The organism is Daejeonella oryzae DSM 19973, assembly GCF_000422945.1.
Classification (GTDB): Bacteria; Bacteroidota; Bacteroidia; order Sphingobacteriales; family Sphingobacteriaceae; genus Daejeonella; species Daejeonella oryzae.
In genome coordinates this window covers 584,663-642,333 of record NZ_KE383964.1, presented here as the reverse complement: position 1 = coordinate 642,333, position 57,671 = coordinate 584,663, and the positions used below count along the sequence as shown (strand labels likewise).

The following is a 57,671-nucleotide window of genomic DNA, read 5'->3' as shown; positions in this document are numbered from 1 at the left end:
ATCAGGTGATGTATCGCCCTCAATAAACCTTAATTACATATATTTAATTAAGACTATGAATAATCTCCTTTGCCTCCAGCCGGTGCTACCCCTCCACAAACCCCCAAAGGCACCAGCTTCCGTCAATGCACAAGCAATAGAAAGCCAATCTCCCAACGCTCAACCCCTCCCACATTGCCTTTCCCTTGCTTTATCCCACCGCTTTGCCCACCGCACCAGGTAATAAGGCATTCCTCATTTCGTCGCCGCATAAGTCCCGCCAAAACTCATAGCCATTTTCGGTAGAAAAAATAGCTATTTCGCCTTGCGGGTAGTTTCCCTCCGCCAAGTCATCCACATCACAAAGCCTCCCTGAGCCTGCCGAAGGGCAACTATTTCGTCATGCCTTCTGACTTTGCTCCTCATTCGTCATTCGCTGCTATCTCCTGCCTCAACTCGCTCGGCCGTCACACTGAGCCTGCCGATTGAGCCAGTTTCGCCAGGCGCAGCTTCGTGTCTTGCTCGCCTGCTCCATAGTTCGGGCTGCGCTCAATAACGTTTTTGATACCGGAATAACTATTCTTTCGCTTGTGTTGTCTGCACAATCCCAACCCGCGATCCCGCAACATAGCTTTGCAGCCGTCTCCCGCCTATCCCTGCAAAGCACCCTCTCTTAACTCGCAGCCGCTTCCGTTTTCTCCCGACCCTCATAATTCCATTTCACAAAACTTCAGCGGCTCTAAACGGCTCGCCCTGCCTTACGCATTACTTACACCCAGGAAATTTCATTCTGCCAGGGAAAATTAAGGATGATCCATTAAACAAATTCACTCCCTAAAAAAATAAAAAAAAGAAAAGCAATTTACTCGGGTACGCACCACCCTCCCGCTGGGATAGTCAAGGTCAGGCTCTTCGGGTTTGAAAAAAAATCTCCACCCTGCGGGTCGTATTTTTTTCCAAAACCTTGACAATCCTCCCCTTACCCTCTTCCAAAAAAGCTTTCTTTTTTTTCTTTTTTTCTTTTGAAAATATTACGAAAAGCGCTTTAACGATTGACCTATGGATTTCAAACTCAAAACACATCGTATTGGAAAAGCCTTTCATGGCTGTTACTTCTTTATCCTTAACAAGGGATTAAACGCCGGAAAACCGCTTCTGGAACCCTGCCCCAATTGCTGGATAATCTCCATGAATTCTGAGCAGGATCTGCAGCGGCTGTACACCTTACAAACTGCTCTATGGCATTCGGGTGCCTGTAAATTTTATCTCATAGGCTCGGTCATTTTTTTCATAAGGATCCATACCATGGAACAACTTCTTAAAAGGGCCATTAGCCAGGTAAATTTTGATGATCTGGAGGAAGCTTCCTGCACCCTCAAACAGGTCCTTGAAATTGAAAACATCTTCCGGATTCAGCTCCGCTCTGCGCAAAAACTCAGAAGAGTTCTGTATTCCAGGCTTCTGAAAGATCTCGAATTAACCTGAAGTTTCATTCATTTGATTTATTTGATGCAGGTACTTTTTGAAAATCGAAATTTGTTGATTTAATAGCTTCAGCGGGCTACTTCTCAGTTAATTGTACAGGAATTGATTCTTATTCCGGGAGGAGCTATTTTATTTTTATGAAGCGATTCCCATTCGCTGTTTTCGTAGGTAGATAAAAGGGGGGCCGGCATTGCTGGTTCCCTTTTTTATTTGAATTTATCTTCCGGAAAATATCGCTTCAATAATAAAGAAACTGCATAACTTACAGAAGCGCCCACAGCAGCCAGAAATACCGTACTTAGTAAATCCGACAGGCTAAGGTTAATTAATATACTGACCAGCGTGCCTCCAATTATTCCCCAGCGACTATGTTCGGTCTGATTGTTCATCTTATAACTATTTATTAATCAGTTTTTAAATATATTTAATTAACCTTTTAATTCACTTGAATTGTAGTCCTTAATCCTTGATCTTTAATCCTTAATCTCTCTTCATCTCTTCCTCTTTCACAGCTGCCTGTCCAACCACAGCAGCTACAGCTCCTGCTGTTGCAACATATCCTGCAATGCTGATCAGACATGCCGGCAACGCAACCGGCGTCGTCAGGATGACGCCTGAAATGCCCGCTAAAACCAAACTGATCTTCTGCAGACTTTTAAAAAATAGGGGGGTCGGTGACTTCAATCTCTTTGTTATTTTCATGACCTGATGTTTAAATAAATAATTGTTTCTTTCCGGACCAATTCCAGAAGGCCCCGCATCGCCTGACGGCTTAAGATTCCGGTTCCAGGGCCGGTAATTTTGCTAACCGGTGCTATGCAACCCCGAAGCTCTTTTAATGCGTCGTTTGCCGGATGAATCAGAATCAATTCCCTTCCGGGGACGTCCCTGATCCATAAATGGGATCCATACTTCGGACTGCTTCGTTTGCTTAAAAAGTATTTTCCTTCTGGGATACAGCTTTTGCTCCACACATTGTTCTGCCAGGGAAGTTCTATGCTTTCGCAGATCCGGGTTCCATTGAAAAAAATAACACCGTTCACTCCCTGGGAATGATAGTTCCGGATTAGCGTGAGTTCCATAAGGATGCCATTCCCCTTACGGGGAAGGCTTAAATGATTAAATACCTGAAATTTTCACCAGGGCCAGTCCGTTGTATGCTCCGTTTTTTAGAGAATACATCAAACCGTTTACTTCCTGAAAAAATTCGATTCCAAAAGCAACAAATAAGGGCTTGGTGCTATTTGGTCCAATATTCAGCGTGATGGATGAGGCTGCCACCGCATTGGCATCATTCACAATTTCGTTGCTGCTGCCACTCTCGGTCTTAAATTCACCGCTTTCAAAATCAATCTCCGTAACCGCCATATTTAACTTAAAATGAGTGGTTCCTACCGGTGATCCAATGGAATTAAGAGGTACATACGCAGGGATGCTGAGCACAGCTTCACCGGTCACCCGGTCAATGGTTGCTGTATAAGGAACAAATAAAGTGCTTCCCAATTTCCCGTTCACATTAAATTCAAATCCGGTGAGTAGTTCCAGCTCGCCATCCAGAACGTTTCTCAACCCGCGGACACTCACCAGGTCAGCTTGCACAACTTTGACCAAAGCCTGAGTCAGTCGCGAAGTAACCCTCGGATCTGAAGCATTCTTTATCACATTCCTCAGTGCATTTCGAAGTAACTTCCCTGCACTTCCGGCACGCCCGAATTCAGCGCCGTTCTCACGTGTTCGAACAAACGCCGGATCACTAGCGATCCGTGTTGCATCTACCCCACCTTTTTCCCGGGCTAAATACCCGTCCTTACTTTTGTAAAAGGAAATATCCCCGATAGTTCCCTTTAGCTTGATAATACCTTTCTGTCTGGCCATAGCTTTTTTTTAAGCAAATGACCATGTTAATTCAACGCCTGTCAAAACATAGGTTCCGTTCAGAAAGTATAGAGCTATTAAATACCATAAATAACTGATTTGCAAATAATTTGTAATAATTACATTTACAGACTATTGAAGTAAAGATAGAGCATTAAATAAGCATAGATACAGCATGAAAAAGATCCCCCCGCTGCAAATCATCTATCCCAAAGACATCATGAGGCTCACCGGCAAAAGGCGAACGCTACTCACGTACCACCCACAAGAAAATCAAGGAACATTATGGAAAAGAACCCCATCAACTTCTAACTGCCTCAGAAGTTTGCCAGTATTTCGGGATCCGTAAGGAAGATTTTTTTTATTGATCTTTTGAATAATTTGTATTCAAATGTGGCTTAATAATCAGGTACTGATGAATGCCTTTTCGTATATTTTATAATAAATAAAAGCACCTACAGAATCAATCATTATGGCCATTTAAATTTATGGCAAAATCTATGGCAAAAAATTATGAATGTTTAGAATAGTATCGGTTTTATACCTAAAAACACAGTTCTAGAAAGAGAAACCGCTATTTCGTTAATGGAATGCAGAAAATATTCGAATCCTGCCATCCCGACGATACGGAATACATCCGGTAGCAAAAACCCCTTTTCTGATTCAGAAAAGGGGTTTTTTGTTTTTAGTCTATACAAAAAACCCCATTCCATTCATTTGATTTCTGACTACTTTTCTAACTACTTTTTAAATAGTCACAAAATGATATCAAAAGATTCAACTATCAAAGAATTTGACGAGCCAACTTTTGTAAAAATAAGAGGAGTCAATTTTAAAAATGGTACGATTCAAGTAAAGGTATTAAGCAGGCTGCTAAAAGATGCGCCTGATTTTGCAAGGGGTTTTATCGGTATTGCTTTCCGCATTAACAACAGTAATACTAAATATGAAAGTATTTATATCCGCCCCGTCAATGCACGGGTGAATGACCAGGTCAGGCGGAATCATACCATTCAATATTATTCTTATCCGGATTAATTCGTAAAGAATCACCGGAACTTTATGAATTCTATGCTGATATGGAAATGAATAAATGGATTTCCTTAAGGATTGAAGTAAACGGTACACAAGCAAAGCTTTTCCTGGATAACAATAAGCAGCCATCATTAATTGTAAATGATTTAAAACATGGTCCGGATTTATCAGGAGCCATTGGGCTTTGGGTCGAGACTGGTACGGAAGGTTACTTTTCTGATTTGAAGATTTCTCCAAACGAATAAAGCTTATTAAAGTACAATTTTATTATGCAGGTTATACATTTGGAAATTGGGCCCTGACAATTGAAAATAGATCTTTTTCTATATCGTGATACAATTAGTTGCTTTTTTTGAAGCAATTGCAAGTGCTCCTAAAACTTTAACGGTTAAAAAAATATTAAAAATTTCAACAGGAGCAATAAGAATTACCACATCATCCGGATTCAGAAATTTTACCAATAGTTGCAAGTGCAGGCGCAATTGATGCCTGTGCTCTTTATAGATCAACGCTCACCGATGAAATGGATGCTCAGTGGTTTACCAAAGTCAGAAAAATTAAGGCTATGGATTTCCCGAAAACTATTCATGATTTGGGGGCTTTCTACAAGATCCCTATTGTCCTCGTTTGCAACGAGGATACTTGAAAATCACAATTGTATAGCCCGTAAATACTTATAATAACTACGGAAAGAAAATCTGCTTTCCCGGTCCTTAATCCTCCTTTTTCTATTATATTGCTGAAAACCTTACTTTACAAAAAACAAATCATCCTCAAATGCCCGAATTCCTAGCCGACAAAAAAATATTTACCCTGCTGGAGGTAACCAAAAGCATTCAGAAAACCATTGCCGAAAGGTATAGAAGTACATACTGGATTAAGGCGGAGATGAACAAACTGAACTTTTACAGCCATTCTGGTCATTGTTACCCGGATCTGGTGGAAAAAGTAAATGGTAAAGTGATCGCACAGGTAAGATGCAATCTCTGGAAAGACGACTACAGAAACATCAACAATAACTTTCTGAACGTATTAAAAGAGCCTTTAAAAGACGGAATCAAAATATTATTTCTGGCCCGGATTTCATTTGACCCCGTTCATGGCCTCTCACTGCAGATCCTTGATATCGACCCCTCGTACACTTTGGGTGATCTGGAAAAGGAAAAGCACGACACGATAAAAAGGATGAAAGAGGAAGGAATTTTCAACCGCAACAAAACGTTGCAAATTCCGCTGCTCCCGCAACGCATCGCCATTATATCGGTCGAAACCAGTAAAGGATATGCAGATTTCATGGGAGTGCTCAATAACAATTCATGGAATTATCATTTTTTCCACCTGCTCTTTCCATCGCTGCTGCAGGGAGAAAAAGCAGTTGATTCGATTATCAGGCAATTAAAACGAATTGAAAAAGTAAGATCACATTTTGATGTAGTAGCCATTATCCGGGGTGGCGGCGGTGATGTCGGATTATCCTGCTATAATAATTATGACCTGGCTAAAGCGATCGCCTTATTCCCTATACCGGTGATTACCGGAATCGGGCATGCTACAAATGAAACCGTTGTAGAGATGATTTCATTCTCAAACGCCATCACCCCTACCAAAATTGCCGAATACCTGCTGCAAAAATTTCATAATTTTTCGGTACCCCTACAAAAGGCCAGGGAAATAATTACGGATAAGTCCCGGCGACTTCTTTCTGATGAAAAAACCAAATTCCAGTCAGAACTGAAACTCTTTCGGTCGGTAACAGAAAATATTTTAATCCATCAGCGAAATCAAATCAGGGAACAGGTTTATTCCCTGTCCCGGCAGTCAATATTTCTCTTTAAAAATGAAAAAGAATACCTGGGAAATCTGAAAGAAAATATCAAAAAAGGCACTTTCAGTTTGTTAGGATCTGTAAAACAGGAAATCCGGCAATTAACTATGGATTTGAAAAAAGATACTTTTACTCAGCTGCTAACCGGCAAATTGATACTCGATAACCTGGAGAAAAACATCAGCAATATGAGCCCACAGAATGTCCTCAAACGTGGTTACAGCATAACCCTCCATAATGGCAAAGCCCTAAAAAGTTTTCAGAACGTAAAACTGAACGATGAATTAGAAACCATCTTATTTGATGGAAATATTCATAGTATTGTGAAATCCTCACAAAAATCAAAGGAACAATGAGCGACACTCCCAACTATACCGAAGCATTCGAAGAATTACAAACCATTGTTCTGGAAATCGAGCAGGGCGAAATCTCCGTCGACGAACTTTCTGAAAAAGTAAAAAGAGCCGCTCTGCTCATCAAAATCTGCAAAACCAAACTTTCAACCACCGAAGAAGACGTAAATAAAATTCTGAAAGAACTGGATTCAGCTACACCCGATTCTAACCAGGAATTTTAATTTTTATGTTTGTTTAATATCTGAAATAATTGCTCAGTTATTTTCAATTATTTTATCGATTGTATGATTTATGTTGATTAATAAACAATCATGAAAGTGACCTCATTAAATATCTTAAGTTTGAATAGGCAGGTCTATTTTAGACTTTTAGATTACTTCAAGCATTTCACCATCTGTTTCGCCTAGACTGCGACCCCATTTAGCAATAGATTCAATCACCGGAATCAGGGTTTTTCCAAAATCGGTTAGGGAATATTCTACTCTGAGGGGAATTTCTGGAAAAACTTCACGTTTTATTAAACCATCCTCTTCCAGAGCCTTAAGTTGGATTGAAAGCATTTTTTCGGTAATATCCGGAATCTGCTTTTTCAATTCCCCAAAACGTAGTGTTTGATTCCTGAGATACCAAAGAACGACAGTTTTCCATTTACCCCCAATAAAATTCATAGTAATATCTAAAGCACAATGAAATGTTTTTTCATGAAGTTTAAATACGTATTCTTTATCTTTTATAATCATAAAGTCATCAATGCAACTAATTCCATACTGTTATAATTAACAGTTATTGCAAAGATAAAGTGCAGTATTTAGTTTTGCAACTATACAAAGTACAGTAACTAATCAAAATTTCTGGGGAGGTGAATTTATATTGTAAAGATGAACCTATTATAATTAATTATTAAGATGAAGAAAATAGCAGTATTAGGAACCGGAATGGTCGGAAATACCATCGGTACAAAACTTATTGAACTTGGATATACCGTCATGATGGGTAGCCGAAGTGCAAATAACGAAAAAGCACAGGCATGGGTAGCTGCCGTCGGCGAAAAGGCATCAGCCGGAACATTTGAAGATGCAGCCAAATTTGGCGAGATTATTTTCAATTGCACAAAGGGTGAAGCATCACTGGAAGCTATAAGAATGGCGGGAATTGAGAACTTTACAGGAAAAACGGTTATAGACATCGCAAACCCACTTGACTTTTCAAAGGGTATGCCTCCATCATTAATTCCGGAATTATCAAACACCAATTCGCTGGGCGAAGAGATTCAAAAATTAATTCCGGATGGAAACGTTGTAAAAACCTTAAACATTGTGAATTGCGAGGTGATGGTTGATGCCAAAAGAAGCGGTGGGGATCCAACCATGTTTCTTTGTGGAAATAAAGCGGATGCTAAGGAAGAAGTGAAAACTATTCTTCAGCAGTTTAGCTGGTCCGATATCATTGACTTGGGAGATATCACCACCGCCAGAGGAACCGAAATGCTTCTCCCGATTTGGTTGAGAACCTGGTTTGCAACCGGAAACGGATACTTCGCTTTCAAAATTGTTCGATGAGATAAAAATAGGAAACTATGAGTAAAATTGTGCTATTAACAGGCGGCAGTCGCGGCCTTGGTAAAAATGCAGCATAGCGCCTGGCCGAAAAAGGGTATGATGTGATTCTAACTTACCAGTCAAAAGAAGATGAAGCGAGGCAGGTCATGGCCGAAGTTATCGCTGCAGGCAGAAAATCAGCGTCACTGCAGCTGGATATATCGGATATAGCTTCACTGAATAAGTTGGTCTTAAGGGTAAAAGATTCATTAAGAGAGCAATGGAACACTGACAAAATCGATGTATTGGGGCAAGCATTCCATTTGCCGAATCATTAGAGGAGGATTTCGACTTGCTCATGAACATTCATTTTAAAGGAGTGTATTTTCTTACTCAAAAGATCCTGCCTCTTTTAAATGATGGCGGGAAAATAATTAATGTTTCAAGCGGAACTACACGTTTCTGCGTACCGGGATACTCAATTTACGCATCAATGAAAGGTGCCATAGAAACTTTCACAAAATATCTGGCAAAAGAGCTTGGTCCGAGGGGAATTACCGCCAATGTTGTTGCTCCTGGTGCAATTGAAACCGATTTCTATAATGCAGCAATACGCAATAATCCCCAAATGAAAAGTTTTCTGGCATCACAAACCGCCTTAGGCAGAGTTGGCGAGGCTGAAGACATAGGTGGCTTGGTTGCTTTTCTTTGTTCAGAAGATGCACGATGGATTAACGGACAGCGGATTGAAGCGTCCGGAGGCATGTTTTTGTAACCGCTATGGATTAAAAAATAAATAGTCGGGATGACATTTTGATTATTATCCCGACTTCTTCTCTTATTGTCCTCGTTTGCAACGAGGATACTTAAGCCATGTAATTTAATCGCCCACAATAAACTCTAATTGAAAGATCTGACCATCAACCTCAAGACTCTTTAAAAAATGACTTTCATTTCTTAGGATATTCCATATCTTCATTCTATCAAAAAAAGCATTCCATCTCATCCTTCTTGTAAGCTTCTTCAAGACAGTTTCCAGACAAAATACAATCCAAGCATCAGAAGCAAATAAACACATCAGAGCTTCTCCGCCATAGCATCCGGTTAGATCAATCCACCTTAACAACAATGTTTTAATCCATCCCACTAAAAATTCAAAACAACAAATTATTTCCCTCTAACACAATCACCTATAAAAATCAAGAAGTACCTAAGCTATAACTTTGCTAATTTTATTAGTATTTTTACAGCACAATCACTCACCTATGCTTCGCCAAATAGAATCCCACAAAAACCTCGAATTAGAACCCATTGCAGATCCCGGCCAGGTCAGCGGCTTTCAGTCCCCTGCTGCCGATTATCAGGAAGACAGGCTTCATATCCTGGAAAGGCTGGTTTCTGATCCCCTAAATACATTTTACTTTGAAGCCGCTTCGAATGAAATGGAGCAGTTCGGCATAAAAACCGGAACCCTGCTGGTGGTAGATCGTTCTAAAAAACCTTCCGGCGGAATGATCGTCATTGCATGGCATCATGGCGAATGGCTGGTCCGTCAATTAATCACGCATGTTAAAAAGAAGTACCTCACTACCGGCAAAGAAGAAGACGAATTTGTGGAAGTAAATACAGAAACTGGAATTTTAATCTGGGGAGTAGTTACCTGGAGCTGTTGCCCGCAAATGGAGGTCAAGAAATATGTACGCACTGATTGATTGCAACAATTTCTATGCATCCTGCGAACGCGTATTCCGTCCCGCACTCCGTACAAAACCTGTCATCATATTAAGCAATAATGATGGCTGCGCCATCGCCCGCAGCCAGGAAGCAAAAGACCTGGGTATTAAAATGGGGACGCCATTTTATCAGATGGAAACCTTAATCAAAGAACACGAGGTAAGCGTTTTCAGCAGCAATTACACCCTTTATGCCGACATGAGCGCACGGGTAATGAATAACATAGCCCGCTTTACCCCCGACGTGGAAGTTTATAGCATCGACGAATGTTTCATCAAACTGAATGGCATGAATGATCTTGAAACCTATGCAGGGAAGATCAGGGAAACAGTCATTCGCAATACCGGTATTCCAATTAGTATTGGAATAGCACCCAGTAAAACGCTTGCAAAAATTGCCAATAAGCTCGCAAAAAAGGGAAGCGGGATCTTCATATTAGACACTCCGGAAAGAATCACAGAAGCGTTGCAAACATTTCCCCTAAAAGATGTTTGGGGCATAGGCGCTCAGTACCATAAAAAATTACTCAACCAGGGAATTGAATTTGCAGAGCAGCTGCGGCAGATGCCCATGGAATGGGTCCGCACAAATATGACGATCCAGGGCGTGCGCATGTGGGACGAACTTTGGGGCCGGGCCCGAATTCCTTTCGGAGCCTACCCCGAGCGAAAAAAAGGAATTTGCTGCAGCAGATCTTTTGGAAAACTAAGCGGAGATCTTTCTGAAATTTCTGAAGCTGCATGCAGCTATGCCAGCCGGGTGGCAGAAAAACTTCGGAATGATAAAAGTTGCGCCACCCTGATTTCTGTCCGTTTGATTACCAATCAGTACCGAACAGATCTTCCCCAATATTTTGAAGGAATAACCATTCCCTTAAACCATCCATCCAGCAACACCCCCGAAATTGTAAAGGCGGCAATCAAAGCCTTAAAGCTGATTTACAAGCCCGGTTACAAATTCTTAAAAGTAGAGATTCTGGTTACAGGGATCATTCCCGAAAACGAGGTACAGTTGAATCTCTTCAGCACTTTTGACGGGACTCGCCAGAATCAGGTTAGCGAACTAATGGACAAACTAAATAAGCACTATGGCAGTGGCACCCTGCGCCTAGCCACGGAAGGCTATAAAAAAGCCTGGGCCATGAGAAGAGAACATTTAAGCCCATCATACACCACCAGGTGGAACGATATATTAAAGGTCATTTAATTGCTAAATGACTGAAAACATCATGTTCACTTCATCTGATCTTCATATTCAGGATATAATTTTAATAAAAGACAAAAAGAACATGGATGTTTTTGATATAAGGGTTAATCTAAGAACAGATGAGGTAAAGCTTTTTGTCGTGCCCTTTGAAATTCGTTCAGCATCAGCAACAATTGGGTATTTACTTGTCCGGAATAAGGAGAGCCTTGGATCCATATTTTTAGGCAGAAATTATCAATGGACCACCACTGAAATCCTTCCATGGGATGCAGAAGACTTGCAGCTGATAGGAAAAGAGATCGAGTCTCTCTACTTTCTGTTCTGTGAATAATAATACTTGAAATTCCCAATCTTCAAGGCTTGCCCTGATTAATGTATTCTTTTCTTTATTTAAAATATCCCCTTGTAAACACTATGTGACTAATAAATAATCTATTTTACAGACAACGTTTAAAAAAATTTAGCATCATATTTGATAATAAAACCACATCAGTAACTAAACTAAATACATATGAAATGTCCTTCCTGTAATGAAACATTGTTAATGAGTGAAAAAAGCGGTGTTGAAATTGATTATTGTCCGAGTTGCAGAGGAATATGGCTGGATCGCGGAGAACTTGAGAAAATTATGGAGCATTCTGCAAATCACTATTCCAAAAAAGAGAATTACGATAAAGACTATAAACAGTACGGCTACAAAGACTACGACAAAGATTATGATAAACGACATCCTCATACTAAAAAGAAATCTTTTTTAAATGATTTTTTCGACCTCTAATAAAGCATATCAGTATTAATCCTGATGGTTTTAATTGGGCTTTACTTATGAACAATCCTCGATCCCGCAAGCGTCCCGCTTGTGGGATTTTTATTCAATTTCAATTGAGCTAATACTCTTATTGTCCTCGTTTGCAACGAGAATACTTGAGCCATCCGATTTAATCGCCCACAACACCCAGCGCCTGGCAACGGAAGGCTATAAAAAAGCATGGGCATGAGAAGAGAACATTTAAGCCCCCTCAGATACCACCAGGTGGGACGATATATTAAAGGTGATTTAGAGAGTTATACTTTAAAAACAATTGCATCTTTTAAATATTGCACCATTTTACCTCTTCAGTGCAAATAACCTATCCCTTATACCATAACCTCTTAATTTTTCACCCTCAACAAACTAGCATTGATGGCAACAACAATGGTGCTAACCGTCATCAAAACTGCTCCGGCCGCGGGGCTTAATAATATACCCCAGTTATGCAATACACCTGCCGCCAGGGGCAAAGCTACTACGTTATATCCCGTAGCCCAGATCAGGTTTTGAATCATTTTACGGTAAGTAGCTTTACCAAATAAGATCAGGTTCACCACATCTTTTGGATTGCTGTTTACCAAAACTATACCTGCCGTTTCTGCGGCAATATCACTGCCGCTTCCAACAGCTATTCCCACATCAGCAATAGCTAAAGCCGGTGCATCATTTACACCATCGCCGGTCATAGCTACAAATTCGCCCTTTCCTTGCAGCTCCTTAATTTTTTCTAATTTTTGATGAGGCAATACTTCGGCAATAAAACTATCCATTCCTAAGGTTTCACTTACACTTTTTGCTACTTTACTGTTATCACCTGTAAGCAGGATTGATTTGATATGGTTTTGTTTTAAGGTTTTTATCGCTTCCGCGGATTCAGGACGAATCTCATCAGACAAGGCAATATATCCAGCCAATTCATTGTTTATAATTACAAATACAACCGTTTCTGTATCATTGGCACTGAAACCATCCGCAACATCAATCTTATTTTCCTTTAAATAGCCCGGACTAACCACCAATATCTTTTTCCCCTCTACTGTGGCTTCGACACCTTTACCAGTGATGGCATTAAAATTTTCTGTTGCCGGAACAGTGATCGATAAGTCTTTTACTTTTTGCAGGATGCCTGTAGCAATAGGATGTTCTGATTTTTGCTCCAGTGCAGAAGCTAAACGTATGATTTCATTTTCCTTTATCTCTTTTTGCAGGGAAACAATTTTTGACACTTCAAACTTTCCAACGGTAAGCGTACCTGTTTTGTCAAATACGATGGTGGTGATTCTCCTGGAATTTTCAAAAGCGGTTCTGTTCTTGATCAGCAATCCACTTTGCGCAGATAGCGCAGTTGATTTTGCAACCACCAAAGGAACTGCTAAACCCAAGGCATGAGGGCAACAAATAACAATTACGGTAACCATTCTTTCCATGGCAAATGCCAACGATTGCCCGGTTAAATACCAATATAAAAATGTGCTGATCCCCGAAAGCAATGCAATTATGGTTAGCCACCTTGCTGCTTTGTCTGCTAATAATTGTGTGTTCGATTTAGAATTTTGCGCATCTTTTACCAGTTTAATTACCTGTGATAAATAGGAATCCTTTGCACCGTGGGATACGGTCACCTTAATGGCCCCGGTTCCATTAATGGAACCGGCAATTACTTTATCTCCTATTATTTTATGCACAGGCTTTGATTCTCCAGTAAGCATACTTTCATTCAGGTAGCTCTCCCCTTCCAATATTACACCATCGGCTGCAACCTTTTCACCCGGTTTAACAAGAATGACATCATTTTCCTTCAGCGTATCAGTCTTTACATCATGAACCATATCAGGCATTACCATGTGGGCATCCGATGGCATCAACTGAACCAATAACTCCAATTCTTTTGATGCCCCTGCAACGGATTTCATTTCTATCCAATGCCCCAAAAGCATAATAAGAATAAGTGTTGCCAATTCCCAGAAAAAATCCATCCCCTGCAAACCAAATACAATAGCTACGCTGTAAAAGTATGCTACTGTTATGGCAAAGCCGATCAAAAACATCATACCCGGATTTTTCGCTTTGACTTCATCAACCAAACCCTTTAAAAAGGGCCAGCCTCCGTAAAAAAACACGATGCTTGATAAGGCAAACAAAATATAATGTGAACCAGGAAACTGCCATTCCACCCCAATGAAATGCTGTATCATTTCTGATAAAAGCATGATGGGAATAGTTAAAACCAAAGTCACATAGAAACGCTTTTTAAAATCAGCAATCATCATGGCATGATGGTCATGGCCCTCCATACCCATAGAGGGATTGTCTCCATGCTGCATGCTGCTGTGATTCATTTTTGAAGGACCTGTAGCGGGCTTTTGTGAACTGGCTTTTGGTAGCGGTTGATGCTTCATTGCCTATCTTAAATTTGTGTTTATTGAACTAAAATGCCTTTATTGTTTTAAATAAAAGATGCCCAAAGGATACATAAAGTTGGAATACAATATTCTTTAATTGTGTGCTTTTTGTGGAAACCTTGCTTTTTTCCACCTTCTTTTACCAGAAGGAGGCTTATCCGGAAGCTCTCTTTTTTTAATATGAAATTCAAAAAGCTAATTTTGATCACTTCTTTTTCATGAAAGTCATCAGCACGCAACACAGGCATGAAACTTATAATTTAATGAACCTGCCAGGGGAATGACTATTGGGATCATGTATCTCACACAATTCCTGGCCTATATCCCTCTCTTTAGTCAGCTATTATCATCTAAATATAATCATTCCCGGATTCACACATCGGTGGCCATTAATTAATAGGTAAAAGTAATTCCTCCGCCATAACCCATATCGCTATCATAATGAGTAGAGAACCCAAAGTATTTCGTTACAATATATCTCAAACCGGCCATGTACTCTTTGTCTGTGTTTCCCATTAAACTCATCCTCAACCTGGGCGCAACTGGTATATCTTCACGCATCAGCTGAAAGCGGAATTTTCCTTTACTATCCACCCTGGCTTCTGCCATTACCAGCATGGGAAGAGTATACTGGACACCTGCAACAAAAGCCTTTCTGTTTGTTTGATTGCTCAATTGTCCAAACAGGTTTTTTTCACGTTCATTCCTCATGCTGTTATAATGATAATCAAACCCAATGAATGGAAATAACCATTGCATTCTGCCAATATACCGCCCAAAATAAGTTTCGCTTTCATTGCCATGATCCGATTTTAGTCCAAGCCTCCATTCTGTAGAAAATCGATAACGGGTATTTGCTACCATAAATTCTCCGTCGCTGCCATTGCTTTCCAGACCAACCTGGGCCATTGAATGGAACATCCGGTCATCCCTGAACAATTTCCGTTGTGCCAGTTTCGGGTTCGGGATTTCCGGATTTGGGGGAGAGTTTTCATAGCTGATTACCCTACCCATACCGCTCATCATGTGGTACAGGATATGGCAATGGAAAAACCAGTCGCCCCCGGGTTCTGTAGCTGCAAATTCAATAGTGTCCCGCTCCATCGGCATAATGTCAAGAACATTTTTCATTGGTGCATTTTCGTCCTGATCGTTCAAAACCCTGAAATCATGCCCGTGCAGGTGCATCGGGTGGCGCATCATGGAATTGTTAAAAAGGATGATCCGAACATTCTCGCCTTTTTTGATCAAGATTTTATCACTTTCGGATACCGTTTTATTGTCAAGAGTCCAAACATACCGGCTCATGTTCCCTGTAAGGTCAAACTTTAATTCTTTCCAGGATCCATCAGGCAGGGTGGTTTTTTTGGGATCTCTTAACATATTGTAATTGAGCGTAACGATATCCGCGGAAACTGGTTCCATATTCATTCCCGCCATGCTGTTAGTATCAGGCGTTTGCATGGACTTCATATCATCAGCCTTTTTAACAGCTGTGTCCGAAGTAAGAGGATGCTCCTTTGGATTTTCCTCACCGGTTATTTCGGGATACATGACGGTGTTCATATCCATAATCTGGTTTTGCATTTTCATGCCTTCCATTTCAATCATGTTGCCTTTCATATCCATCATCTCGTTCATCATTTTCATTCCGGCAAAATATTTCAGCTTAGGCATTGCGCCGGCGGCCACTTTTTCCCCTTTTCCCAGCCATAATGAGGCCGATTTGGTTCGATCTTCGGGGGTGATCAGAAATTCATAGCTCTTGTTTTCTGGAATAGTTAGCACTACATCATATGTTTCAGATACGGCTATTATCAACCGGTCAACTTCCACAGGCTCCACATCATTTCCATCAGTTGCAACCACGGTAATCTTACCGCCCGCATACTTCAGCCAGAAATAATCTGATGCACCGGCATTCGCTATCCTCAACCTTACCTTGTCTCCAGCTTTAAATTGAGGTTGTTCATTCTGGTTCTTTCCGTTTATCAGAAACGTACCATAATAAACATCGCTAACGTCCATCGCGGTCATCCGCTTCCATTCATTATTTACTTTGGTTTTAAAATTTCCTGTTTTAATGGCTTCCAAATAACTTTGGGTAGCACCCTTTTGTATGGCAAACCAGTCGGTGGCCGTGTGCAGACTGCGGTCAACTTCGTGCGGGTTCATGTCTGTCCACTCACTTATTACTACGGGCAATGTAGGAATGTCCCATTCTTGCCTTTTATTCATGATAAATGCACCGTACATTCCTATTTGTTCCTGTAGTCCTGAATGACTGTGGTACCAATGGGTGCCATGTTGTATGATCGGGAACTTATATACGTAGGTAGTTCCGGGCTCAATTGGCATCTGGGTAAGATATGGCACCCCGTCTTCCTTATTTGGTAAAAACAGGCCATGCCAGTGCAGGGAAGTCTTTTCCTTTAGATTATTGTGGACATAGATTTCGGCGGTATCGCCCTGAGTAAAAGTCAAAGTAGGCATTGGAATTTGACCGTTTACCGCAATGGCCCTTTTGGATTTTTTACCAAACGTAACCGTGGTATCTGCAATGTATAGATCGTAGCGGACTGTACGAGGCGGCCTCTTACTTGCAATTGTTTTTATAGGTCCCAGGTTGGCCTTTGCTATTTTTATATTGGCTAGGGTTGCGTTATCATCGCCCATCTCCGTCTCGTGCATTTCATGACCATCCATATTTTCCGTCTTTTTCGTCGTGTCTTTCATGTGCATTTGCATTTCAACAGGCTTTTGGATAGTCGCTTTTGGCTTATCTTTAACCGCATTCTTTGTACTTGGCTTCTTACGCGAAGTTTGACTTTTAGCCTTACTTGTCGTTTTGGCTGGTACGCTTTTTTTAGCCGGGAGAGGTGTTTTAGTCTGAGTTGTTTTACTCTTCTGAACGACCAGTTTCATCCCGCATTTAGGACAGTTGCCGGGATTGTTCGTCTGTACTTCCGGATGCATTGGGCAAGTATAACTAACCTGCTTTTTTGCTTCAAGCATATTATGACCTTCATGCTGTGCGAATGCGAATTGTCCGAAAAAAAGCATCAGCACTACTATTAATATTCTTTTCATCATTTTACTTATTTAGTGAAAGACTGTCTCTTGTTTTGGTTGCCCAATTGATAATGAGAACTTTTTCTTCATTGGAAAGCTTCGCTTTAACATGCATCCATGTAAAAGAAGGTAAGGGCATCGTTCCATCTTCAACACTTCCAACTATTGATTTTAGCTTACTTTCCCGCATTCGGTTTGAATAATTACCAAACTCACTGAAATTCAATTCCTCTTTCCCTTTTTTAATATGAGATGCCATCCACCAGCTTACGGGTTGAATTCTGGAGTACCAGGGATAAAGGGTATTATTACTATGGCAGTTGTAACAGGAAGTTTGCAAAATAGCCTGCACATTTTGGGGCACATCCACTACTTCGGTTAATGCAACGGATAAAACCTGCCCATTGTCCAGATTACGGGTAGGTTGAATGAACTGGATGATCAGCATTACAATCAATAAAATCAATAGTCCCGGTTTTATCCAACTCATCCGGGTTTAATTTAATTCTTCCTTTACAGTCCCACATGTAGGCATTGATTGTCCCAGATAAGGATTCTGCACTTCTTTGGTTTCGCTAAGCCAGTTGGCACCTTTATTATTGTTATACATTGGGCAATTAGTATAATACAATTTCTGGCCGGCACCCATTTCTTTTACCAAATCGTAAATATCCTTACTTAATATTTCAAAGTGCTCGCGTTGATGATCAATTTTACCTGAGTTGTCAGCTATATGAGTCGCATGTTGAAGGGCATCCTCTTCTATATCATTGTACACTTTAGCTTGCTCTGTGGTTAATGCTGCTTTATCAAAACTGCCAAATGCGTTCACCATATCTTTGGCTGCAGTAGCGGCTTCTTGATCGTTGTCTTTGCTTAGGGCGTTTTTGATTTGCAGGTAATTGGTCAATAAGCCGCTTATTGAACCTGCAGCTGTTTTTAAATCTTCTTTAGTACCCTGATCTACAGTGGAGGTAGAAGACGTATTTTTATCCATTTTTGTTGTTTGGTTACCGTTGTTGCAGGCTACAAAAAAAAATGTTGATAAGGCTATGCTAGAAATTAATGTTTTCATTTTTGAATATTTAAAACTGAATTGAAAATTGTTTTAAAATTACCGACAGCATTTTTTAATAAAAAGGAAGCGGAAGATCATTTTCAGAATTGTGAATGTGGTTTTCATAATAGAGTTGAGACAGGTAAATACCCATATTTGCCAGACAAACATGGGTATTTAACTATAACAGCTTATTTTAAAGTTTCAACGACTTTCCCGCAGGTAAGCATGGCACTTCCGTAATAGGGGTTTTTAATTGCAGCTTCCTTGCTGAGCCAGCTTGCCTTTTTCATGGGACAGTAAGCCTTGTAAATAGGTTCGGTACTGAGTTTGGTTGTTTTAGCAAAAGCAAACATCTGATCAGAAAACCCTGAAAAATATTCCCTTTGCTTCTTGATGTCTGTAGTCTTCGAAATATCGCCGGCAGTATTTATTAGAGCGTCACGGCTTTCTTCCGAAGGTGTGTTAGCATCCAACTCATTTGCAGTTTTAACAAACTCAGCAGATTTTGTTGCCGCTACACTGGCATTGCCACTAACTAAGGCATCCTTAATATTGAAGTACAGCGTAAGTAATTGATCAGTTTGGGCTTTAGTTCCCTTATCCTGTGCAAAGCTATTTTGTACAAATGCAGTTGCTACAATGGCAACCAATAGAAATATCTTTTTCATTTTAATTGATTTAAATGTTTATCCAATAATTATAGACATGGAGAATTACCGCCATGTAATCAGGGCAAATACATTAAATCAAATCTGGAAACTTTGGATGGCTATACGGATTTTTGGTATAGGGGGATGATGACCCCGAACGAAATACTTGCTTGCCGAAAATAATGTATCAGATGCTAATACATCAAAATTATAAGGGTTTGAAAAGAATGTAACTAAAAATACGGGATGGAAACTGAACTCAGGAGTTAGAGGTGCACGTTTATCAATTTGTGCAAATTTTATCGCTTCATCTGTACAGCAATCATCTTTAGATTTTTCAGACTGTTGATTGCCAGCTATTTCATCATGGGAATGAGCCTTATTATGATTAATACTTGTTTCAACTTTTTCTTCTTTATTATGAGTTTTATCGTGACTATGAGCCACAATTACCTTTTCATCCTCATGATGAGAATCGTTATAGCCCATGTTTATCCCAATAAAGCAGGCAAATACTAAAACGATGTTCAGAGAGAACACGAATAATAGAAATCCGGCTTTAAGCTTTATGGGAGTAATTCTTTTCATTAAGTGAAGGCAAAATTAAACTATTTATTGAAATTACCTGCCTATTAAAAGCAAAGGTAATGTTCTGCATGTTCGCCTATTTTATAGAATTAAGGAAAATAGTTATATAATTTTAAGGCTCGATACCCTCAATACTTTACCTGGAGCTTAATTCCCTCCTTCTCTAAATCCGGCAAAGCCGATTTTAAGATGAGCACCTTTAACGCATTAAGATCCCATTAAAAAGAAAGGGTGGTCACCCTATGAAATTACCGGGCAACTTGATGCTGTCCATTCCTGAACGTTTAAGAAAATCCTGTCTAGTACGGTATGATGCATTTCCGGAAATTTTTCATAACACCAGTATTTCAAAACAAATAACTCCTCACTTTTAATAATTCTTAAGCCTTTGATCAATTCTTTTTCGAATAGCATGTTAACGAAGCTGACCTTCACCAGAATTATTTTTATGTACTCAATCATAATTTTAAATGCAAATGCTCACAAGATTCACTTCTTGTATACTGCCAGCAAAACTATTAGCCACATATTAAAATAATGATAAGCAGATATTATGATTTGATCCGGAAATGAAATTTGCATTTTAACAAATCATACTCATAAAAAATATTCCTTTCAGTAATATTAAAACATGATAGTAAGAACTTCCATCCTGTAAAAGTATAACTCGATATTACTCCGATTTGGCAAATGAATCTTCAAGCGTATGTATCTGCACGCTTCGTTCCAGATAATCTTTCACATACAATTCCTGAACAATAACGATAATGGCCGCCAGGATTGGCGTTGCCAAAATCAAGCCTAGTATACCGGCAAATATGCCAATAAGGACCATCCACGACAGCATGAGTGCCGGTGGTAGAGCCACCATTTTCTTTTCGATCAAAGGGGTAACCAAATAGCTTTCAACAATTTGAACTCCAAAAATATAAGATCAGAACATATAATGCATCCTGGGGTCCCGACATAAAAGCGATCAGCAAAGCCGGGGCAAGCGCTAAATAAGGGCCAATATTGGTAATAAAAGATAACAGGGCGGCAATTAAAGCCAAAGCATATGAGAGCGGAATCCCTAAAACTACTAAGCCAATGGCGGTTAATATACCTACCACAGCCATGGAGATTAATTTTGCGGCCATCCATAAGGTTAAAGTGACATGAACTTTATCTAACACCTCGGAAAGCCTGTTGCGGAAAGTAACCGGAAACAGACTGGTGAAACCTTTGGTATACATCCTGGGATCGGCAGCTAAAAAAAGTCCTGTGATCAGGATGATAAAAATATCTGCGAAAACCCCAATAGTAGACGAAAAGATACCGGTAACTTTAGAAAACACATCTGCTTTTATCCTGAATCAGATCCTGCGGTTTCTCGGGTACTTCATCAAAAATAGTTCGGCCTATTTCAGTCTGCTTTATTTTTTCCTGCAAACTTTGTAACGATTTAGGTAGCGTTTCTACCATTTCATTCAGCTGCTTGCTGATAGAGGGTCCCAGGAGCATAAATAAAGCAGTGAAAAAGACTGCGATTAGCAAAACCACTACAATTAACGAGAAGGAATAACGGAGCTTTGTTTTCCGGTTAATCCAATTGGCAAAAGCGTTGAGCAGAACAGAGAAAAAAACTCCCGCAAACACCAAAAGAAAAAAGTTTAATTGGAAAACAAGAAGGGCAAAGCCCGAAGCAATCAATAATGCAGTAAAAACCGCCGCCGCCACTCTCCTGTCAAAGAAGTTTGATTTGAAAATAGAATAACTTTAATTATTGGGTTAAACAGTTTTATAGTTCCTTAAAAAGTCATGATTGTTAAAAATGTTTAACTTCAATTTGAAAGAGTGCTTGTCGAAAATTCCTTTAAATCCATCTGAGGGGGTTAAGACCAATACTAACATGGACACATAAATGACCCTTACTATGTATTGTTACTTTCCGATACAGAACTTGGAAAAAATAGTTTCTAAAAGATCATCGGTGGTAACTTGTCCGGTGATTTCGCCGAGGTAGTATAGAGCCTGCTTAATATCCATGGCTAAAAAATCTGAAGTAACCGGACTGCCTATATTTTCGAGAACGCGGTTTAAAGACTCCTGAGTTTTTTCCAGTGCTTCTAGGTGTCGGATATTGCTGATCAAAACATCATCTGAATTAATTTGCAGAAGATTTACCTTTTGTAAAATCTGATCCTTCAGCTCTTCTATTCCTTCTTTATTACGGGCAGAGATATACACCAGATCCAGATCTGACAGGCTGCTTTGCTGATCAGGGTTTAAGAGATCCATCTTGTTGACCAAAGCCAAATACGGGGTTTGAAGATCATTCAAATAGGCTATCTGCTGATAAATATCTTCAATTTCCTGTTCGGGATCAACAAGGTAAATAATCAGTTTGGCCAGTTTAATTTTTTCGTGGGTGCGCTCCACCCCTTTGGCTTCAATAATATCCAGTGTATCGCGAATTCCGGCTGTGTCAATAAAGCGGAAATTGATTCCGCGGATGTTCATTTCATCTTCAATGGTATCCCGGGTTGTTCCGGCAATCTCCGAAACAATAGCCCGCTCTTCATTTAATAGCGCATTCAGCAAGGTAGATTTGCCCACGTTTGGTTTGCCGGCAATCACTACCGGAACCCCGTTTTTTAAAACGTTTCCCTGTTCAAAAGAGGAAATCAGTTTTTGAATAATCCGGTTGATTTGATATATCAGTCCTTTTAAATCATCGCGGTTAGCGAATTCCACATCTTCTTCTCCGAAATCAAGTTCCAGTTCAATCATTGAGGCAAAATGGATGAGCTGGTCACGAAGGTGCTGTAATTCATTTGAAAAACCACCACGCATTTGCTGCATGGCCATTTGATGTGATGCTTTGGAGTCTGAGGCAATGAGGTCGGCTACCGCTTCCGCCTGACTGAGATCCATTTGTCCGTTAAGGAAAGCCCGCAACGTAAATTCCCCGGGATTAGCAGGCCTTGCTCCTTTGCGAACCAGTAATTTGATAATACTTTCGATGATATATGCTGAGCCGTGGGTAGAAATCTCCACCACATTTTCTTTTGTATACGAATGAGGAGCCACAAATAAAGACACCAGAACTTCGTCCAGAATAGCTTCGCCATCGCGTATGGTTCCAAAATGTATGGTATGCGAGGCTTGTTTCTCCAGGTCTTTACCGCGAAAAACTTCGTTAACCAGTTTCAAAGCATCCGGGCCTGATAAACGGATCACCCCAATAGCACCAGTGCCCGAAGGTGTGGCTAGAGCAATAATGGTATCAACAGTATAATCAGTTGCGGATTCAGTTTTCATAGCCTCAAAGGTACATTTTTGCCCAAAATAACTTCATTGTTTACTTTACAAATTCCGCATGAAATTAGTCGTGACTATAAATATCCTTGTGAAATAATTTATAAGGCTTGCTGACTTAAAACCGGCTGATTATGATGAAAGTGGCGGCAATTCTATCTGCTGCATTAGCCACATAATAGTAATTTCCGTTAAAAGATAAAATAACTCTCCGTGATGGATAAATTAATTATTTATAAATTAATTTATCCAAAAAAAATTATCTTCACCAGTGAAATATAAATTTCTATAAGAGAATGAAAATGAATTCCTTGATTATGAAAAAAGCAGGCAACTCAAGTTTACTCATTTTTTGTATTTTAATTCTCATATGTGTTTTATCCTGCAAGAAAGAAAAAGAGGAGCAGCCTATTAGCGTTGGGCAAGGTGCAATTTCAGTTAGTACGGAACAAACTTCAGCTAAAATTGATTACATAGGTTTGGGCACTTCATTTACTGAATCTGGCGTCTATTATTCAACCGATTCAGCAAGCATTGCAGTAATTAGTGAAAATACCCCGAAAGTTATCTCAGTTAAATTGGATGCTTCTAATTTTGCTGCAAATCTCAAAGACCTATCTCCGCAAACAACATATTTCTTTATTATTTACATCAAAGATGCAAAAGGAAAATATGTTTACACTAAACTATCAAAACTGACCACGAAAGGGTATGGAATTAAATGGCAAGTTGATTTTTCAAAAACCATTAAACTAATCGACATATTACATAAGGATGTAATTTTAATTGGTCAGCCGCTTAATACGGATATCAAGAATTATAAAGTCACATTGGGTTCAACAGTTTGCATGCTATGGAAAATTGCAAAAGCCGATGCTACCCCGGCAGATTATATGTTCTACATTCAGGTTCCGGCGCCCACCCCGGCAGGTAAATATAAATTAACCCTATCCTATCTCGATAAGGTTATATTTAGTGATGATCTGGAAGTGCTGAAAGGAAATTATTATTATGTATCAAAAAAAACGCAGCCATCATTTCCGGTTAGCAGCTTCAGCTACTTTCAACATGATAATAAGCTTTATACAATCCAAACAGGCAGCAACAAGATTGATAGCTGGAACTCTGTAACTAACGAATGGTCATTCGTTGGAACAGCACCTTCGTCAATTACTTTTGCTGAAGGCAGCTCCGGCAATGAGCTAAATGGTAAAATTTGGTTTCCACCGGCGGGTTCGGCTGAAGAAGCATTTCACTCTTACACTCCCTCATCAAACCGGTGGGAGAAAACTTTGCTGTTCACTCCACCAAACAGTAATGATATGTTAAAAACCTACGGAAGTTTTGTTTATCAGGAGAAAATTTACTGTATGGTTCAGCAAATCAGGCACATCAAAGGAAATATATTAACAGAAAATCTTTTAAAAGTTTTTAACCCCGGAGATAAAAGCTGGAAAGTTATTATGAACCTGAATAATAGTGCCTGGGATTACAAGGGAGTTGTATTAAACGGCCAGATTTATCTCCTGGCTGCAACAGTTATAGATCAGGAAAATGCTTCTACTTATTTTAAAAGCACTTTATATCAATTAGATCTCAATTCCAAAACCTTAATCAAAAAACCAGATATCCTTTGGTATAATCTACCCCAGGGCTCAATTAACCCATCGTTGTTTACCCATAATAATCACTTATTTATTTACGGAGGAATGAAAAGTGTGGGATACAACGCCAACGTTTCAACAGATATGTATGAATTTGCTCCGGAAAATGATAGCTGGACAAGAATTCATTTATCTCATAATGCCGATAGAGGTGGTAGCGGAATGTTCTGTAATGTTTTTAATGATAAAATTTATATAGCATTTGGACTTAGATACATGCTTGATTATTCCAACTACATATGGGAATTAGATATGAATAAGTGATTCAGGTAAATTCTAAATTTTTTATTTGCCGGGCTTATATGTCAGACTTAATCCCTGAAAATCCACTCCGCCGATGGGCTGAACAGCAATTTCTCTTTTATTAGATTTTTTATGGAGCTGTGGAACCAAAATACCTGCACCTGCCCCGATGGCATAACCCAGTAAGTTATCAGTTAAAAAATGCTTTCCGGCTTTATAGCGGAGATAACCAACAACTGCCGGAACTGCTGCGCCTGCGGCCCATACATACGGCCGGGCTTTTGAGTCGGGATTAAAATCATTGAATACTTTTGCTGCAAAAAAAGTTGCAGAAGCAGTTGCGGCAGTATGCCCTGCAAAAAACGAACGTTGCGCATCTTTACTTTTGCGGCTTCCGTCAGATACATTTGTGCTATAAACCAGCGGTCGGCTTCTGCGGATGGTGCCGGCAGTCATGGTATAAAGAGAACCCGTTAAGCCCATAGTTTCTACAAAAAGAACCATCACCTGCCCCATATGCGAACGCTGATTCTTATTTAGTAAAGCCGCAATTGGAACCGCCGCAAAAGAACCGTAAAAAGGTATATAACTGTCTTTGTCTGCACGCCTTGAAAAATCACCGGCCGTGTGACGGTCTATAAAAAACACATCGGAAGAAGATTTAGCAGCTAATTCTGCATCGGTTAGAGGTTCGATATTTTGAATCAACGTCAATCCCAAATAACTCATACCTATACCTGCCGCAATGGCCGGACCGTCAATTTTTAAAGTGGTTTTGTAAGGAGAATCTTTTTTCTGTGCGAATCCCGGCAAGGATAAAAGAACAAAGGATAGTAACAGGGGTAAATTAAATTTCATATAAAAATATTAAGCAGATAAAAATATGTACCTGGAAATTGTAAGCAGGGATAGCAAAGGGTTAACAGTGTATTTGATAATCTACTTTTCCAATTAAAACTTCTCTTCAATTCCCAGGCCAAACAAAGCAAAATCATACTTAACAGGATCCAAAGGATCAAATTCACGCAAATGCCCGGTAAGTTCTACAGCCATCTTCCAATCGACTTGTTTGCGTTCGATAAGCTTCAGCTTGCGTGCAACCCGCTCCACATGTACATCTGTCGGGCAAATCAGTTGTGATGGCTTAATAGTTTTCCAGATTCCGAAATCTACACCGCAATCGTCATGACGTACCATCCAGCGCAAAAACATGTTCAGTCTTTTACAAGCCGACTTTTGCAAAGGCGCCGAAATATGCTTTTTTGTACGTTCAGGCACATCAGGCAGAGAGAAAAAATACTCTCTGAAATAATTGAGAAAAATCTCTGCCGAAGGTTCGGTGATTGGTAATCCGGATAATTCTGCAGCATAACAGGGTGATGAACTGTAAATGTTCGAAACCGGATTTTGCATATTTTCCTCCCTGAATTCTTCACGAAGAGCAGGAGGTTTTTCAACCCGTAAAGCCGGCGGGAGAAAAGCATCTTCCAGTGAATCAAATTGATTGTAATGATGTTCCAAAAAACTCACAAAATACAGCAGATCTGTATCGTTAAACGTGCGGTGCTTAAAATCTAATAAATTCTGAAGATCGCTGTCCTGGTGATTTAAAATAAAATCATAAGGTGCACTGTCCATTCTCTGAATCAGTTCAGCACATTTGCTGATAATGGTTTTACGGGTTCCCCAGGCCAGCATGGCTGCAAAAAAACCCATGATTTCAATATCCTGCTGAACAGAAAAAAGGTGTGGAATAACAATCGGGTCGTTCTTAATAAATTCCGGACGGTTGTACTGCTCTACTTTTGAATCGAGAAAAGATTTCAGATTATCTGACATGGGATTGGATTAAGGAGCAAGGATTAAAGACAACAAAAATAGCGAGTAGTTCATTTCATAAAAGGAGGACAAGTTTCTGATTATGAATTTTATTCCTGTTTCAGTTTCTGGTAAACCATTTCGTAAGCTGGTGTTTCTATATTGGATTTTTTGCCCAGCCTGACTACATATCCCGTAAGGGTTTCTACTTCCGTTTTCTTCTTGTTCTGATAATCACGGTGCATGGACGAACTTGTTTCGTAGGATAAAGATTTCATCCGGGCAATCGCATTTTCAATATTTGTTTCATCGAAAACAATTCCATTTGCATTGGCTACCTTTCTAATCTCGCTTAAAAGCGAATTAAGGAGTTTCATGCTCTCAGGATTCTCTACCAATTGTCCAATGGTTTGATCTTTATAAGACGTAATTGAAGCCATCGTAGAAATGAAAATAAATTTCTCCCAAATGGTTTGCAGAATGTTTTGCTGATTTGAAGCATCAATGCCGGCCGACTTCATTAAATCTTCTGCCCATAAAAGCTTTTCATTGCTTTTAGCCGATTGATTAACTGTACCAAAAAACAACTTACGTATAGGTCCGGAATCAATTACAAGTCCCGGCTTTTCCAGATGCGCCACGATATAAACGCAACCCCGCCATACTTCATTTTGAGTATATAATTGCTGAACATGATCAAAGCTGTCGACACCGTTTTGCAAAGGCAAAATAACGGTATTACGATCAATGCATGAATCAATCTGCTTCAGCGTTGATTCCAGATCATAGGCTTTGGTGCAGCAAATTAATAAATCTGCAATTCCAATTTCCTGCGGATCATTGGTTGCTAATTTCGGATGAACGATAAATGATTTTCCTTCGGATTTTACTTCAAGTCCGTTCTTCTGAATGGTTTTCAGATTTTCGCCGCGACATAGAAAATAGACTTCTATATCATTTGAATTAAAATAATGTGCCGCCAGTTTTCCGCCAAAGAAACCTCCTGTACCCCCGATTCCTGCTATGAGTATTTTTTTCATTTCTTTAATAGATTAAAGAATAAAGAGCAAAGAACAAGGATTTGTTGTTGCACATTTATTTCCTTTACTCTTTTATCTATGCTTTTTGTTCGCATCACTTTAGTGAATGGGGGGATAAAGAACAAAGAATTGTGAGTACACGATTTTTTGGCTTACACTTTAATCTTTGTTCTTAGCTCCTTTTCTCCTTAAGCCAGTGCCTGTTCAATGTCTTCCAGCAAATCTTCAATATCTTCCACGCCCACGCTTAAGCGTAAAAGACTGTCAACTACGCCCACTTTCTCACGTTCCTCTTTTGGAATAGAACCATGTGTCATGGTAGTTGGGTGATTCACCAGAGACTCCACCCCTCCTAAAGATTCTGCCAGTGCGAATACTTTAAATGAAGAGGCCACACGGAATGTTTCCTGAAGATCGGCTCCTTTAATAGTAAAAGAGATCATTCCGCCGAAATCACGCATCTGCTTTTTAGCGATCTCATGATTGGGATGATCTGTAAATCCCGGCCAGTAAATTTTATCCACTTTTGGATGGGTTTTTAAGAACTCTGCGATCTGTCGCCCATTTTCACAATGTGCTTTCATTCTTAAATGAAGGGTTTTTAATCCTCTTAAAACCAGAAAACTATCCTGAGGACCTGGTGTAGCACCGCAGGCGTTGTAAATAAACCAAAGACGTTTGTATAAATCTTCGTCATTAAGCATCAGCGCACCCATCACCACATCCGAATGACCACCCAGATATTTGGTTACCGAATGCATTACTATATCAGCTCCCAGATCAATCGGGTTTTGAAGGTAAGGCGAAGCAAAAGTGTTATCTACCGCCAGAGTAATTTTGTTTGCTTTGGCGATTTTAGAAACTGCCGCAATATCCACAATTTGCATGGTGGGATTTGTTGGCGTTTCTATCCAGATCAGTTTGGTTTTATCCGTAATAAACTTATTGATGTTTGATGCATCTGTAAGATCGATGAAATGAAACTTGATGCCGTAATTGGCGAATATTTTGGTGAACATCCGATACGAACCTCCATACAAATCATTGCCTGTAATAACCTCATCACCGGGCATGAGTAATTTCATTACCGCATCGGTAGCTCCCATGCCGCTTGAAAAAGCTAAACCGTATTTTGCATTTTCCAGTGCTGCCAAACATCCTTCGAGGGCTTTACGGGTTGGATTTGTTCCTCTTGAATATTCGAATCCTTTGTTATCACCCGGGGATTTCTGCCAGTAAGTAGATGTTTGATATATTGGAGTCATGATAGCTCCTGTTGCCGGATCTGGTTCTTGTCCGGCGTGAATTGCTTTTGTTCCGAATTTCATATATTAAAATTTGGGAGCAAAAATACAGGTTAAGATTTTGGCAAAAGAAATTTAACCGAATTTTCATTAAGTTTAAACCGAAAGGAGAATAAAACGTATTATATTTATTTAAAATTCTTGAATATGAAAAGATTAATTTACTCCTCAGTTATTATGCTGGGAATGCTCTTGACTATTACTACATCCTGTAAGAAAGAATCTAATACAGAAGATGATGATTTAACTTCAATTGAGGAAAGTGCAACCGCAGCCGAAACTTTTTTCGATGCCTTTGCAAGCCTGAGCAGTTTATCATCAGAATTCGATGTATTGTTCAGTTACTCAGAAAGAGGAATTCAGATTCAGGAATCTTCCAATACGCCGAAGTTTAATAATACCTGCGGAGAGATTACCATACTTCCCAAAAATACAAGCTGGCCAAAAACAGTTACCATAGATTTTGGGGATGGATGTACAACAGACAATATAAATCGTAAGGGAAAAGTTATTGCTGTATTTACAGATCGCTTTAAAAACCCCGGTGCCAAAGTAACTGTTACATTCGAAAACTTTGAGATTAATGGCCATAAAATTGAAGGGACTCAGGTTATTACAAATAATGGAAAAAATACAGCCGGCAATTTTAATTACAGCGTGGAGGTAAAAGATGCCAAAATTACTTACAATAATAAAATCTTCAGCTTTAACTCTCTTAATACCATTGAATTAATTAATGGATCTTTAACAGCGAGTCCTTTAGATGATGTATTTTCCATCACAGGTTCTGCAAATGGCGTTGATACTAAAGGCAGAAGCTTTTCGGTAATGATTGTTAAGCCCTTGATCAAGAAGATAGCTTGTAAATTTATCGTTTCCGGCAGTGCTGAGATTACCTCTGGTTCCGGTGCTACTAAAACTCTGGATTATGGTTCTGGTGATTGCGATGATAAAGCGATGGTTACAGGTGCAGGGTTAAGTAAAGAGATTACGCTTCGCAAATAATCAAGCAGATGATCTGCTATTCAGAACTCTATATTTCTGATCTGACAAATAGAAAGTCCCTTCATCGGGACTTTTTTTATGCCCCGGTACTGACATTCCTGAATCCTACCCTCATATTTTTTTCGTAAAATTGTTAGAACATCAATTCGAAAATTATGAAAGCAATTTGGAACAATCAGCTAATAGCAGAAAGTGATCATACGATCAACATTGAAAATAATGAATATTTCCCTGCTGATTCAGTAAAGAAAGAATTTTTTACAGAGTCTTTAACCCATACTACCTGCCCCTGGAAAGGAGTTGCTTCTTATTATTCTCTGATTGCACATGGTAAAGAAAATATCGATGCTGCCTGGTTTTATCCAAATCCGAAGGATGCAGCATCTGAAATAAAAAATTATGTAGCATTTTGGAAAGGCGTAAAAATTAGTAAATAATCTGAATCGATGAGAAAATATGATGCAATTATCATAGGATCCGGACAGGCAGGAACGCCTTTAGCTAAAAAACTAGCTGAGGCAGGTTATAAAACAGCGTTACTTGAAAGAGAATTCATCGGAGGAACTTGTATAAATTACGGCTGCACTCCTACCAAGACTATGATCGCTTCAGCCCGATCAGCATATCTTTCAAAAAACAGCAAATATCTGGGAATCAATACAGGTTCTATATCTGTAGATTTTAAAAAGATCGTCAGCAGAAAGGATAAAATAGTTCGGTCTTTCAGAGAGAATCTGGAAACTAACTTAATAAAAGTGAAGGGATTGGATATTCTGTATGGTGAAGCAAGTTTCATTACTGATAAAACTCTAAAGTTAAGCTCAGCAAATAAAAAAGATCTCTTGCTGACCGCTGATAAGATTTTCATTAACGCAGGCAGCAGGCCAACAATTCCTGCAATTAAGGGAATTGAAACGATAAACTACCTTGATTCAACGAGTATACTGGATTTAAAAGAAATCCCGGAACATCTGATAATTATCGGCGGAAGTTATATCGCTCTTGAGTTTGGCCAGATGTTTCGCCGTTTTGGAAGTAAAATAACAATTGTTGAACGATCTGATCAGTTTCTCTCAGGCGAAGATAATGATGTAGCCGCTGAGCTAAAAATTATTTTGGAGGAAGAAGGCTTGAATATTCTAATTTCTTCAGAAACAAAAAGTTTAAAAAAGAATGAAAACGGAAGCATTATCGTCACACTTAATGTAAAAGGTAAGGCTAAAACTATTCGTGGGTCACACCTGCTTATGGCTGTTGGCCGAACACCAAACAGCGAGTCTTTGAACCCGGAAGCAGCAGGTCTACAGACAGATGAAGGGAGATTTTTTAAAGTAAGTAATAAACTTCAAACCAATATCAAGGGAATTTTCGCTTTAGGCGATATTAAAGGTGGGCCGGCATTTACCCATACATCTTATAATGATCATCTGGTTATTATCAAAAACTTATTGGAGGAAAAGGATATCAATATTAAGAACCGGATGGTACCCTATTGTATGTTTACTGATCCGCAGCTTGGAAGAATCGGTTTAAATGAAAAGCAGGCCATATCAAAAAAGTTAAAATACAAAGTTGCTCTGATCAAAATGGATCGTGTTGCACGGGCTATTGAAACCGGCGATACCCGGGGCCTTATAAAAGCCCTGGTAGATACAAAAACAAAGCAGATATTAGGTGCTTCGGTTATTGGAACCGAGGGCGGAGAAATTATGACCGTTTTGCAGATGGCAATGATGGGAAAGGTTACTTATGAAGAGATCCGGGACGGAGTTTTTGCACATCCAACCTATTCAGAATCTTTAAATAATCTGTTTATGACACTTGATTCCAAATGATTAAGGTGCAAAATTTGAGTAAAAGTTATGGTCTACTAAAAGCAGTAGATTCTATATCTTTTAATGTGAGGCATGGAGAAACCCTTATTCTTCTTGGCACCAGCGGGTGCGGCAAAACAACTACCTTGAGAATGCTTAACCGGTTGATAGAACCTTCGAAAGGAAGTATAGAACTGAATGGCCGGGATATAACAACAGAACAATCCGAAAAATTACGCCGCGGAATTGGATATGTATTACAGGATAACGGGCTTTTTCCGCATTATACTGTGGCTGAAAATATTGCGATTGTCCCCAAGCTTCTTAAATGGGATAAACAAAAAATAAATAAACGCTCGGGAGAACTTTTGGAGAAACTTTCTCTGCCGGCGTCACAATTCCTAAATGTATATCCCGAACAGTTAAGCGGCGGTCAACAACAGCGGGTGGGACTTGCAAGAGCATTGATGGCCAATCCACCGGTATTATTAATGGATGAACCTCTCGGATCATTAGATCCGGTAACACGGGCCGCCATCCGAAAAGAATTTAACGCTCTTGATGAACTAAAAGGTAAAACTATTGTGATGGTTACGCATGATATTGCGGAAGCATTTGAACTTGGCGACCGCATTTGTCTGATGGACCAGGGGAAGATTATACAGATCGGAACACCCTACGAATTATTATTTCATCCTGAAAATAATTTCGTGAAAGACTTTTTTAAGGAGCAGCGTTTTCAGCTGGAATTAAAAACTTTAACCATTGCTGATATCTGGAATTTTATTCCAGAACAGGATGAAACAGCAGCAACACTATATAACAATTCAGATACAGATATATGGGAGGCACTATCCCTGTTAGTTGAATCAGAAAATAATCTGATTCTGATAAATAACCCTCTTCTGGGAAGCTCCAAAGCTTGCGGGTACAAAGAAATTATGACCGCTTACAGTGAATTTAAGAATACAAAAAATGAATGATCAGCAAAGTTTATGGAGTTTTGTACTGGAACAAAAATCTAAACTTTTAGATCAGGTAATTACGCATATTGGTCTCACTTTTACCTCTTTAATCTTAGCCATTTTAATAGGTATTCCTTTAGGAATATTGATTTCCCGAAAGGTAAAACTTGCCGGCCCCGTACTTGGATTTGCCGGAATTTTACAAACTATCCCGAGCATTGCCCTCTTGGGGATTATGATTCCAGTCCTCGGCATTGGTCCTAAACCTGCAATAGTAGCTTTATTCCTGTATGCCTTGCTGCCCATTATCAGAAATACGTTTACCGGAATTACTCAGGTAAACTCTTCTGTTATCGATGCGGCAAAAGGAATGGGCATGAGTAACTTACAAATTTTATTTAAAGTACAACTACCGTTAGCTATGCCGGTTTTGCTTGCCGGTATCAGAACGGCCACCGTAATAAACGTTGGTGTGGCAACGCTGGCAGCGTACATAGCCGCCGGGGGATTAGGTGAATTCATCTTTGGCGGAATTGCTTTAAATAACTCGAACATGATTCTTGCCGGTGCTATACCGGCTGCTCTTCTCGCTATCCTTTTCGACTTTTTGTTATCTAAGATTCAGAGGTTTAATTTAAGATTGCTGAAGCCTGTGCTGTTAGTATCAGGACTATTATTATTTATTCTCTCAGCAACTTATTTTATTCCATCTGTTAAGGGCGATACTCTTTTAGGTGGCTTTACTCCTGAATTTATGGGCAGGCAGGATGGCTATCTTGGATTAAAAGATAAATACAATTTAAACATCCGAACGGTCGTAATCAGCGATGCTGTGATGTATAAAGCTGTTTATGAAAAGGATCTGGATCTTATCAGCGGATATTCCACGGATGGAAGATTAAAAGCGTTCGACCTCGTTACCTTAAGAGATGATAAGGGAATTTTTCCTCCTTATTATGCAGCGCCGCTTGTTCAAAAAAAAACTTTAAAAAAGTATCCGGAACTTGAGGAAATCCTGGATCAGCTTTCCGGAAAAATTAATGATTCCATCATGACCGATTTAAATTTCAGGGTGGATTACTTAAAGCAGAATCCCGAAAAAGTAGCCAGGGAGTTTCTCGTAAAGGCGGGTTTATATAAGAATTCCCTTAATGGAAAGCGGGGACCAATACGGATAGGATCAAAAATTTTTGGCGAACAGTATATCCTTGCTAACATGTATAGGATTTTAATAGAAGGAAATTCTGATCTTAAAGCAGAAACTAAAACCGGACTTGGCGGAACAAAAATATGTTTCGATGCTTTAATAAATGATCAGATTGACTTTTATCCCGAATATACCGGAACCGGATTATTGGTGCTGCTTAAGGTTCCTGCCGCTGTTCTTGATACTCTTAAAAGCAAAGAAGGCGTTTATAAATATGTAAAAAATCAGTTTGATACAGACTATAAATTGAAATGGTTAAAACCGATAGGCTTTAATAATGCGTATGCTTTAATGATGAGAAGGAAACAATCCGATGACCTTCGGGTTAAATCCATTTCAGATCTTACAAACTATTTAAATAAAGACTAATGAGTTTGCTCAAATCTTATCAGGATATTAGAAAAAGGTCGGTGGAAATATGCAAACCTTTAAAAACCGAAGATTACGTAGTTCAGCCGATTGTGGATGTAAGTCCACCGAAATGGCATTTAGGACATACCACCTGGTTTTTTGAAACATTCATACTCAAACCTTTCGCATTTGAATATCAGGAATTTGATCCGGATTTCAATTATGTTTTTAACAGCTATTACGAAACTGTTGGAGCCCGCGTCATTCGTACCAACCGGGGTAATCTGAGCAGGCCTGGAGTGGATGAAGTTTACCGCTACCGAAAATATGTAGATGAAGCAATGGTTAAATTTCTTGAAGAAGTTAATCTAACTGAAGCGCAAAAAGAAGTAATGATTCTTGGCTTTAATCACGAACAACAGCATCAGGAACTTTTAATTACCGACATCAAATACATTCTTGGTCATAACCCGCTTTTTCCGGCATATTCCCAATCAAAGTTGATTCCGGTGCTGAGTTTTGAAACTCAGGATTTAGAAGATGAAAATCAGGAAATACAACATCCTGAATTTATTTCATTTAAAGAAGGCGTTTACGAAATCGGATTTAGTGGAGAGGGATTTTGCTTTGACAATGAGCTCAACAGACACAAAGTATACGTCTACGATTTTTCAATCTGCAATTTGCTGGTAAGCAATAAAGAATATCTGGAGTTTATAGATAGTGGCGCTTACCAGGATTTCAGGTTCTGGCATGCAGATGGCCTGGAATGGGTTAAAACTAATCAGATTGAAGCTCCCATGTACTGGCATAAGATAGATTCCGAATGGTATAATTATACTTTGTCGGGATTGCAGTTAATTCAAGCAGAAAATCCGGTTTGTCACATATCCTATTATGAAGCAGCAGCTTATGCTTCATGGAAAAAAATGCGCCTGCCGACTGAAGCAGAATGGGAAATTGCAGCCCGGAATTTAAATTGGGGGAAGCGCTGGGAATGGACAGAAAGCGCTTATCTGCCTTACCCGGGATTTAAAAAAGCCGAAGGTGCCATCGGAGAATATAATGGCAAATTTATGATTAATCAAATGGTATTAAGGGGTGCTTCTGAAGCCACTTCGCCAGAGCATAGCCGCATTACTTACCGTAATTTTTTTCAACCCGATCTTCGCTGGCAATTTACCGGAATCAGGCTCGCAAAATAATTTATATGAACAATTTACAATCTACAACGCAATCAACTGAAACTGAAACTGGCTTACCAGGCCAATTTCTTAATGATGTAATCACAGGCCTAACCTCTTCCCCTAAATATCTGGAATCGAAATACTTTTACGATAGTATCGGTGACGGGCTTTTTCAGCAAATTATGCATTGCCCTGAATACTATCCTACTCCGTGCGAGCTTGAAATTCTTTCAAAACAAACAGATGTTATAATCGACCTTTTCATGAATAGCAATGAGGGATTTGACTTAATTGAACTGGGTGCGGGAGATGCTTTAAAATCATCATACCTGCTGCAAAGCATGGTAGCAAAAAATATTGACTTTACTTATTATCCGATAGACATCTCAGCAAATGTGATATCTAATCTCGAAAAAAAATTACCTCTGCATATTCCCGGACTTCCCATACATGGTTTAAACGGAGAATATTTTGAGATGCTTCAAAAATCTAATACCCTTTCTAATAGAAAAAAAGTTGTCCTTTTCCTGGGATCAAACATCGGCAATATGTTTCCGGCAGAGGCAGAGAAATTTTGTGAAAGTTTGAGAGAGAATTTATCTTCCGGAGATTTGCTGCTGATCGGGTTCGATTTAAAGAAAGATCCCCAAACAATTCTCGATGCTTATAATGATAAGCAGGGATTTACCAGGGATTTTAATCTTAATTTACTAAATCGGATTAACAGGGAATTAGGCGGAAATTTTAACCCTGAACATTTTAAACATTACCCAACATATGATCCGGGTACAGGTTCCTGCAAAAGCTACCTTGTAAGTACACGCCAGCAGGTTGTAAATATCTCTGCTGGAGATTCATCTATTGAATTTAAACAGAATGAATGCATTCACATGGAAATTTCACAAAAATATGATCTGGAAGAAATAGAAGTTCTGGCTCATAAAACCGGTTTTAAACCCCTGGAGTATTTTTATGATTCGAAGAACTGGTTTGTGGATGCGGTTTGGGTGAGGGAGTAAAAAACGCCGACGGGCTTTAATTTCTGTCGGCGTGGAAATTTTTTATTAATATGCCCGGGCAAATAACACCCGTTGAGTGGAAGGTTTTCCGGTAACCATACAAATACCGTCTTCCAGTTTATTATTTAGAGGAATACAGCGGATTGTAGCTTTGGTTTCGTCTTTAATTCTTTTTTCCGTTTCTGCAGTGCCGTCCCAGTGAGCAGAAATAAATCCTGATTTCTCGTCCAGAACCTGTTTGAATTCCTCGTAAGAATTTACTTCCCTGATATTCTCATCTCTGAACTTGAGTGCTTTATTGTAAATAGCAGATTGTATTTCTTCCAAAAGCTGCTCGATATGATTATCTAAATTATCACGACTGATCGTTTGTTTTTCCTTGGTATCTCTTCTGGCAATTTCAATTGTGCCGTTTTCAAGGTCACGGCCTCCAATGGCTAAACGCACAGGAACACCTTTTAATTCATATTCAGCAAATTTAAAACCGGGACGTTGCGTATCGCGATTATCGTATTTTACTGAAATGTTTTTAGCCTTCAGTTTTGAAACCAGTTCAGTGGCAACTTCAGAAATATTATCAAACTCTTCATCAGAACGATAGATGGGAACAATAACCACCTGGATCGGTGCTAGTTTGGGTGGCAGAATTAAGCCGGAATCATCAGAATGCGCCATGATTAATGCGCCAATCAGTCGGGTAGACACACCCCATGAAGTAGCCCAAACATGATCCTGCTTTCCTTCCTTATTGGTAAATTTAACATCAAATGCTTTGGCAAAATTTTGCCCTAAAAAATGCGACGTTCCGGCCTGCAAAGCTTTTCCATCCTGCATAAGAGCTTCAATACAATACGTATCTAATGCTCCTGCAAATCGCTCGGTATCTGTTTTACGACCTCTGATAACCGGGACAGCCATAAAGTTTTCTGCAAAATTAGCATACACTTCCAGCATGCGTTTAGTTTCCTCAATCGCCTCCTGAGATGTAGCATGAGCAGTATGACCCTCCTGCCACAAAAATTCTGCAGTTCTTAAAAATAATCTGGTACGCATTTCCCAGCGAACCACGTTGGCCCATTGATTTACTAGAATAGGCAAATCGCGGTATGACTGAATCCATCCCCGATAGGTATGCCAGATAATGGTTTCTGAAGTTGGGCGAACTATTAATTCCTCTTCCAGTTTTGCATCTTCATCAACTACTACATTTCCGTCCGCATCATTTTTTAGACGATAATGTGTCACTACCGCACACTCTTTGGCAAATCCTTCTACGTGAGATGCTTCTTTAGAAAAAAATGACTTTGGAATGAATAAGGGAAAATAAGCGTTGCTATGGCCGGTATCTTTAAATTTCTTATCCAGGGCGGCCTGCATATTCTCCCAAATTGAATAACCATAGGGTTTTATTACCATGCAGCCTCTAACTGCAGAATGCTCTGCGAGATCGGCTTTTGCCACCAATTCATTATACCATTGAGAATAATCCTCGCTCCTGCTTGTAATGCCCTTACTCATAAATATTGGAATGTTTTTTGTATTTTTAAGCCTAATAAATCTAAGCGACAAAGTTATAAAACTAAGGCACGTATTATAAAAAATATACTTGCAACCATTTATTGATTTTTTTCGTCAGGATAGTAAAAGGATTTAATTCATTAATTAGCATCACGCCATGATAAATAAATTTTTCACTTTTATGGGAGCCGCTTCAGTAATTCTATTGGCCTCCTGCTCAACTCAGCAGCTTACCCAGCAAAAAGATTTGAATGACGATGTCTATTATTCTCAGGCTAAAGCACAGGAAGAAGAAGAAATTGTAAAAAGCGAATCTAAATCTGATTATGTAACCAATGAGGAATTATACGGTGATCAAAATAATTCTTCTGCTTATGAGGATGGATTTTATGATGGCAGTTATTCTGCCCGTCTTTATCGCTTTAATAATTATTCTCCCTGGAGAAGTTATTACGACAGCTATTATGATTATCGCTTTGATTCATATTACAACAATAATTTTTATTCAAATAATTTCTACAATGGCTATTTCAACCAGCCGGTAGTAGGATTATACATTGGAGTAGGAAGACCATTCGGAAATTATTACAACCCATGGAATTATTACGGTTCTCAGTATTATGGAAATTATTGGGGTCCTTATTCTTATTACAATATTTACAATCCATATTATGGAAATCGTCCGTATTATTCAGGCAATTACGGAGGAATATATAACCGACCAGTTTATACATCTCCCAATTATCGTCCAAGGCCGGTTCGTGGATCAGAAAACAGCGGCATAACCGGAAACGATGGTCGAATTGGAACTACTAATCCGGGAGCAATTAAAACTGACGGTCAGGGTAGAATTTTAGATACCCGCAGCCGTGCAGAGCGTTATGGTGATAATCCATCTAATAGCGGAAATGTATCTCAATCCGGAAGATCTACTCAACCAGTAGCTCGTCCTTCACGTACTTCTGAAAATCAGCCACGTCAGGAAAGAGTTTCTCAGCCTCAAAAATCTGAAAATAACAGCGGACGTTCTCAGCGTACACAGGAAACCAGACCTGAACGTACAGAAAGATATACTCCACCTCCGGCAACTGAAAGAAGTTCATCCAATCCCCCATCCAATAATGGAGGTGGTAGCAGCGAAAACAAACCACGTCCATCAAGAAGCGGAGGAAATTAATTATAGCTACAAAATTCAATATGAGATTCCGAATACTTTTAACCGCAGCGATCATAGTGGCCGCTGCAGGTTCTTTACATGCCCAATATTCAGCAGATGCATTACGCTTTTCAATTAATCAAGCCGGAAGCACTGCACGGTTTAATAGTTTAGCCGGAGCTCAAACCGGTGTTGGTGGCGATCTTAGTTCTGTAAATGGAAACCCTGCCGGGATTGGTTTATTTACCAAATCTGAGTTTAGTTTAACACCCGAATTTAATAACTATAAAGCTGATGCACTTTACCTTGGCGGTCAAACCATCGGGAATAAGGATAAGATCAACTTGAACCACGCTGCGATTGTATGGCATATGCCATTTAAAAAGCAAAAAGGTTCAGATCTGGAAACCGGGTGGATTAGTTCTAATTATGGAATCTCTTTCAGTAAAGACAACGACTTCAATAATAACATCTCTTATTCTGGAATTAACGGAGACAATTCGATTGCCGATTATTTTGCAGAACTGGCAAGCAATAATTACGGTTCTCCAAGCTCATTACCTTCCGGGACATTAGAACGAATGGCCTATGATAATTACCTGATCGGATATGACAGTCAGGGATATTTCCCTGAAACAGATGTAAACAATGAACAAACACGCTTAGACTCAAGAAAAGGAACGCAATCTGAAGTTACTTTTGCAGCCGGAGCCAATTACAGCAATAAGTTTTATATAGGTGTAAGTTTAGGACTTGCATCTATAAACTATACTTCTGATGCTGAATACATCGAAAAAGGATTTAATGTAACAGAGAATAATGAATATGAATTATCCTATCGTCAGAACCAGTTTACTGAAGGAACCGGCATAAACGGTAAAGTTGGTGTTTTATTCAGACCTAATTCATGTGTAAGATTGGGTGCAACCGTTGAAACTCCAACCTGGTATACATTTGATGACAGTTATAACGAAGTACTTAATACCCAATACGGGAGCACCGGTTTGGATTCTCAGTTTGTAAATAACTCCGAAACCTACAATTTTTCATATAAACTTCGTACCCCTTTAAAGTTAACCGGAGGAATCGGGATATTTTTAAATAACCAGGGTTTTATATCAGCAGATGTGGATTACGTGGATTATTCACAAATAAATTTTTCAGCTGTTGACAACATGAATTCGGATATTATTGCTGACAATAACCGTGAAATAAGAAATAACTACAGAAGCGCTGTTAATTACCGTTTGGGTGGAGAATATAAAATAGAGAATATAATGCTGAGAGCCGGTTATGGTCGTACCGGTAGTCCGTATAAAGAAACTGTTAGCTCAGATGCATTGAAATCAGATACGTTTAGCGGAGGATTGGGATATCGCATAAACAATTACTATATAGATCTGGCTTATCAGAATGTAACCTATAATTCTTCCTTTAAACCTTACACGCTTGCCGGTGGTACTGAACCAACAGCTACCATTAAGAATACCCGAAATAATATATTTCTAACTATCGGCAGCAGGTTTTAAAATAAACTAGTCAAAAAAAATCCGGCTTTCAATCAAGCCGGATTTTTTTTTTAATTTTTCCCAATAAAGGACCTGAGCATCCAGTTGTTTTTCTCTTTAAACTGCATGAATTTATTAATCAGATCATTTGTTCCATCATCTCCTGCATCAGCAGTTGTAGACATAATTTCACGTTCCATTTCTATGAGCGTTGAAAAATCATCCATTATCGATAATACCATATCAGTATCTTTCATCCCTACTGTATTAATTTCTTTAATCTGAGAAACTTTTAAATATTCAGAAAATGTACTGTGCGGTGGTTTTCCTAGGGTCAATATCCTTTCAGCCAGTTCGTCAATAGTTATTTGAGCATTCACGTATAATTCTTCAAACTTAACGTGTAAAGTAAAAAAATGCGATCCTTTAACGTTCCAGTGGCAACCCCTTAATTTCTGATAATGTACATGATAATTTGCCAATAAATCATTTAACTGATCTACAATAGGCTTTACTTGTTTCTCTTCCAGACTTATTTCCTTGGCATTCATAATTTTATTTTTTATTAAGTATGTATTTAATTATCCTCAATTCTAATTGGCATTATAAGCAATTTACAAGCCAGTGCAATTACCACCCTGACTCTATCTATTAAATTTAGTTGCTCATATATAACAAACCTGAAGTTTTTCGTTTAGCATACAGCATAACCAGTACTTGTTCAGCTAAAGAAACAAATTCAAAAATTGTTTCATTTTTTGTATAATTGCACACAAAAAAAAAATCATGCAGATACGACTATCATTCTCTATTTGCTTTCTATTATTTTCTGTTTATTCCACTGCATCAACCTTAGATTCTATCGGAACTGAAAATTTAAACGGTAAAAAATTAATCGTTCATAAAGTAGAAAGCAAAGAAAGTTATTATTCAATATCACGCAAATACAGCGTTAGTCCTCAATCAGTTATCCAATACAATAACAATAAATCATTGCAGATTGGATTAGAAATCAAAGTTCCAACAGATAGAATTTATAGAACTGAAAAACCCGGAAATCTAAATTCTAATTCGAAGGTCCAGGATGATTCAAAAGTAGCGCTGGTTGATTATAAAGTTGGAACAAAGGAAACTTTATATGCCATCTCAAGAAAATTCAATACCACAGTTGATGAAATAAAGGCTCTTAACAAATTGACCGGCAACACGCTTGCAGCGGGTCAAATTTTAAAGATCCGTTATGGTAACATCAGCAATCAGGTAACTCCGGCATCTCCAATTATTTTAAATGTTCCGGCTAACATGTCTAACGGACGAAGAAATACTCCTACTCAAATAGATAGTAGCGTGAATGCAGGTGACCGCTTAAAATTGCCACCGGCCAGGTATGGCTTACGCGAGGTTGATGAACATGGAGTTGCCACCTGGATAAACGATGAAAATATAGATGGTAGTAAAATGCTGGCTCTTCACCGTACTGCTCCAATCGGAACGGTTGTGAAAGTGACTAATCCAATGACAACTAAAAGTACGTTTGCAAAAGTTGTTGGCAAATTCACTGAAAACGAATCTACTAAAGATGTGATCATTGTAATTACAAAAGCTGCTGCCGATATGGTTGGAGCATTAGACAAGCGGTTTCAGGTTAATATTGTTTACGGTGTTCCTAATGAATAAAAAGCCATTTGTAATAGGCATTGCCGGAGGCAGCGGTTCCGGAAAAACTTTCTTTTTAAACTGTTTTCTAAATCATTTTAGCTCAGATGACATTTGTCTGGTTTCACAGGATGATTATTACAGAGCAAAGCATCTCCAGGAAATAGACGAGAACGGATGGATCAATTTTGATCTTCCCGAAGGAATAGATGATGAAAAACTTTATTCTGATCTGAGTCAGCTTATATCGGGAGGAACCATTCAGAAAAAGGAATATACTTTTAATGTTTCTGAGGATAAGGCCAGAATGCTTACTATCAAGGCGGCTCCTATCATTATTGTGGAAGGATTATTTATATTTCACTATACCCGCGTGGCTAATCTTTTTGACATGCGGATATTTATGGATGCCGATGAGGAAATCACTTTGAACCGCCGCATTAAGCGTGATGGCGAAGAGCGTGGCTATGATCGGGATATGGTGATGTATCAATGGTTAAACCATGTAATCCCTGCATATAACGCGTATTTACTTCCTTACAAATGCACGGCAGATAAAATCATCATGAACAATACTCATGTTGCCGATGATATAATTAATATTACCCAAGAACTTTCGGAAGAACTAAAACACACCGTTTTAGCTCACTAAAAATTGAGTTTTCTTTCAAAAAATCCCCTTATGGGGATTTTTTTTTATTTGCTACACATCCATTTCCGGTATCTCTCCTTCAATAATTAGCTTTCCGGCGGTCACCGATTTAATATAATCAACAGATACACCCGGTGCCCTTTCCAAAAGGCGGAAACCACCTTCTGGCAAAATATCCAGCACGGCAAGTTCGGTCACCACTTTTTTAATACACTTAATTCCGGTTAAAGGCAAGGTACATTCAGGTAAAAGCTTGCTTTCTCCGGCTTTATTTACATGCTGCATGGCAACAATAATGTTTTTGGCCGAAGCTACCAGGTCCATAGCTCCGCCCATTCCTTTAACCATTTTTCCGGGTATTTTCCAGTTTGCAATATCTCCGTTCTCAGATACTTCCATTGCACCCAAAATGGTAAGATCCACCTTTTGTGACCGGATCATTCCGAAACTCATTGCAGAATCGAAAATTGCGGAACCGGGTAAAGTTGTAATGGTCTGTTTTCCGGCATTAATCAAATCCGGATCCTCCTCTCCTTCAAAAGGAAAAGGTCCCATTCCCAGTAAACCGTTCTCAGATTGCAATACTACATTAATACCCTCGGGGATATAATTAGCCACTAACGTTGGAATTCCAATTCCGAGATTGACATAATACCCGTCTTTTATTTCTTTAGCGATACGTTTCGCGATACCGTTTTTATCTAACATTTGTTATGATTTCTAATTAATTTAATGGACAAATTAGCTGCTTCTGACTTGTGAATTGTCAAATCATCAACCTCTAAGTTTACCTGGTCCTCACCGTTCTTTGCTCAATTCTCTTTTCATAGTTTTCACCCTGAAAAATACGGTGAACATAAATTCCGGGAGTATGAATCTGATCTGGATCCAGCTGACCGGGTTCCACTAATTCTTCTACCTCTGCAATGGTAATTTTGCCTGCCATAGCCATAACCGGATTAAAATTGCGGGCAGTTGAACGAAAAATTAAATTCCCCGATGTGTCTCCCTTCCATGCTTTTACAATTGCAAAATCAGCATCAAAAGCCATTTCCATGAGATAATCTTTTCCATTAAAATTCCTTATTTCTTTTCCCTCGGCAACCTCTGTACCTACTCCGGCCGGAGTAAAAATTGCAGGCATGCCGTAGCCAGCAGCCATGCAACGCGTAGCTAAGGTTCCCTGTGGAATAAGCTCCACCTCGAGCTCGCCGCTTAATAACTGGCGTTCAAATTCTGCATTTTCACCAACATAAGATGAAATCATTTTCTTCACCTGCCTTTTCTGAAGCATCAGGCCGATACCAAAATCATCGACACCTGCATTATTTGATATGCAGGTTAAATTATTTACGCCCTTTTTCACAAGTGCATTAATACTGTTTTCGGGAATCCCGCAAAGGCCAAAACCTCCCAACATGAGGGTCATGCCGTTTTCAATATCTTTAATTGCCTCATCGGCATTGGATACTACTTTATTAATCATATACAAAGATTTGAAGCGAATTTAACAAATACCTTAGCATTAGAAACGGATATGAATAAAATTTAAATCAATCTTTTAAGGAAGAATTAAATTTGTTCATAATCGAGAAACATCCTTAATTTAATTAGTTTTTTTTGCTGATGACCAGTATTTTATCATTTGAACCGTTACTTGTGGAAACATATACCTTACCGTCAGGCGCTATACAAACATCTCTTAAGCGGCCATAAGTACCCCGAAAAATTTCCGTCATACTTTCCACACTGCTACCCGCAGCGTTCATTTTTAATTGGTAAAGGGTATTATCCTTCAGGGTAGTCATCAATACAGAATTTTTAAATTGAGGAATATAGTCCTGGGTATAAAAATCTATTCCGCTGACAGCAATAGTTGGAGTCCATGATTTCAGAGGCTCAACCACTTGATTTGCCTGACAAAAATCTTTCTCTGCATTCTCATTGCAAAAACCCTCTACATTGGGCCAGCCATAATTCTTCCCTTTGCTGATAATATTTATCTCATCATCAGCATTAGGGCCATGTTCAGAGCTATACAATACATTGTTTCCAAAAACCAAACCCTGAGCATTCCGATGACCAAGGCTCCAGACCGGACTTCCCGGAAATGGGTTATCAGCGGGTATTGATCCGTCCAGATTCAGGCGAAGAATTTTGCCATTCACAGAATTCATATTCTGAGCCAAAGGCTTATCGCCGGCATCGCCTGTAGATATAAATAGCTTATTGTCATTGGAAATCAGCAAACGGCAACCGTTATGAAAAGTATTCGCTTCAATATTATCTATCAGTATAGAAGGATTAATTAAGGAAGTTCCGTTATATCTATACTTTACTACTTTTTCTGTATAAACACCTCCTTTGAGATAATTATAGGCTAAAAACACTTCGGGAGTGTTGACAAAGTCAGGATGAAGGGCCATTCCCAATAATCCGCCTTCGCCCCTTGAAACTACCTCCGTTAAATTAGCAACAAGATTTACACTTCCGGTTACAGGGTCAATCCAGCTAACCTTTCCGCCTCTTTCGGTCATCCAAATTTTGTTGTCAGATCCATAGACAAGCTCCCATGGATGAGAAAGGTTTTCGGTTAATACATTGATGTCTATTTCAGCATCAGAAACTGGCGGACGGTCTTGATTCTTTGTATTTTTACAACTAGCTAATATAAGAAAGGATGCAAATACAGTAAATATGATAAAAAATGATCTCATGGCTGTTGGATTAGTATCTGAATAATAACTCATCAACAGAATAAAAGTTCATTTCACACACGTTTATACATTTGAAATGCTATTCAGATTTTTCAATAACCCATATGTTAAATCAGTTCAGGTAAACATACGTAATTCCGTCTCCGCCCCGATCGGCATGCTCGTCTTCCATCCGGTTGACTTGAGAATATTTACTAAGGTATTGTCTGATCAGTTTTCTCAGGATTCCATCCCCTTTACCATGAATAATTTTCAAACTCGGAAGCCCCATCATAATTGCTTTATCCAGGTACCTTTCAATTTCATAAAGTGCTTCTTCACCCCTTTTTCCACGCAGATCAAGCTCGGGGCTAAACTGAGAAATGCTCTCGGTAAGATTTGAATACGATGTTTTTCGGATTTCTTTTGGAACAGATTTGTTAGAAATTTTTTCAACCCGCTTCAGCTTAACTACCGATCGCAAATCTCCCATAGCCAAAATCACATTATCTTTAGCCACATCAATTACCTGCCCCATAGTTTCAGAATCGATGAGTTTTACCCAATCTCCCGCTTTGATTTCTACTGATATTGCGGCAGGTTTAATTACCTTTTCTTTAACCTCATTCTTTTTCAGCTCTTGCTGAAGATTATGCCGCAGCCCCTGGGTTTTTTCTTTATCCGCATTGCTTCCTCTAATTTCTGCAATGGTATTCTCTATCAATTTATTGGCTCCTTTAATGATATTTTGAGCTTCTATTTTTGCATCTTTTAGAATCAGTTTCTTGTTTTCATCCAGATACGATTGCAACTTCTGATTTTCTTCAAGCAGATTATTCACCTTTGATTCTCTTATATCAATAGCAATTTTATTTTCTAAAAGCTTTCTTTTTTCGCGTTCAAGATCAACCAGAAGAGTATCCACTTTTTTCTGCTGATCGCCAATTTTCGATCGTGCAGATTCTAAAACCTGTGGCGGAAGTCCAATCTTCTGAGCAATTTCAAAAGCATATGAGCTTCCGGGTTTCCCCATCTCCAGAATATATAAAGGCTGCATCAGCTGATTGTTGAAAAGCATGGATGCATTTTCTAAACCGGATGTGGCATTGGCAAAATTCTTTAAATTTGAATAATGCGTAGTGACTACTCCACGCACTTTTTTTGCATTCAAACTTTCCAGAACAGCTTCCGCGATGGGTCCGCCAAATTGAGGATCCGTACCTGTTCCAAACTCGTCTATAACAATTAAAGTCTTTGCATTGGAATTTTCAATGAAATATTTCATTTTAGAAAGATGCGCACTATAGGTACTCAGATCGCTTTCTATTGACTGATCATCTCCAATATCAGCAAAGATCTGTTTGAAAATTCCGCATTTAGAATGTTCATCTGCAGGAATCAGCAAACCTGCCTGAACCATAATCTGAAGCAGTCCAACGGTTTTCATACAGACAGATTTGCCGCCGGCATTCGGACCCGAAACAACAATAACCCGCTGATGCTCGTCAATCTGAATATTTAATGGAACAACTGTATGCTTTTCCTTTTTAAAATTCAGCAGAAGTAAAGGATGACTGGCGTTGATCAGGCTGAGTTCGGAATGAGTGCTTAATTGAGGCATATTCCCGTCAATTTCAATTGCAAACAACGCTTTGGCCCTTACAAAATCAAGTTTGGTAAGTAAGCCATGATAAGAAAGCAGCAGGGGAACAAAAGGCCGCAAGTCATCCGTCAATCTTTGCAATATTTTTATGATCTCCCGGCGCCTGTCAAATTCAAGATCGCGGATAGAATTATTAAGCTGAAATACTTCTTCAGGCTCAAGATAAACCGTTTGACCTGAGGCAGATTCATCGTGTACAAATCCTTTAATTTTACGTTTATTTTCTGCTAACAGCGGAATACATAATCTGCCGTCGCGAACCGTTAAATTTCCATCTGCGGTAAATCCGCTGTTTTGAGCAGACCGAAAAATCTGATCAATTTTATTTCGTGCTTCTTTCTCTGCTTTTGCCAGGCTGTGGGTAATTTCTGCAAGTTCTTTAGAAGCATTCGGCTTAATCTTTCCTTTGGGATCTATTATGAATTCAATTTTGCTGATTATAGATTTCTCAACCGGCAAATGTTCAAAAAGAGCTTCCAGATTTGGATATTGACCCTGGCGCTCATTAAAATAATGAATGACTGAAAAAACTGTATTTAAAGATAGCAGCACCTGAAAAAACTCGTCTTCACTTAAATAAGTTCCTTCAATTCGTGCTTTATCAGCGAGTTTCTTAATATCAAAAAAAGTACTTATAGGAAGCGGAGAATCATTCTCTATGATATTTTTAAATTCCTGAGTTTGCCTTAAAAATTTGTTAATATGATCAAAGTTTGTAAGCATCTGGATCTTATCAACCATTTGCTCCCCCATGGGGCTAAGACAATAATTTTTTATAAGCTGCTTTATTTCAAGAAATCCTAATTTTTCTGAAGCATTACTGGGGTATATCATTTTTTTTCTTTAGAAACTTTGCCTGTTCCTTTTCTTTTTTATTCAGATTAGTTATAACCTGGCTGTACATGCTATCTAAAACTTTGGGCTGTTTGCTGTAATATTCCAGACTTTTATCAAAATCGCGACGGGAAATTTTATGCTTTTTGTAAATCGCATCATAATACCTTAAAGACTGCTGCTTTAATACAGAATCATTATAAGGAATCATTGAAATATAGGCATCCATTAAATGAACATCTGTTAAAACAGTAACCATCTTTTTGTTTTCCATTATTCCTTTTGGCGCTTTTTGCTGATCACAGGCAGACAGCAAAACCAGTCCGAAAAAAAGTAGTATGAAATGCCTCATAGGTATATAACGAAATATCAAAATAAAATTTTACAAATACCTGTCTGATCATATTACAGACCAATCATTTTCTTATTGTTTTTTATACAGGTATCATGTAGGTTTACCCTCCTATATAAAAATCAAAAATACAGATAAATGAGCATTGCAGCTAACATTTCAGCGATAAAGCAAGAGGCAGAACGTGCAAACGTGAAATTAATAGCTGTTTCAAAAACAAAATCAGCGGAGGAAGTGCTGGAAGCTTACGAAGCCGGTCAGCGTTGTTTTGGCGAAAATCAGGTACAGGAACTGGTTGAAAAGCATGAAAAACTCCCTCAGGATATTGAATGGCACTTAGTTGGGCATCTTCAAACAAATAAAGTAAAACTTATTGCACCATTTATAAAATTGATCCACTCTGTAGATAGTCTTAAACTTTTACAGGAGATTAATAAACAAGCTCTAAAAAACAAAAGGGTAATAGATTGCCTTCTTCAAATTTACATTGCCGATGAAGACACTAAATTTGGACTTGGTTTTGATGAAGCTATAGAGTTGTTGAGATCTGAGGAGTTTGCTGAACTTAACAATATCCGAATTACTGGGGTAATGGGAATTGCTACCAATACAGAAAATCCCAAACTATTACAGGAAGAATTTTACGAATTAAAAACATTGTTTAAAGGATTAAAAGAGACCTTTTTCAGAAAAGAAGATTCTTTCAAAGAAATTTCGATGGGAATGTCGTCGGATTACAAAATTGCGATAGAGCAAGGCAGTACCATGATCCGCGTAGGAAGCACCATATTTGGCGGCAGATAAAGAATTAAATTATGAATATTAGAGTTGCCCGAAAAGAAGATTGCGCCAGACTTATGGAGCTGATTCATGAACTGGCCCTTTTTGAAAAAGCGCCCGAGGAAGTTACCGTTACATTAACCGAATTTGAAGAAGCTGGTTTCGGAACCAAGCCGGTTTGGAAGGCTTTCGTTGCAGAAGAAGATAGTTTTATACATGGCTTCGGGCTGTATTACATTCGGTATTCAACCTGGAAAGGCTGCAGATTATATTTAGAAGATCTTCTGATTACCGAGAAATCACGAGGCAAGGGAATAGGAAAACTTATATTCGACACATTGATTAATGAGGCCGTAGATAAAGGATATAATGGAATGACCTGGCAGGTGCTTGACTGGAATGAACCGGCTATTAATTTTTACAAAAAGTACAATTCAAATATTGAAACGGGCTGGTTGAATGCCTCCCTTTCCAAAGAACAGATTAATTTATTAAAGAGTGATCCAGGTTTATAAATTCGGCGGTGCGTCTGTAAAAGATGCTGAAGGTGTTAAAAATCTTGCAAAAGTTGTTTCGCTGAATACACAGAGTTCCCTCCTGATTGTGATCTCTGCGATGGGAAAAACCACGAATGCACTTGAAAAACTGACATATGCTTACGTAAATCAATCTCACGAAGCACAAAACCTGCTTGATGAAATTAAATCATATCACGATCAAATTTTAACAGATCTGTTTAATGATCCCTCACATCCGGTTTTTGATGAAATCTCAAATTCTTTTATTGAACTTGACTGGATTTTGGAGGAGGAGCCTCATCCCGATTATGATTTTAATTATGATCAGATTGTATCAGTAGGAGAATTGGTCTCCACTAAAATTGTAAGTGCTTATTTAAATTACGCAGGTTTAGACAATCAATGGATTGATGCCCGCGGGTATATACAAACAGATAATACCTACCGCGAGGGTGTGGTGGACTGGAACAAAACAACCAGTATTATTCAACAGAATCTCCCTCAGATATTAGCCAAAAAAACAATTGTTACCCAGGGTTTTATTGGAGGAACATCAGAGAATTTTACAACCACTTTAGGCAGAGAAGGATCTGATTACAGTGCGGCCATATTTGCTTCTGCACTTAAAGCGGAATCAGTAACTATTTGGAAAGACGTACCCGGAGTATTAAATGCAGATCCGAAATTATTTAATGAAACTATAAAATTCAGCCAGCTGCCGTATACTGAAGCCATGGAAATGAGTTATTATGGAGCTACGGTAATACATCCTAAAACAATCAGGCCTTTATTTCAGGCTAATATCCCTTTATTTGTAAAGCCGTTTTTAAACCCCGAAGAATCCGGAACGATTATCAACAATGATCCTTTCATTTCGGCTGATCAGCAGGCCATAATTGTTAAAAAAAATCAGGTGCTGACTTCATTTTTCACACGTGATTTTTCATTTATTTCAGAAGAGCATTTATCTGCTATTTTTGCTGTTTTTGCTTCAAAGCACATTAAAATAAATATGATGCAGATTTCTGCACTAAGTTTCTCTGTGTGTTTTGACTACGATCAAAAGAAATTTGAACAGTTATTAAAACTGCTGAATACTACTTTCAGAATTAAATATAATGCAGATCTGGAGCTTTATACAATAAGGTATTTTAGACACGAAACAATTGATTTATTAAGTAAAGGGCGGATAATTTTAATGGAACAATTAAGCAGAAATACTGCTCAGTTCGTACTCAAATAATCATTGAACAAGTCAATTCTAAAAACCGGTCCTCAAAAATTCATCTCAGAAAATCTGGGTACAGAAATTAGCAGGATACTTTTTGGCAAATCAGCTTTTGAAGATGTAAGTACAAAAGAGCTGGCAGAACAAATAGAAAGTAAAAAACGAACTGAGAAAAAGCTTCCCTTATGGTTCAACACTCGGGGAATTTATTTTCCGCAGAAATTATCCATTGAACAGGCATCTTCAGAAATAACTGCAAAATACAAGGCTGATTTAATACGGGGCAGCAAAGTTGCAGATCTTACCGGCGGATTTGGAATAGATAGTTACTATTTTTCCAGAAAAGCACAGCAAGTATTTCATTGTGAAATCAATACAGAACTTTCTGCAATTGTCAAACATAATGCTGAAATTCTGGGTGTTGATAATATCACTTTTATTCAGGGTGACGGAATCCAATTTATACATAAAACTGATATAGAATTTGACACTCTTTACATTGATCCTTCTCGCAGGTTAAATTCACAAAAAGTATTTAAGCTGCAGGATTGCGAACCTGATGTCCCCTCAAACCTGGAAAGTTTACTTGCAAAATCTTTACGAATTATCATAAAAACCTCCCCCCTTTTAGATCTTCAATCGGGATTAAAGGAACTAAAAAATGTTAAAGAGATACACATTGTTAGTGTAAAAAATGATTGTAAAGAATTACTTTGGGTAATTGAAAAAGGCTTTTCTGAAGAAGAGCCTGTTATACTTTGCGCCGCCTTAGAAACTGATAATGTTCAGCTTTATAGTTTTAAAATATCTGAAGAAAAATCTTTCAGCATCGGGCATTTTTCAGCTCCTTTAAAATTCATTTATGAGCCGGATGTATGTTTATTAAAAGCAGGATGCTTCAAACTTATTACCCGGGATTTCAATATTTTAAAACTTCATCAGCATACACATTTATACACTTCAGAAGAATTAAACAATACATTTATAGGACGCAAATTCCAACTGAAAAAATCCTGGCCGTATTCTGAATTTATGAAAAAGAATACGGTTAAAACAGCAAATATTATCACCAGAAATTTCCCTCATCAGCCTGCTGATTTAAAGAGGAAGCATAAAATTAAGGATGGCGGAAGTGATTATTTGATCTTTACAACGGGATCAGAAAACCAATTGCTGGTATTGAATTGTGATCGCCTATAATTTAAAATGCACAAAAAAGCTCCGCTGTTGCGGAGCTTTTAAAGGTCTTTATATTAAGGATAACTAAACTTTCTTCACATTCACAGCCTGCATTCCTTTGCGGCCTTCTGCAACTTCAAACTCTACATCGTCATTATCACGCAGGGAATTTACTCCTCCGTCAACGTCCTTAAAATGTACAAATATGTCTTTACCGTCATCTTGTACAATAAAACCATAACCTTTTTGTGTGTTAAACCACTTTACTTTTCCAGTTTTCATAAGTTAGATATTAAAAATATTCATTAAGGTGAAATTCCCAAGTATTAATCACCACTATGTTACCAAAGATATAAGATTATCTTAATAAACAAATATCATAGTATAATTAAGTTATAAACTTATATAATTTACTTATAAGTTAGGCTGCGGAGTCATTCTAAGGTAAGGTTTTATCTCCCTAAAGCCCTTGGGAAATTTTGCAGCAATATCTTCTGTTTTTATGGCCGGGGCCACAACAACTTCTTCCCCCGCTTTCCAATCGGCAGGAGTAGCCACACTATAGTTTGCTGTAAGCTGCAATGAGTCTATAACCCGAAGAATTTCCTGGAAATTTCTTCCTGTTGAAGCCGGATAAGTAATCATTAATTTAACTTTTTTATCCGGATCAATAATGAATAAAGACCGAACGGTAAAAGTCTCCGAAGCGTTGGGATGGATCATATCATAAGCCATAGAAACCTCACGACTTTCATCGGCTATAATTGGAAAATTAACCTCTACATCCTGAGTTTCATTTATATCTTTTATCCAGCCTTTATGTGATTCTACAGAATCAACACTTAGTGCAATGACTTTTACATTACGTTTTTCAAATTCCTGTTTCAGAGAAGCAGTCTTTCCTAATTCGGTAGTACATACCGGGGTATAATCAGCGGGGTGTGAAAATAAAACTACCCAGCTATCACCAACGTAGTCGTAGAAATTAATTTCACCTTCGGATGTTTTAGCGGTAAAATTTGGAGCGGTATCACCTAATCTTAAACTCATAATAATAGATATTAATTAAAAAATTGATTATTCCAATTTAAATAATTTGAATTCACCCGACAAATAAATATCAAAGAAAAAGCCTGCTTTTTAGGAGCAGGCTTTCAGCATGAGTTGTATACTTTTATTTGAATTTTTCTTGAAGATCACGAATGGGCCGTGGCATTTTAGATGGGCGGTTCTCAATTTCGATCTTACGAATATTCGAATGAATTTCTTTATTGATGCCATCCAACTGAAACTCATTCATAGAACTGCCAGACATAATTCGTTTAGCGGTAATTGCTGTAAATGCTCCTGAATTGATATAATTTAATGCCTCTTTTAAACTCGCTTCATTGATATCTCCAAAATCTTTTGATACATCATCAACCGTAACTTTATCAACTGGGAATCCGGTGTAATAATCTGCAGACCCAACGCTATTTACTGTTTTAAATGAAACCGGATAAATATTATAATCAAATACAGGTATTGGGAAAAACCCTACAGGCTTACCAAATGTTTTTTCACCAATCAGTTTTACATCCATTACCGGCCTCAGATTATTAATTAATAATTCACTTGCCGAGGCTGAAGCCGAAGTAACTATAAATACAATTTTACTCAGATTTAATGTACTGGCTTTATTAAAATATGTTGTTTCGTTCCAGCTTGAATATTTTTGATTGAAAATATATTTATACATCACATTCTGGCCCCTGCCCACACTTTGCGGTGCCAGCATATTAGCCAACGTATCCTGAGTAGATACAAAACCACCTCGGTTATAACGCAGGTCGACGATCATTTCATTTACTCCGTTTGACTGAAAATAATCGATTGCTGTAGTTAGTTCATATACCGATGAAATTCCTGAAAACTGATTAAATACCAGGTAGCCTATTTTTTTAGAACCAAAGGTATATACGTTTTTAAATAACACCGTATTTAAAGGATACATTCCTTTATCAATAGTTATCATTGTTGTGGTTCCGTCTGGTTTTTGAAAAGTAAAAGATGCAGACTGAGCTGTTCCAAAAAATACATCATTCAAGTAATCCACATCTGTTTGCTTGGAGGCGTCAAGTGCTCTTCCATTTAAAGCCAGTATTTTCCAACCCCTCTTTACACCCTTATTTCCTGCAGGCGAGCTTTGATAAACATAGTTTACTCGAAGATCTGTTGAGCTACTGAAAAATTTAACCAGAAATCCAAAATCTGTATCCAGACCCTGGTTTGAATTATCTGTATCCGTTTTTTTCTCTACAAAACTAAAACGATCCAGTGGCTGGTAACTGCGCACTTTTGTCATTACAGCAAAAATATCAGCTGAGTTTCTCGGTCTGAAGTCTTCAATAGATGGCAATACTTCTGACCACAGATATATATCTTTTGTATATAGGTATGCTGAGTCGCGAATATCTACCTGAGGTACATAAACTGTATCGTCAACGCCATTTATAACTGGATCTTTTTGACAGGATGTCAGAAAAGCAGATGATAATAAAAAGAAGACTTTCAATAGTTTGTAGCCCGAAATCTGAGAGATGTTAATCATGTATAAATTATATGATAATGTTAACCAAAACGTTTAATTGATTGTTTTATTTTTTACATAAAAGTAGAAGAAGGAATATAATCAACACCACATGATAAAGCAAATTCTTCGTCAACTGCAGAATTTCCTATAATCGTAATTTCCTTCCTGATTAATTGATGCTGATTAAGTACAATATCAAATACGTTTGTTTCTGGCTTTAAGTTTGTTTCCTGGGCAAAATAAACTTTCAAATATTTCTCAAGCCCGTTCCATTCTGTCTGTCGAATCTTATTTAACTGTACTTCAGTATCACCATTAGTAATTAAGAAGATTTGCTTTCTATCAATAACCAATTCCTGCAAAAGCGTAAGCATTTGATTATATAAAAGCAATTTTAAAGGCAGTCGGGCTGTATAATGCAATTTTCTGAAATTTTCACGATATTTTTCATCCAGATTAAAGGCTTCTTTAGCCCGGTCGAATATATTTTCTGAGCCATGATGTTCGTAAGCAGTTTTAAAAAAGTCAGTCAGTTCTTTACCTGTAGGCACAGTTTCTGTAAACTCAATAAAATTGGAGAATAAATAATAAACCTGCAGAAGATAATCCCTTTCGGGAATAAGTACATTATCCAGCTCAAAAACATAAGCTTTCTTATTGGGCTCCAGATCGGTGTATTTAAGCATGATAAATGAAGAATAATTTAATATCCTGCGGATTTTCATCCATATTAAAACAATAGATACCTGTTTCTAATGTATGAGATAAACTTAAATTCTGAGGCAAATTTCCTGCTATTAATTTCCCGTCTTCAATAATTACCAAATCAGCTCCCAGTGCAATTTGCTGAGCTTTTATATTTCTGAGAAAATCAATTCCGGGGACTATAACTTTAATGCCATATTCATCAAATAGAAGTTTTGCTTCTGATAGCGCAACAATCTCATCAAAATATAAAGGATAAATTTTCTCAATATCCAGATCAAGGCAGGCTTTCAAAAGTTCATGGGCATAACTTGCAGAATTTCCCGCAGGAATCTGGATGTGTTTTCGTCCCGAATACTTTAGATGTGAATTGTCAATGTGATCAGCAAAAATTACATCTGAAGCATTAAGCAACCTTTCGAGTTTATAAGCTTCGGCATGCGAAGCTGCGGTAATTAGAACAGGCATTTTAAGGAATAATTAAGCCATCTTTCATATGAACAATCCGATTGGCCATATTAGCCAGGTTTTCATTGTGCGTTACAATCACCAACGTCTGGTTCAATCTGTCGCGAAGATCAACAAAAAGATTGTGCAGGCTTTCTGCATTATTTGAATCTAAATTTCCTGAAGGTTCATCCGCAAGAATTATAGAAGGATTATTGATAAGTGCCCGGGCTACAGCCACACGCTGCTGCTCTCCACCCGATAATTCATTTGGTTTATGTTCTGCCCGGTGAGAAAGCCCCAAAAGCTCTAATAGTTCATGCGCTCTCAGCATTGTTTCTTTTTTACCTTTTTTTGCAATAAATGCAGGTATACAAATATTTTCTAAAGCCGTAAATTCTGGCAGCAGGTGATGAAACTGAAAAATAAATCCAATATGCTCATTTCTAAATGCACTCAATTTTTTTGGAGATAAAGAACTTATAGAAATTCCGTTTATATGAACATTCCCTGCATCCGGAGAATCTAAAGTTCCGATTATATGAAGTAAGGTACTTTTACCGGCGCCTGACGGGCCAACAATTGTTACAATTTCTGCCTTATGAATATCCAGGTCTACCCCTTTTAATATCTCTAATTTTCCGAATGATTTTTTTATTCCTTTGGCCTGAAGCATGGTTGCGAAGATACAAAGTATCGCATAATTGAAAAGCTTTCTGTCTGCTTAACTTTTAACCCGATTTTTTAAATAGAGATAATCCAGAAAGTAAAGCACTTTTAAATTTAAGGTGTTTTGCTGATCACTGTTAAAAACAGAGCGCACATTTCTGAAATAATCTTTCTGAACCTGGTTTTGAAACTCCTGAATGTTGTTTTTATAAACTACAAAGAAGTCGCTTCCGGGAGCAAATCTCCATCGGTAAACCAAATCTGCGTTGAAGAAATTTGCATTCTGATCATTTTGCCTGTTATAACCAATGGTATTGGGAGCCAAATATCCCTCATCAGTAAGCAATTTATATTCGTAATTTTTTACACGACTCCAATAATATCTTCCCTGAACAGAAAGCGACATATTTGGACTAAAACTATAGGCACTTTCCAGTTCGGTGATATCGGTTTTCACAAAACGCTCTGCGAAAACGATGTCTGATCCCTCAATATCTGCAAATCCCTGTTGCCTGTCTTGTTCATAATGATGGGTAAATATCATGCTGAATTTATCAGAAAAGCGGTAACGAGGTTCTATCTTAATAAATTTATAAGGCCTGCGGATGGCAAAATTATCATAAATACCTGTGCTGATATCGATAGCAAAACGCTTGCGGTAATCCGTTGAAATAAGTCCATTAAACCCCATATAACCCAGCCGTTTAAAAACCCTGCCCGGAATTCTCGCTTCAAAAAAATCATTTCCGTTGGCGTGAGCATTCACTTTTAATTGAGCAAACAGAAAGTTTTTAAAAACAGCATTTGAAGAAATACTTACGCCGGCATCCTGATACTGTCTTGTTTTGTAGGTGCTGGAGTAAAGAAAGTTAATATCAGAGTTAGTCCTCAGAAATACACCCCTTGGTTTTACGGTGCGATAAATAAACTTTGCAGAGTTGCTAAACTCATCAGGAGCCTTTAAAATACCCAGATCATTTGGATTAAATTGATCACTTTCTACAG

General features: G+C 38.5%; 60 protein-coding genes (1 of these 60 cut by a window edge). 27 read left to right on the top strand and 33 right to left on the bottom strand.

Annotated features, from left to right (window positions below):
* Nucleotides 1–1,038 precede the first annotated feature (1,038 nt).
* Complete coding sequence (locus tag G521_RS17950) at nt 1,039–1,464, top strand: DUF6943 family protein (RefSeq protein WP_051189803.1); 426 nt, start codon at nt 1,039–1,041, stop codon at nt 1,462–1,464.
* Nucleotides 1,465–1,670: 206 nt separating this feature from the next.
* On the opposite strand, the gene G521_RS0116080 is transcribed toward G521_RS17950, so the two are convergent.
* From G521_RS0116080 to G521_RS0116065, 4 genes are all read right to left on the bottom strand, one after another.
* The gene (locus tag G521_RS0116080) at nt 1,671–1,853 is read right to left on the bottom strand and encodes a hypothetical protein (RefSeq protein ID WP_026899439.1); all 183 of its coding nucleotides are present in this window, start codon (nt 1,851–1,853) and stop codon (nt 1,671–1,673) included.
* 91 nt (nt 1,854–1,944) lie between these two features.
* A complete protein-coding gene (locus tag G521_RS0116075) occupies nt 1,945–2,166 on the bottom strand; it encodes a hypothetical protein (RefSeq protein ID WP_026899438.1) in 222 nt (73 codons plus the stop codon).
* Nucleotides 2,163–2,546, bottom strand: coding sequence for a DUF5675 family protein (locus tag G521_RS0116070; RefSeq protein ID WP_026899437.1), 384 nt, complete (start codon nt 2,544–2,546; stop codon nt 2,163–2,165). The genes G521_RS0116075 and G521_RS0116070 overlap by 4 nt, the downstream gene beginning before the upstream one ends.
* A gap of 37 nt (nt 2,547–2,583) precedes the next feature.
* Nucleotides 2,584–3,339: a hypothetical protein gene (locus tag G521_RS0116065; protein WP_026899436.1), complete on the bottom strand. Its 756-nt coding sequence runs from the start codon at nt 3,337–3,339 to the stop codon at nt 2,584–2,586.
* Between the two features lie 762 nt (nt 3,340–4,101).
* On the opposite strand from G521_RS0116065, the gene G521_RS18210 reads away from it, so the two are divergent.
* The 4 genes from G521_RS18210 to xseB all read left to right on the top strand — a co-directional run bounded on the left by G521_RS18210 (nt 4,102) and on the right by xseB (nt 6,776).
* Nucleotides 4,102–4,377: a hypothetical protein gene (locus G521_RS18210; protein ID WP_155975840.1), complete on the top strand. Its 276-nt coding sequence runs from the start codon at nt 4,102–4,104 to the stop codon at nt 4,375–4,377.
* A 41-nt stretch (nt 4,378–4,418) separates the two neighbouring features.
* Nucleotides 4,419–4,619, top strand: a complete 201-nt coding sequence (locus G521_RS18205; RefSeq protein ID WP_155975838.1) for a hypothetical protein — start codon at nt 4,419–4,421, stop codon at nt 4,617–4,619.
* A 532-nt stretch (nt 4,620–5,151) separates the two neighbouring features.
* A complete protein-coding gene (gene xseA, locus G521_RS0116045; protein WP_026899435.1) occupies nt 5,152–6,555 on the top strand; it encodes an exodeoxyribonuclease VII large subunit in 1,404 nt (467 codons plus the stop codon).
* Nucleotides 6,552–6,776 (top strand): exodeoxyribonuclease VII small subunit, encoded by a 225-nt coding sequence (gene xseB, locus G521_RS0116040; protein WP_026899434.1) that lies wholly within the window; start codon nt 6,552–6,554, stop codon nt 6,774–6,776. The genes xseA and xseB overlap by 4 nt, the downstream gene beginning before the upstream one ends.
* 147 nt (nt 6,777–6,923) lie before the next feature.
* On the opposite strand, the gene G521_RS0116035 is transcribed toward xseB, so the two are convergent.
* Entirely contained in the window at nt 6,924–7,295 is a 372-nt protein-coding gene (locus G521_RS0116035; RefSeq protein WP_026899433.1) for a winged helix-turn-helix transcriptional regulator, read from the bottom strand.
* A gap of 165 nt (nt 7,296–7,460) precedes the next feature.
* On the opposite strand from G521_RS0116035, the gene G521_RS0116030 reads away from it, so the two are divergent.
* From G521_RS0116030 to G521_RS0116000, 6 genes are all read left to right on the top strand, one after another.
* On the top strand, nt 7,461–8,114 hold the full coding sequence (locus tag G521_RS0116030) for an NADPH-dependent F420 reductase (protein WP_036679511.1): 654 nt from the start codon (nt 7,461–7,463) through the stop codon (nt 8,112–8,114).
* Nucleotides 8,115–8,451: 337 nt separating this feature from the next.
* A complete protein-coding gene (locus tag G521_RS18470; protein ID WP_309425084.1) occupies nt 8,452–8,868 on the top strand; it encodes an SDR family oxidoreductase in 417 nt (138 codons plus the stop codon).
* A gap of 490 nt (nt 8,869–9,358) precedes the next feature.
* Nucleotides 9,359–9,805 (top strand): S24 family peptidase, encoded by a 447-nt coding sequence (locus G521_RS17540; RefSeq protein ID WP_051189801.1) that lies wholly within the window; start codon nt 9,359–9,361, stop codon nt 9,803–9,805.
* A complete protein-coding gene (locus tag G521_RS0116010) occupies nt 9,789–11,033 on the top strand; it encodes a Y-family DNA polymerase (RefSeq protein WP_026899430.1) in 1,245 nt (414 codons plus the stop codon). Before G521_RS17540 ends, G521_RS0116010 begins: the two co-directional genes overlap by 17 nt.
* 7 nt (nt 11,034–11,040) lie before the next feature.
* Entirely contained in the window at nt 11,041–11,364 is a 324-nt protein-coding gene (locus G521_RS0116005; RefSeq protein ID WP_026899429.1) for a hypothetical protein, read from the top strand.
* Nucleotides 11,365–11,577: 213 nt separating this feature from the next.
* A complete protein-coding gene (locus G521_RS0116000; RefSeq protein WP_245580883.1) occupies nt 11,578–11,811 on the top strand; it encodes a TFIIB-type zinc ribbon-containing protein in 234 nt (77 codons plus the stop codon).
* A gap of 374 nt (nt 11,812–12,185) precedes the next feature.
* Here G521_RS0116000 and G521_RS0115995 read toward each other — a convergent pair whose 3' ends face one another.
* The 10 genes from G521_RS0115995 to mnmE form a co-directional block, all read right to left on the bottom strand.
* Nucleotides 12,186–14,243: a copper-translocating P-type ATPase gene (locus G521_RS0115995; RefSeq protein ID WP_026899427.1), complete on the bottom strand. Its 2,058-nt coding sequence runs from the start codon at nt 14,241–14,243 to the stop codon at nt 12,186–12,188.
* 396 nt (nt 14,244–14,639) lie between these two features.
* The gene (locus G521_RS0115985) at nt 14,640–17,336 is read right to left on the bottom strand and encodes a multicopper oxidase domain-containing protein (RefSeq protein WP_026899425.1); all 2,697 of its coding nucleotides are present in this window, start codon (nt 17,334–17,336) and stop codon (nt 14,640–14,642) included.
* Nucleotides 17,337–17,340: 4 nt separating this feature from the next.
* On the bottom strand, nt 17,341–17,808 hold the full coding sequence (locus G521_RS0115980; RefSeq protein WP_026899424.1) for a heme-binding domain-containing protein: 468 nt from the start codon (nt 17,806–17,808) through the stop codon (nt 17,341–17,343).
* A 6-nt stretch (nt 17,809–17,814) separates the two neighbouring features.
* Nucleotides 17,815–18,393, bottom strand: coding sequence for a DUF3347 domain-containing protein (locus G521_RS0115975; RefSeq protein ID WP_026899423.1), 579 nt, complete (start codon nt 18,391–18,393; stop codon nt 17,815–17,817).
* 173 nt (nt 18,394–18,566) lie between these two features.
* A complete protein-coding gene (locus tag G521_RS0115970; RefSeq protein ID WP_026899422.1) occupies nt 18,567–19,046 on the bottom strand; it encodes a DUF3347 domain-containing protein in 480 nt (159 codons plus the stop codon).
* 78 nt (nt 19,047–19,124) lie between these two features.
* On the bottom strand, nt 19,125–19,616 hold the full coding sequence (locus tag G521_RS0115965; RefSeq protein ID WP_026899421.1) for a hypothetical protein: 492 nt from the start codon (nt 19,614–19,616) through the stop codon (nt 19,125–19,127).
* Nucleotides 19,617–19,856: 240 nt separating this feature from the next.
* Entirely contained in the window at nt 19,857–20,078 is a 222-nt protein-coding gene (locus G521_RS0115960) for a hypothetical protein (RefSeq protein WP_026899420.1), read from the bottom strand.
* A gap of 443 nt (nt 20,079–20,521) precedes the next feature.
* Nucleotides 20,522–20,953 (bottom strand): AI-2E family transporter, encoded by a 432-nt coding sequence (locus G521_RS18455; protein ID WP_051189799.1) that lies wholly within the window; start codon nt 20,951–20,953, stop codon nt 20,522–20,524.
* On the bottom strand, nt 20,943–21,335 hold the full coding sequence (locus G521_RS18450) for an AI-2E family transporter (protein WP_036679508.1): 393 nt from the start codon (nt 21,333–21,335) through the stop codon (nt 20,943–20,945). The genes G521_RS18455 and G521_RS18450 overlap by 11 nt, the downstream gene beginning before the upstream one ends.
* Nucleotides 21,336–21,539: 204 nt before the next feature.
* Complete coding sequence (gene mnmE, locus G521_RS0115950) at nt 21,540–22,919, bottom strand: tRNA uridine-5-carboxymethylaminomethyl(34) synthesis GTPase MnmE (RefSeq protein WP_026899419.1); 1,380 nt, start codon at nt 22,917–22,919, stop codon at nt 21,540–21,542.
* Between the two features lie 314 nt (nt 22,920–23,233).
* Between mnmE and G521_RS0115945 the strand changes: the two genes are divergently transcribed.
* Nucleotides 23,234–24,844 (top strand): Kelch repeat-containing protein, encoded by a 1,611-nt coding sequence (locus G521_RS0115945; protein ID WP_155975834.1) that lies wholly within the window; start codon nt 23,234–23,236, stop codon nt 24,842–24,844.
* Nucleotides 24,845–24,865: 21 nt separating this feature from the next.
* On the opposite strand, the gene G521_RS0115940 is transcribed toward G521_RS0115945, so the two are convergent.
* The 4 genes from G521_RS0115940 to G521_RS0115925 form a co-directional block, all read right to left on the bottom strand.
* Nucleotides 24,866–25,681, bottom strand: a complete 816-nt coding sequence (locus G521_RS0115940; RefSeq protein ID WP_026899417.1) for a phosphatase PAP2 family protein — start codon at nt 25,679–25,681, stop codon at nt 24,866–24,868.
* 93 nt (nt 25,682–25,774) lie between these two features.
* Nucleotides 25,775–26,662 (bottom strand): TIGR02757 family protein, encoded by an 888-nt coding sequence (locus G521_RS0115935; RefSeq protein ID WP_026899416.1) that lies wholly within the window; start codon nt 26,660–26,662, stop codon nt 25,775–25,777.
* 89 nt (nt 26,663–26,751) lie between these two features.
* Nucleotides 26,752–27,681 (bottom strand): ketopantoate reductase family protein, encoded by a 930-nt coding sequence (locus tag G521_RS0115930; protein WP_026899415.1) that lies wholly within the window; start codon nt 27,679–27,681, stop codon nt 26,752–26,754.
* Between the two features lie 188 nt (nt 27,682–27,869).
* Nucleotides 27,870–29,009, bottom strand: a complete 1,140-nt coding sequence (locus G521_RS0115925) for a cystathionine gamma-synthase (RefSeq protein WP_026899414.1) — start codon at nt 29,007–29,009, stop codon at nt 27,870–27,872.
* Between the two features lie 123 nt (nt 29,010–29,132).
* Here G521_RS0115925 and G521_RS0115920 point away from each other — a divergent pair, with 123 nt between their 5' ends.
* The 7 genes from G521_RS0115920 (at nt 29,133) to egtD (ending at nt 36,533) form a co-directional block, all read left to right on the top strand.
* Nucleotides 29,133–29,990: a hypothetical protein gene (locus tag G521_RS0115920; RefSeq protein ID WP_026899413.1), complete on the top strand. Its 858-nt coding sequence runs from the start codon at nt 29,133–29,135 to the stop codon at nt 29,988–29,990.
* 155 nt (nt 29,991–30,145) lie between these two features.
* Nucleotides 30,146–30,427 carry a DUF427 domain-containing protein gene (locus G521_RS0115915; RefSeq protein ID WP_026899412.1) on the top strand — a complete coding sequence of 94 codons (282 nt, stop codon included), beginning with the start codon at nt 30,146–30,148 and terminating at the stop codon, nt 30,425–30,427.
* Between the two features lie 9 nt (nt 30,428–30,436).
* Nucleotides 30,437–31,825 carry a mercuric reductase gene (locus G521_RS0115910; protein WP_026899411.1) on the top strand — a complete coding sequence of 463 codons (1,389 nt, stop codon included), beginning with the start codon at nt 30,437–30,439 and terminating at the stop codon, nt 31,823–31,825.
* The gene (locus G521_RS0115905) at nt 31,822–32,787 is read left to right on the top strand and encodes an ABC transporter ATP-binding protein (RefSeq protein ID WP_026899410.1); all 966 of its coding nucleotides are present in this window, start codon (nt 31,822–31,824) and stop codon (nt 32,785–32,787) included. The genes G521_RS0115910 and G521_RS0115905 overlap by 4 nt, the downstream gene beginning before the upstream one ends.
* Entirely contained in the window at nt 32,780–34,345 is a 1,566-nt protein-coding gene (locus G521_RS0115900; RefSeq protein WP_026899409.1) for an ABC transporter permease/substrate-binding protein, read from the top strand. Before G521_RS0115905 ends, G521_RS0115900 begins: the two co-directional genes overlap by 8 nt.
* The gene (gene egtB, locus G521_RS0115895) at nt 34,345–35,532 is read left to right on the top strand and encodes an ergothioneine biosynthesis protein EgtB (protein WP_026899408.1); all 1,188 of its coding nucleotides are present in this window, start codon (nt 34,345–34,347) and stop codon (nt 35,530–35,532) included. Before G521_RS0115900 ends, egtB begins: the two co-directional genes overlap by 1 nt.
* 5 nt (nt 35,533–35,537) lie before the next feature.
* Complete coding sequence (gene egtD / locus G521_RS17525) at nt 35,538–36,533, top strand: L-histidine N(alpha)-methyltransferase (protein WP_036679504.1); 996 nt, start codon at nt 35,538–35,540, stop codon at nt 36,531–36,533.
* 45 nt (nt 36,534–36,578) lie between these two features.
* On the opposite strand, the gene proS is transcribed toward egtD, so the two are convergent.
* Entirely contained in the window at nt 36,579–38,051 is a 1,473-nt protein-coding gene (gene proS, locus G521_RS0115885; RefSeq protein ID WP_026899407.1) for a proline--tRNA ligase, read from the bottom strand.
* Nucleotides 38,052–38,208: 157 nt separating this feature from the next.
* Here proS and G521_RS0115880 point away from each other — a divergent pair, with 157 nt between their 5' ends.
* Nucleotides 38,209–39,228, top strand: a complete 1,020-nt coding sequence (locus G521_RS0115880; RefSeq protein ID WP_026899406.1) for a hypothetical protein — start codon at nt 38,209–38,211, stop codon at nt 39,226–39,228.
* 20 nt (nt 39,229–39,248) lie between these two features.
* Nucleotides 39,249–40,736: an OmpP1/FadL family transporter gene (locus G521_RS0115875; RefSeq protein WP_026899405.1), complete on the top strand. Its 1,488-nt coding sequence runs from the start codon at nt 39,249–39,251 to the stop codon at nt 40,734–40,736.
* A 50-nt stretch (nt 40,737–40,786) separates the two neighbouring features.
* On the opposite strand, the gene G521_RS0115870 is transcribed toward G521_RS0115875, so the two are convergent.
* Nucleotides 40,787–41,266 carry a Dps family protein gene (locus G521_RS0115870; protein WP_026899404.1) on the bottom strand — a complete coding sequence of 160 codons (480 nt, stop codon included), beginning with the start codon at nt 41,264–41,266 and terminating at the stop codon, nt 40,787–40,789.
* A gap of 235 nt (nt 41,267–41,501) precedes the next feature.
* Here G521_RS0115870 and G521_RS0115865 point away from each other — a divergent pair, with 235 nt between their 5' ends.
* The gene (locus G521_RS0115865) at nt 41,502–42,392 is read left to right on the top strand and encodes a LysM peptidoglycan-binding domain-containing protein (RefSeq protein ID WP_036679501.1); all 891 of its coding nucleotides are present in this window, start codon (nt 41,502–41,504) and stop codon (nt 42,390–42,392) included.
* Nucleotides 42,385–43,023 carry a uridine kinase family protein gene (locus tag G521_RS0115860; RefSeq protein ID WP_026899402.1) on the top strand — a complete coding sequence of 213 codons (639 nt, stop codon included), beginning with the start codon at nt 42,385–42,387 and terminating at the stop codon, nt 43,021–43,023. The genes G521_RS0115865 and G521_RS0115860 overlap by 8 nt, the downstream gene beginning before the upstream one ends.
* A 51-nt stretch (nt 43,024–43,074) precedes the next feature.
* On the opposite strand, the gene G521_RS0115855 is transcribed toward G521_RS0115860, so the two are convergent.
* The 5 genes from G521_RS0115855 to G521_RS0115835 form a co-directional block, all read right to left on the bottom strand.
* Entirely contained in the window at nt 43,075–43,731 is a 657-nt protein-coding gene (locus G521_RS0115855; RefSeq protein WP_026899401.1) for a CoA transferase subunit B, read from the bottom strand.
* 79 nt (nt 43,732–43,810) lie between these two features.
* Nucleotides 43,811–44,509: a CoA transferase subunit A gene (locus G521_RS0115850; protein WP_026899400.1), complete on the bottom strand. Its 699-nt coding sequence runs from the start codon at nt 44,507–44,509 to the stop codon at nt 43,811–43,813.
* A gap of 124 nt (nt 44,510–44,633) precedes the next feature.
* Nucleotides 44,634–45,740, bottom strand: a complete 1,107-nt coding sequence (locus tag G521_RS0115845; RefSeq protein ID WP_026899399.1) for a PQQ-dependent sugar dehydrogenase — start codon at nt 45,738–45,740, stop codon at nt 44,634–44,636.
* A 112-nt stretch (nt 45,741–45,852) separates the two neighbouring features.
* Nucleotides 45,853–48,216 carry an endonuclease MutS2 gene (locus G521_RS0115840; protein ID WP_026899398.1) on the bottom strand — a complete coding sequence of 788 codons (2,364 nt, stop codon included), beginning with the start codon at nt 48,214–48,216 and terminating at the stop codon, nt 45,853–45,855.
* Entirely contained in the window at nt 48,200–48,568 is a 369-nt protein-coding gene (locus tag G521_RS0115835; RefSeq protein WP_026899397.1) for a DUF4296 domain-containing protein, read from the bottom strand. The genes G521_RS0115840 and G521_RS0115835 overlap by 17 nt, the downstream gene beginning before the upstream one ends.
* 138 nt (nt 48,569–48,706) lie before the next feature.
* On the opposite strand from G521_RS0115835, the gene G521_RS0115830 reads away from it, so the two are divergent.
* From G521_RS0115830 to G521_RS0115815, 4 genes are read left to right on the top strand one after another with little or no spacing between them, the layout of a single operon-like run.
* The gene (locus tag G521_RS0115830) at nt 48,707–49,372 is read left to right on the top strand and encodes a YggS family pyridoxal phosphate-dependent enzyme (protein ID WP_026899396.1); all 666 of its coding nucleotides are present in this window, start codon (nt 48,707–48,709) and stop codon (nt 49,370–49,372) included.
* Between the two features lie 11 nt (nt 49,373–49,383).
* Nucleotides 49,384–49,863, top strand: a complete 480-nt coding sequence (locus G521_RS0115825) for a GNAT family N-acetyltransferase (RefSeq protein ID WP_026899395.1) — start codon at nt 49,384–49,386, stop codon at nt 49,861–49,863.
* Complete coding sequence (locus tag G521_RS0115820; RefSeq protein WP_309425083.1) at nt 49,847–51,109, top strand: aspartate kinase; 1,263 nt, start codon at nt 49,847–49,849, stop codon at nt 51,107–51,109. Before G521_RS0115825 ends, G521_RS0115820 begins: the two co-directional genes overlap by 17 nt.
* Nucleotides 51,110–51,112: 3 nt before the next feature.
* Nucleotides 51,113–52,294, top strand: a complete 1,182-nt coding sequence (locus G521_RS0115815; RefSeq protein ID WP_026899393.1) for a class I SAM-dependent methyltransferase — start codon at nt 51,113–51,115, stop codon at nt 52,292–52,294.
* 63 nt (nt 52,295–52,357) lie between these two features.
* Here the strand turns inward: G521_RS0115815 and G521_RS0115810 are convergent, their stop codons facing one another.
* From G521_RS0115810 to G521_RS0115780, 7 genes are all read right to left on the bottom strand, one after another.
* On the bottom strand, nt 52,358–52,555 hold the full coding sequence (locus G521_RS0115810) for a cold-shock protein (RefSeq protein WP_026899392.1): 198 nt from the start codon (nt 52,553–52,555) through the stop codon (nt 52,358–52,360).
* A gap of 132 nt (nt 52,556–52,687) precedes the next feature.
* Complete coding sequence (locus G521_RS0115805) at nt 52,688–53,323, bottom strand: peroxiredoxin (RefSeq protein ID WP_026899391.1); 636 nt, start codon at nt 53,321–53,323, stop codon at nt 52,688–52,690.
* Nucleotides 53,324–53,447: 124 nt separating this feature from the next.
* Entirely contained in the window at nt 53,448–54,863 is a 1,416-nt protein-coding gene (locus tag G521_RS17520; protein WP_051189798.1) for a S41 family peptidase, read from the bottom strand.
* Between the two features lie 53 nt (nt 54,864–54,916).
* A complete protein-coding gene (locus G521_RS0115795; RefSeq protein ID WP_026899390.1) occupies nt 54,917–55,531 on the bottom strand; it encodes an HAD family hydrolase in 615 nt (204 codons plus the stop codon).
* Nucleotides 55,524–56,018 (bottom strand): ATP-grasp domain-containing protein, encoded by a 495-nt coding sequence (locus G521_RS0115790; RefSeq protein WP_026899389.1) that lies wholly within the window; start codon nt 56,016–56,018, stop codon nt 55,524–55,526. Before G521_RS0115790 ends, G521_RS0115795 begins: the two co-directional genes overlap by 8 nt.
* Before the next feature lies 1 nt (nt 56,019).
* Nucleotides 56,020–56,673, bottom strand: a complete 654-nt coding sequence (locus G521_RS0115785; RefSeq protein WP_026899388.1) for an ABC transporter ATP-binding protein — start codon at nt 56,671–56,673, stop codon at nt 56,020–56,022.
* A gap of 48 nt (nt 56,674–56,721) precedes the next feature.
* Nucleotides 56,722–57,671, bottom strand: partial view of a DUF5916 domain-containing protein gene (locus tag G521_RS0115780; RefSeq protein WP_026899387.1) — the 3' portion only. It continues 1,483 nt past the right edge of the window; only the last 950 of its 2,433 coding nucleotides appear in the window; its start codon lies beyond the right edge, outside the window — the gene reads right to left on this strand; its stop codon occupies nt 56,722–56,724.

Excerpts from the sequence above, each read along its gene's own strand:
- G521_RS17950 (WP_051189803.1), top strand. The coding sequence starts at position 1,039 with ATGGATTTCAAACTCAAAACACATCGTATTGGAAAAGCCTTTCATGGC.
- G521_RS0116080 (WP_026899439.1), bottom strand. The coding sequence starts at position 1,853 with ATGAACAATCAGACCGAACATAGTCGCTGGGGAATAATTGGAGGCACG.
- G521_RS0116075 (WP_026899438.1), bottom strand. The coding sequence starts at position 2,166 with ATGAAAATAACAAAGAGATTGAAGTCACCGACCCCCCTATTTTTTAAA.
- G521_RS0116070 (WP_026899437.1), bottom strand. The coding sequence starts at position 2,546 with ATGGAACTCACGCTAATCCGGAACTATCATTCCCAGGGAGTGAACGGT.
- G521_RS0116065 (WP_026899436.1), bottom strand. The coding sequence starts at position 3,339 with ATGGCCAGACAGAAAGGTATTATCAAGCTAAAGGGAACTATCGGGGAT.
- G521_RS18210 (WP_155975840.1), top strand. The coding sequence starts at position 4,102 with ATGATATCAAAAGATTCAACTATCAAAGAATTTGACGAGCCAACTTTT.
- G521_RS18205 (WP_155975838.1), top strand. The coding sequence starts at position 4,419 with ATGGAAATGAATAAATGGATTTCCTTAAGGATTGAAGTAAACGGTACA.
- xseA (WP_026899435.1), top strand. The coding sequence starts at position 5,152 with ATGCCCGAATTCCTAGCCGACAAAAAAATATTTACCCTGCTGGAGGTA.
- xseB (WP_026899434.1), top strand. The coding sequence starts at position 6,552 with ATGAGCGACACTCCCAACTATACCGAAGCATTCGAAGAATTACAAACC.
- G521_RS0116035 (WP_026899433.1), bottom strand. The coding sequence starts at position 7,295 with ATGATTATAAAAGATAAAGAATACGTATTTAAACTTCATGAAAAAACA.
- G521_RS0116030 (WP_036679511.1), top strand. The coding sequence starts at position 7,461 with ATGAAGAAAATAGCAGTATTAGGAACCGGAATGGTCGGAAATACCATC.
- G521_RS18470 (WP_309425084.1), top strand. The coding sequence starts at position 8,452 with ATGAACATTCATTTTAAAGGAGTGTATTTTCTTACTCAAAAGATCCTG.
- G521_RS17540 (WP_051189801.1), top strand. The coding sequence starts at position 9,359 with ATGCTTCGCCAAATAGAATCCCACAAAAACCTCGAATTAGAACCCATT.
- G521_RS0116010 (WP_026899430.1), top strand. The coding sequence starts at position 9,789 with ATGTACGCACTGATTGATTGCAACAATTTCTATGCATCCTGCGAACGC.
- G521_RS0116005 (WP_026899429.1), top strand. The coding sequence starts at position 11,041 with ATGACTGAAAACATCATGTTCACTTCATCTGATCTTCATATTCAGGAT.
- G521_RS0116000 (WP_245580883.1), top strand. The coding sequence starts at position 11,578 with ATGAGTGAAAAAAGCGGTGTTGAAATTGATTATTGTCCGAGTTGCAGA.
- G521_RS0115995 (WP_026899427.1), bottom strand. The coding sequence starts at position 14,243 with ATGAAGCATCAACCGCTACCAAAAGCCAGTTCACAAAAGCCCGCTACA.
- G521_RS0115985 (WP_026899425.1), bottom strand. The coding sequence starts at position 17,336 with ATGAAAAGAATATTAATAGTAGTGCTGATGCTTTTTTTCGGACAATTC.
- G521_RS0115980 (WP_026899424.1), bottom strand. The coding sequence starts at position 17,808 with ATGAGTTGGATAAAACCGGGACTATTGATTTTATTGATTGTAATGCTG.
- G521_RS0115975 (WP_026899423.1), bottom strand. The coding sequence starts at position 18,393 with ATGAAAACATTAATTTCTAGCATAGCCTTATCAACATTTTTTTTTGTA.
- G521_RS0115970 (WP_026899422.1), bottom strand. The coding sequence starts at position 19,046 with ATGAAAAAGATATTTCTATTGGTTGCCATTGTAGCAACTGCATTTGTA.
- G521_RS0115965 (WP_026899421.1), bottom strand. The coding sequence starts at position 19,616 with ATGAAAAGAATTACTCCCATAAAGCTTAAAGCCGGATTTCTATTATTC.
- G521_RS0115960 (WP_026899420.1), bottom strand. The coding sequence starts at position 20,078 with ATGATTGAGTACATAAAAATAATTCTGGTGAAGGTCAGCTTCGTTAAC.
- mnmE (WP_026899419.1), bottom strand. The coding sequence starts at position 22,919 with ATGAAAACTGAATCCGCAACTGATTATACTGTTGATACCATTATTGCT.
- G521_RS0115945 (WP_155975834.1), top strand. The coding sequence starts at position 23,234 with ATGAAAAAAGCAGGCAACTCAAGTTTACTCATTTTTTGTATTTTAATT.
- G521_RS0115940 (WP_026899417.1), bottom strand. The coding sequence starts at position 25,681 with ATGAAATTTAATTTACCCCTGTTACTATCCTTTGTTCTTTTATCCTTG.
- G521_RS0115935 (WP_026899416.1), bottom strand. The coding sequence starts at position 26,662 with ATGTCAGATAATCTGAAATCTTTTCTCGATTCAAAAGTAGAGCAGTAC.
- G521_RS0115930 (WP_026899415.1), bottom strand. The coding sequence starts at position 27,681 with ATGAAAAAAATACTCATAGCAGGAATCGGGGGTACAGGAGGTTTCTTT.
- G521_RS0115925 (WP_026899414.1), bottom strand. The coding sequence starts at position 29,009 with ATGAAATTCGGAACAAAAGCAATTCACGCCGGACAAGAACCAGATCCG.
- G521_RS0115920 (WP_026899413.1), top strand. The coding sequence starts at position 29,133 with ATGAAAAGATTAATTTACTCCTCAGTTATTATGCTGGGAATGCTCTTG.
- G521_RS0115915 (WP_026899412.1), top strand. The coding sequence starts at position 30,146 with ATGAAAGCAATTTGGAACAATCAGCTAATAGCAGAAAGTGATCATACG.
- G521_RS0115910 (WP_026899411.1), top strand. The coding sequence starts at position 30,437 with ATGAGAAAATATGATGCAATTATCATAGGATCCGGACAGGCAGGAACG.
- G521_RS0115905 (WP_026899410.1), top strand. The coding sequence starts at position 31,822 with ATGATTAAGGTGCAAAATTTGAGTAAAAGTTATGGTCTACTAAAAGCA.
- G521_RS0115900 (WP_026899409.1), top strand. The coding sequence starts at position 32,780 with ATGAATGATCAGCAAAGTTTATGGAGTTTTGTACTGGAACAAAAATCT.
- egtB (WP_026899408.1), top strand. The coding sequence starts at position 34,345 with ATGAGTTTGCTCAAATCTTATCAGGATATTAGAAAAAGGTCGGTGGAA.
- egtD (WP_036679504.1), top strand. The coding sequence starts at position 35,538 with ATGAACAATTTACAATCTACAACGCAATCAACTGAAACTGAAACTGGC.
- proS (WP_026899407.1), bottom strand. The coding sequence starts at position 38,051 with ATGAGTAAGGGCATTACAAGCAGGAGCGAGGATTATTCTCAATGGTAT.
- G521_RS0115880 (WP_026899406.1), top strand. The coding sequence starts at position 38,209 with ATGATAAATAAATTTTTCACTTTTATGGGAGCCGCTTCAGTAATTCTA.
- G521_RS0115875 (WP_026899405.1), top strand. The coding sequence starts at position 39,249 with ATGAGATTCCGAATACTTTTAACCGCAGCGATCATAGTGGCCGCTGCA.
- G521_RS0115870 (WP_026899404.1), bottom strand. The coding sequence starts at position 41,266 with ATGAATGCCAAGGAAATAAGTCTGGAAGAGAAACAAGTAAAGCCTATT.
- G521_RS0115865 (WP_036679501.1), top strand. The coding sequence starts at position 41,502 with ATGCAGATACGACTATCATTCTCTATTTGCTTTCTATTATTTTCTGTT.
- G521_RS0115860 (WP_026899402.1), top strand. The coding sequence starts at position 42,385 with ATGAATAAAAAGCCATTTGTAATAGGCATTGCCGGAGGCAGCGGTTCC.
- G521_RS0115855 (WP_026899401.1), bottom strand. The coding sequence starts at position 43,731 with ATGTTAGATAAAAACGGTATCGCGAAACGTATCGCTAAAGAAATAAAA.
- G521_RS0115850 (WP_026899400.1), bottom strand. The coding sequence starts at position 44,509 with ATGATTAATAAAGTAGTATCCAATGCCGATGAGGCAATTAAAGATATT.
- G521_RS0115845 (WP_026899399.1), bottom strand. The coding sequence starts at position 45,740 with ATGAGATCATTTTTTATCATATTTACTGTATTTGCATCCTTTCTTATA.
- G521_RS0115840 (WP_026899398.1), bottom strand. The coding sequence starts at position 48,216 with ATGATATACCCCAGTAATGCTTCAGAAAAATTAGGATTTCTTGAAATA.
- G521_RS0115835 (WP_026899397.1), bottom strand. The coding sequence starts at position 48,568 with ATGAGGCATTTCATACTACTTTTTTTCGGACTGGTTTTGCTGTCTGCC.
- G521_RS0115830 (WP_026899396.1), top strand. The coding sequence starts at position 48,707 with ATGAGCATTGCAGCTAACATTTCAGCGATAAAGCAAGAGGCAGAACGT.
- G521_RS0115825 (WP_026899395.1), top strand. The coding sequence starts at position 49,384 with ATGAATATTAGAGTTGCCCGAAAAGAAGATTGCGCCAGACTTATGGAG.
- G521_RS0115810 (WP_026899392.1), bottom strand. The coding sequence starts at position 52,555 with ATGAAAACTGGAAAAGTAAAGTGGTTTAACACACAAAAAGGTTATGGT.
- G521_RS0115805 (WP_026899391.1), bottom strand. The coding sequence starts at position 53,323 with ATGAGTTTAAGATTAGGTGATACCGCTCCAAATTTTACCGCTAAAACA.
- G521_RS17520 (WP_051189798.1), bottom strand. The coding sequence starts at position 54,863 with ATGATTAACATCTCTCAGATTTCGGGCTACAAACTATTGAAAGTCTTC.
- G521_RS0115795 (WP_026899390.1), bottom strand. The coding sequence starts at position 55,531 with ATGCTTAAATACACCGATCTGGAGCCCAATAAGAAAGCTTATGTTTTT.
- G521_RS0115790 (WP_026899389.1), bottom strand. The coding sequence starts at position 56,018 with ATGCCTGTTCTAATTACCGCAGCTTCGCATGCCGAAGCTTATAAACTC.
- G521_RS0115785 (WP_026899388.1), bottom strand. The coding sequence starts at position 56,673 with ATGCTTCAGGCCAAAGGAATAAAAAAATCATTCGGAAAATTAGAGATA.